The 57671-nt window shown below is 46.9% G+C and carries 53 protein-coding genes (1 of these 53 running past the window's edge); 9 read left to right on the top strand and 44 right to left on the bottom strand.

The annotated features are described in order from the left end of the window. The 8 genes from DMN77_RS09980 to DMN77_RS09945 all read right to left on the bottom strand — a co-directional run. Positions 1-707 carry the 5' portion of an AraC family transcriptional regulator gene (locus tag DMN77_RS09980; protein WP_068781381.1) on the bottom strand. The gene continues 271 nt to the left of window position 1, outside the view, so 707 of the gene's 978 nt are visible here — the first part of the coding sequence; it begins with the start codon at positions 705-707; its stop codon lies off the left edge, out of view. Positions 708-859: 152 nt separating this feature from the next. After that, positions 860-1516 carry an ABC transporter ATP-binding protein gene (locus DMN77_RS09975; protein ID WP_179014738.1) on the bottom strand — a complete coding sequence of 219 codons (657 nt, stop codon included), beginning with the start codon at positions 1514-1516 and terminating at the stop codon, positions 860-862. Next, positions 1506-2216, bottom strand: a complete 711-nt coding sequence (locus DMN77_RS09970; protein ID WP_068781383.1) for an ATP-binding cassette domain-containing protein — start codon at positions 2214-2216, stop codon at positions 1506-1508. The genes DMN77_RS09975 and DMN77_RS09970 overlap by 11 nt, the downstream gene beginning before the upstream one ends. Continuing rightward, positions 2209-2994 carry an ABC transporter permease gene (locus DMN77_RS09965; RefSeq protein WP_179014732.1) on the bottom strand — a complete coding sequence of 262 codons (786 nt, stop codon included), beginning with the start codon at positions 2992-2994 and terminating at the stop codon, positions 2209-2211. The genes DMN77_RS09970 and DMN77_RS09965 overlap by 8 nt, the downstream gene beginning before the upstream one ends. Next, on the bottom strand, positions 2994-3932 hold the full coding sequence (locus tag DMN77_RS09960) for an ABC transporter permease (RefSeq protein ID WP_179014730.1): 939 nt from the start codon (positions 3930-3932) through the stop codon (positions 2994-2996). The genes DMN77_RS09965 and DMN77_RS09960 overlap by 1 nt, the downstream gene beginning before the upstream one ends. A 1-nt stretch (position 3933) precedes the next feature. Beyond that, positions 3934-5505, bottom strand: a complete 1572-nt coding sequence (locus DMN77_RS09955; RefSeq protein WP_179014729.1) for an ABC transporter substrate-binding protein — start codon at positions 5503-5505, stop codon at positions 3934-3936. After that, the gene (locus DMN77_RS09950) at positions 5502-6188 is read right to left on the bottom strand and encodes a class I SAM-dependent methyltransferase (protein ID WP_179014727.1); all 687 of its coding nucleotides are present in this window, start codon (positions 6186-6188) and stop codon (positions 5502-5504) included. Before DMN77_RS09950 ends, DMN77_RS09955 begins: the two co-directional genes overlap by 4 nt. A gap of 247 nt (positions 6189-6435) precedes the next feature. Further along, positions 6436-6978 (bottom strand): GNAT family N-acetyltransferase, encoded by a 543-nt coding sequence (locus DMN77_RS09945; protein ID WP_068781388.1) that lies wholly within the window; start codon positions 6976-6978, stop codon positions 6436-6438. Between the two features lie 319 nt (positions 6979-7297). Between DMN77_RS09945 and DMN77_RS09940 the strand changes: the two genes are divergently transcribed. Then, entirely contained in the window at positions 7298-8479 is a 1182-nt protein-coding gene (locus DMN77_RS09940; protein ID WP_068781389.1) for a multidrug effflux MFS transporter, read from the top strand. A 102-nt stretch (positions 8480-8581) separates the two neighbouring features. On the opposite strand, the gene DMN77_RS09935 is transcribed toward DMN77_RS09940, so the two are convergent. After that, positions 8582-9325, bottom strand: coding sequence for an HAD-IIB family hydrolase (locus DMN77_RS09935; protein ID WP_179014726.1), 744 nt, complete (start codon positions 9323-9325; stop codon positions 8582-8584). 376 nt (positions 9326-9701) lie between these two features. Here DMN77_RS09935 and DMN77_RS09930 point away from each other — a divergent pair, with 376 nt between their 5' ends. Beyond that, positions 9702-10391 carry a Crp/Fnr family transcriptional regulator gene (locus DMN77_RS09930; protein ID WP_179014724.1) on the top strand — a complete coding sequence of 230 codons (690 nt, stop codon included), beginning with the start codon at positions 9702-9704 and terminating at the stop codon, positions 10389-10391. Positions 10392-10456: 65 nt separating this feature from the next. Here DMN77_RS09930 and DMN77_RS09925 read toward each other — a convergent pair whose 3' ends face one another. The 6 genes from DMN77_RS09925 to DMN77_RS09900 form a co-directional block, all read right to left on the bottom strand. Next, complete coding sequence (locus tag DMN77_RS09925; RefSeq protein WP_483874235.1) at positions 10457-13768, bottom strand: discoidin domain-containing protein; 3312 nt, start codon at positions 13766-13768, stop codon at positions 10457-10459. A 284-nt stretch (positions 13769-14052) separates the two neighbouring features. Next, entirely contained in the window at positions 14053-14607 is a 555-nt protein-coding gene (locus tag DMN77_RS09920) for a GNAT family N-acetyltransferase (protein WP_068781393.1), read from the bottom strand. 160 nt (positions 14608-14767) lie between these two features. After that, the gene (locus tag DMN77_RS09915) at positions 14768-17002 is read right to left on the bottom strand and encodes an amylo-alpha-1,6-glucosidase (protein ID WP_179014721.1); all 2235 of its coding nucleotides are present in this window, start codon (positions 17000-17002) and stop codon (positions 14768-14770) included. Positions 17003-17101: 99 nt separating this feature from the next. After that, positions 17102-17980 carry a carbohydrate ABC transporter permease gene (locus DMN77_RS09910; RefSeq protein WP_068781517.1) on the bottom strand — a complete coding sequence of 293 codons (879 nt, stop codon included), beginning with the start codon at positions 17978-17980 and terminating at the stop codon, positions 17102-17104. Positions 17981-17998: 18 nt separating this feature from the next. After that, positions 17999-18889 (bottom strand): ABC transporter permease, encoded by an 891-nt coding sequence (locus DMN77_RS09905; RefSeq protein WP_068781395.1) that lies wholly within the window; start codon positions 18887-18889, stop codon positions 17999-18001. A 21-nt stretch (positions 18890-18910) separates the two neighbouring features. Further along, complete coding sequence (locus DMN77_RS09900) at positions 18911-20623, bottom strand: extracellular solute-binding protein (protein ID WP_068781396.1); 1713 nt, start codon at positions 20621-20623, stop codon at positions 18911-18913. A gap of 269 nt (positions 20624-20892) precedes the next feature. Here DMN77_RS09900 and DMN77_RS09895 point away from each other — a divergent pair, with 269 nt between their 5' ends. Together DMN77_RS09895 and DMN77_RS09890 are read left to right on the top strand one after the other, a co-directional pair. After that, a complete protein-coding gene (locus tag DMN77_RS09895) occupies positions 20893-22437 on the top strand; it encodes a response regulator (protein WP_179014720.1) in 1545 nt (514 codons plus the stop codon). A 2-nt stretch (positions 22438-22439) separates the two neighbouring features. Next, complete coding sequence (locus tag DMN77_RS09890; protein WP_179014718.1) at positions 22440-24149, top strand: cache domain-containing sensor histidine kinase; 1710 nt, start codon at positions 22440-22442, stop codon at positions 24147-24149. An 81-nt stretch (positions 24150-24230) separates the two neighbouring features. Here DMN77_RS09890 and DMN77_RS09885 read toward each other — a convergent pair whose 3' ends face one another. The 15 genes from DMN77_RS09885 to DMN77_RS09815 all read right to left on the bottom strand — a co-directional run bounded on the left by DMN77_RS09885 (position 24231) and on the right by DMN77_RS09815 (position 35457). After that, on the bottom strand, positions 24231-24890 hold the full coding sequence (locus tag DMN77_RS09885) for a copper amine oxidase N-terminal domain-containing protein (protein ID WP_068781399.1): 660 nt from the start codon (positions 24888-24890) through the stop codon (positions 24231-24233). 99 nt (positions 24891-24989) lie between these two features. Continuing rightward, a complete protein-coding gene (locus DMN77_RS09880) occupies positions 24990-25370 on the bottom strand; it encodes a VOC family protein (protein ID WP_082790122.1) in 381 nt (126 codons plus the stop codon). A gap of 105 nt (positions 25371-25475) precedes the next feature. Next, entirely contained in the window at positions 25476-26057 is a 582-nt protein-coding gene (locus tag DMN77_RS09875; RefSeq protein WP_068781519.1) for a YdeI/OmpD-associated family protein, read from the bottom strand. Positions 26058-26235: 178 nt separating this feature from the next. Next, positions 26236-26907 (bottom strand): phosphatase PAP2 family protein, encoded by a 672-nt coding sequence (locus DMN77_RS09870; RefSeq protein WP_068781400.1) that lies wholly within the window; start codon positions 26905-26907, stop codon positions 26236-26238. 146 nt (positions 26908-27053) lie between these two features. Further along, on the bottom strand, positions 27054-27773 hold the full coding sequence (locus DMN77_RS09865) for a YebC/PmpR family DNA-binding transcriptional regulator (protein ID WP_068781401.1): 720 nt from the start codon (positions 27771-27773) through the stop codon (positions 27054-27056). A gap of 242 nt (positions 27774-28015) precedes the next feature. Next, positions 28016-29974, bottom strand: a complete 1959-nt coding sequence (locus tag DMN77_RS09860; protein ID WP_179014969.1) for a GTP-binding protein — start codon at positions 29972-29974, stop codon at positions 28016-28018. 97 nt (positions 29975-30071) lie between these two features. Further along, on the bottom strand, positions 30072-30563 hold the full coding sequence (locus DMN77_RS09855; protein WP_179014717.1) for a GNAT family N-acetyltransferase: 492 nt from the start codon (positions 30561-30563) through the stop codon (positions 30072-30074). Positions 30564-30592: 29 nt separating this feature from the next. Beyond that, entirely contained in the window at positions 30593-31207 is a 615-nt protein-coding gene (locus DMN77_RS09850; RefSeq protein ID WP_068781403.1) for a cyclase family protein, read from the bottom strand. 16 nt (positions 31208-31223) lie between these two features. Beyond that, on the bottom strand, positions 31224-31379 hold the full coding sequence (locus DMN77_RS09845; RefSeq protein ID WP_157259355.1) for a hypothetical protein: 156 nt from the start codon (positions 31377-31379) through the stop codon (positions 31224-31226). Between the two features lie 23 nt (positions 31380-31402). Continuing rightward, positions 31403-32014: a histidine phosphatase family protein gene (locus DMN77_RS09840; RefSeq protein WP_179014715.1), complete on the bottom strand. Its 612-nt coding sequence runs from the start codon at positions 32012-32014 to the stop codon at positions 31403-31405. A 149-nt stretch (positions 32015-32163) separates the two neighbouring features. After that, a complete protein-coding gene (locus tag DMN77_RS09835; protein WP_179014713.1) occupies positions 32164-33141 on the bottom strand; it encodes a GNAT family N-acetyltransferase in 978 nt (325 codons plus the stop codon). Between the two features lie 80 nt (positions 33142-33221). Continuing rightward, positions 33222-33671 (bottom strand): RidA family protein, encoded by a 450-nt coding sequence (locus DMN77_RS09830; RefSeq protein WP_068781405.1) that lies wholly within the window; start codon positions 33669-33671, stop codon positions 33222-33224. Further along, the gene (locus DMN77_RS09825; RefSeq protein WP_068781406.1) at positions 33659-34465 is read right to left on the bottom strand and encodes an aminoglycoside adenylyltransferase domain-containing protein; all 807 of its coding nucleotides are present in this window, start codon (positions 34463-34465) and stop codon (positions 33659-33661) included. The genes DMN77_RS09830 and DMN77_RS09825 overlap by 13 nt, the downstream gene beginning before the upstream one ends. A gap of 245 nt (positions 34466-34710) precedes the next feature. Continuing rightward, positions 34711-34887, bottom strand: a complete 177-nt coding sequence (locus DMN77_RS09820; protein ID WP_179014712.1) for a hypothetical protein — start codon at positions 34885-34887, stop codon at positions 34711-34713. 21 nt (positions 34888-34908) lie between these two features. Beyond that, complete coding sequence (locus DMN77_RS09815; protein ID WP_179014710.1) at positions 34909-35457, bottom strand: nucleotidyltransferase family protein; 549 nt, start codon at positions 35455-35457, stop codon at positions 34909-34911. 177 nt (positions 35458-35634) lie between these two features. Between DMN77_RS09815 and DMN77_RS09810 the strand changes: the two genes are divergently transcribed. After that, a complete protein-coding gene (locus DMN77_RS09810) occupies positions 35635-37416 on the top strand; it encodes a sulfatase family protein (RefSeq protein WP_179014709.1) in 1782 nt (593 codons plus the stop codon). Between the two features lie 66 nt (positions 37417-37482). On the opposite strand, the gene DMN77_RS09805 is transcribed toward DMN77_RS09810, so the two are convergent. The 6 genes from DMN77_RS09805 to DMN77_RS09780 all read right to left on the bottom strand — a co-directional run bounded on the left by DMN77_RS09805 (position 37483) and on the right by DMN77_RS09780 (position 45511). After that, positions 37483-38607: a glycoside hydrolase family 88 protein gene (locus DMN77_RS09805; protein ID WP_179014707.1), complete on the bottom strand. Its 1125-nt coding sequence runs from the start codon at positions 38605-38607 to the stop codon at positions 37483-37485. Between the two features lie 25 nt (positions 38608-38632). Further along, entirely contained in the window at positions 38633-40237 is a 1605-nt protein-coding gene (locus DMN77_RS09800; protein WP_179014706.1) for a response regulator transcription factor, read from the bottom strand. Positions 40238-40242: 5 nt separating this feature from the next. Beyond that, positions 40243-42036 carry a sensor histidine kinase gene (locus DMN77_RS09795; RefSeq protein WP_068781410.1) on the bottom strand — a complete coding sequence of 598 codons (1794 nt, stop codon included), beginning with the start codon at positions 42034-42036 and terminating at the stop codon, positions 40243-40245. 155 nt (positions 42037-42191) lie between these two features. After that, complete coding sequence (locus DMN77_RS09790) at positions 42192-43541, bottom strand: ABC transporter substrate-binding protein (protein ID WP_229521051.1); 1350 nt, start codon at positions 43539-43541, stop codon at positions 42192-42194. Between the two features lie 213 nt (positions 43542-43754). Next, complete coding sequence (locus DMN77_RS09785; RefSeq protein WP_068781521.1) at positions 43755-44564, bottom strand: carbohydrate ABC transporter permease; 810 nt, start codon at positions 44562-44564, stop codon at positions 43755-43757. A 38-nt stretch (positions 44565-44602) separates the two neighbouring features. Continuing rightward, positions 44603-45511, bottom strand: a complete 909-nt coding sequence (locus tag DMN77_RS09780; RefSeq protein WP_068781412.1) for a carbohydrate ABC transporter permease — start codon at positions 45509-45511, stop codon at positions 44603-44605. 270 nt (positions 45512-45781) lie between these two features. On the opposite strand from DMN77_RS09780, the gene DMN77_RS09775 reads away from it, so the two are divergent. Beyond that, positions 45782-47608 carry an APC family permease gene (locus tag DMN77_RS09775; protein WP_179014704.1) on the top strand — a complete coding sequence of 609 codons (1827 nt, stop codon included), beginning with the start codon at positions 45782-45784 and terminating at the stop codon, positions 47606-47608. Positions 47609-47672: 64 nt separating this feature from the next. Here DMN77_RS09775 and DMN77_RS09770 read toward each other — a convergent pair whose 3' ends face one another. The 3 genes from DMN77_RS09770 to DMN77_RS09760 form a co-directional block, all read right to left on the bottom strand. Further along, positions 47673-48311 (bottom strand): NAD(P)-dependent oxidoreductase, encoded by a 639-nt coding sequence (locus DMN77_RS09770; RefSeq protein ID WP_372775691.1) that lies wholly within the window; start codon positions 48309-48311, stop codon positions 47673-47675. Positions 48312-48367: 56 nt separating this feature from the next. Continuing rightward, the gene (locus DMN77_RS09765) at positions 48368-49234 is read right to left on the bottom strand and encodes a VOC family protein (RefSeq protein WP_068781415.1); all 867 of its coding nucleotides are present in this window, start codon (positions 49232-49234) and stop codon (positions 48368-48370) included. Between the two features lie 188 nt (positions 49235-49422). Beyond that, complete coding sequence (locus DMN77_RS09760; RefSeq protein WP_256872333.1) at positions 49423-50052, bottom strand: sugar O-acetyltransferase; 630 nt, start codon at positions 50050-50052, stop codon at positions 49423-49425. A 114-nt stretch (positions 50053-50166) separates the two neighbouring features. Between DMN77_RS09760 and DMN77_RS09755 the strand changes: the two genes are divergently transcribed. Then, a complete protein-coding gene (locus tag DMN77_RS09755; RefSeq protein ID WP_068781416.1) occupies positions 50167-51051 on the top strand; it encodes a helix-turn-helix transcriptional regulator in 885 nt (294 codons plus the stop codon). Positions 51052-51222: 171 nt separating this feature from the next. Here the strand turns inward: DMN77_RS09755 and DMN77_RS09750 are convergent, their stop codons facing one another. The 5 genes from DMN77_RS09750 to DMN77_RS09730 form a co-directional block, all read right to left on the bottom strand. Further along, positions 51223-51666, bottom strand: a complete 444-nt coding sequence (locus tag DMN77_RS09750; protein ID WP_068781417.1) for an Rrf2 family transcriptional regulator — start codon at positions 51664-51666, stop codon at positions 51223-51225. 110 nt (positions 51667-51776) lie between these two features. Next, positions 51777-52289: a hypothetical protein gene (locus tag DMN77_RS09745; RefSeq protein ID WP_179014701.1), complete on the bottom strand. Its 513-nt coding sequence runs from the start codon at positions 52287-52289 to the stop codon at positions 51777-51779. A gap of 187 nt (positions 52290-52476) precedes the next feature. Further along, the gene (locus DMN77_RS09740) at positions 52477-52995 is read right to left on the bottom strand and encodes a hypothetical protein (RefSeq protein WP_229521053.1); all 519 of its coding nucleotides are present in this window, start codon (positions 52993-52995) and stop codon (positions 52477-52479) included. A 102-nt stretch (positions 52996-53097) separates the two neighbouring features. Beyond that, positions 53098-54162 (bottom strand): AI-2E family transporter, encoded by a 1065-nt coding sequence (locus tag DMN77_RS09735; RefSeq protein ID WP_068781419.1) that lies wholly within the window; start codon positions 54160-54162, stop codon positions 53098-53100. A gap of 36 nt (positions 54163-54198) precedes the next feature. Continuing rightward, positions 54199-54471 carry a hypothetical protein gene (locus DMN77_RS09730; protein WP_068781420.1) on the bottom strand — a complete coding sequence of 91 codons (273 nt, stop codon included), beginning with the start codon at positions 54469-54471 and terminating at the stop codon, positions 54199-54201. A gap of 146 nt (positions 54472-54617) precedes the next feature. On the opposite strand from DMN77_RS09730, the gene DMN77_RS09725 reads away from it, so the two are divergent. Together DMN77_RS09725 and DMN77_RS09720 are read left to right on the top strand one after the other, a co-directional pair. Further along, on the top strand, positions 54618-55970 hold the full coding sequence (locus DMN77_RS09725) for a TrkH family potassium uptake protein (RefSeq protein ID WP_068781421.1): 1353 nt from the start codon (positions 54618-54620) through the stop codon (positions 55968-55970). An 87-nt stretch (positions 55971-56057) separates the two neighbouring features. After that, entirely contained in the window at positions 56058-57290 is a 1233-nt protein-coding gene (locus tag DMN77_RS09720; protein ID WP_068781524.1) for an aminopeptidase, read from the top strand. The last annotated feature ends 381 nt before the right edge of the window (positions 57291-57671 follow it).

Raw genomic sequence — 57671 nt, 5'->3', positions numbered from 1 at the left:
GTAGGCGGGTCCGCCATCCATTCCAGAATGATTTCCCGCGCCCTTTTTATTTTGTCTATATCGCTATTCGATAAATTCGATGTGTTACGTTCAATCAGCAGCGACTGAAACGAGGAGGACAGCAATTCCAGCACACTACACTCCAACTCCAGATTACTGGTGCTTTTTTGCTGTAATGTCTGCATCAGACGCCTTATAGCCATGGAAGAGGCCGGATCAACTTTCTCCTGGAAGACGCGGTAATTCCGTTGACCCAGCAGCGTATTGAAATCAACCGGCCTGCTGTGGTCAGCCCCCTCTAAGAAATGATGAAAAGTAGAAACCGGAATCCCGATTCCGAGCATTTGATAAGGCCGTTCTTCCTCGAACTCGAACCGTACCTTTGTCTCGCGAATAAGCTGCAAGCTGATCATGCCCGGAGCAAAATGATACTCCTCCCCATCCACACTAAACTGCCGAGTGCCCTGTGAACAATAGTGAAGCTCGATCATCGGCATGCCGGTTTCAAGCGAGATATCAAGTTCACGTTGAAAGGTCATCTCAGAGACGACAATATTCATATCCTGGCGGGGCACATAACGCTGAACCTGCCCCGTCCCCATGAACGAGCTCAGCTTCATCGGTTCAGAGCGGTCGGTATATTGCCGCTGTAGTCCCAGGCCATCAAAGAATAAATTGAAGTTGAGATGAAAATCGGTATTCTTCATAAACTTTTCACCTCTTTTAAATGAGAACGATTATCATATCCATAAATTCTATTACGGAAAATATGAATAAGCAACCCTTTTATCCTTAGCCTGGGTGGTCCTGACCACTTCCTGAACCATTTCTTCACCGCAGCGATATAGAATCTCTAGGGCTACAGAAACTTCCTCATATAGATACATCTATCGCACACCCGGGTAACTAATTCTTGATTATGGGAAATAAACAGCACCGCCATTTCCGTATTCCGCTTTAACAACTCAATGATTCGCAATTCATTAATCATATCCAGGCTTGCGGTGGCTTCATCACATATCATTAGCTTGGGCTGAACCAATAAAGCCAGGGCGATGCATATTCTTTGATATTGGCCGCCACTTATTTCCCGGGGCCGTTGATCCAATAGGTCCAAGGACAGACTACAGGATTCTAACATCTGCCCTATCTTTGCCAGGCCCTCCTTCTTATTAGCCAGTTGGAATAATCGCAATGGTTCAAGCAGTAATTCGCGTATTTTCTTCGTTGGATCCAGCGCATTGCGGGTATACTGCGTCACTAATTGAACCTCTTGTACCCATTCGTTCCTACTGAAGTGATCCTTGCTTCGATTACCCAAGTAAATGTAGCCTTCTGCACCGTCTTCTAAGCCCATAATAGTTTTGGCCAAGGTGGATTTCCCGGAGCCATTATCACCAATAACCCCTACCCATTCTCCTTTGTTAATAACCAGATTGAGATTTCGAAAAATAACTTGATGCCGGTAAGCCTTGGTCAACTGGGAAACTTGCAAAATATGAGTATCACCGTTCAAATATCTCTATCAGCTCCTGAGTATATTTTTCTTGAGGGTTCGTTAAGACTTGCCTGGTTGTGCCTGCCTCAATCAGCCTTCCCTCTTTTACAATGCCTACATGGGTTCCGTATTCCCTCACCATATTCAAATTATGGGTAATCAATACGATCGTCAGGCCCCTTTCCCGGTAAATATTCCACAGCAAGGTCATCATATTTTGCTGGCTTTCCGCATCCAGGGCACTGGTCGGTTCATCAGCAATAATAATTTCAGGCTGCGAAATCAAGGCCATCGCAATCGCGATCTTTTGACACATCCCGCCGCTTAGCTGAAAAGGCCGCTTGTTCAATATTTCCCCCATATTGGAGAAGCCCACTGATGCAAGGATTTGCATCATCTGCTGCTCTCTTCTTCGCTTCTCTTTAATACCTTTTGATTTTAATAAATGGTGAAACTGAGCACCGACTTTACTGTTTGCTTGCATGCTCCCGATCGGGTTTTGTAAAATAATTTCCATTTTATCTTGCTTTGCGGATATTGTGCCGCTCACCTCGAAACCTTTGGGCAGCCAACCAAGCATCAAGCGGCTAAGCAAAGTTTTCCCGCCCCCGCTTTCGCCAATTAAGCAAAAGAAATCCCCTTCATATACATGTAAGTTGATCGAGGACAGCAGCTGCTGTTCCTTCCACTGTACTGAACATTCTTCTAACTTAATCATGAGTTGGCCCCCACTTTTTACTTATTTGCCGGCTGGCAAATTGCGTAATCAGCATAATTGCACTTAGCGCAAGTCCCGGAAAAATAAATAGCCGCGGTGTGATAAAGAAATAGGCTTTGCCGTCGTATAGAATGGTTCCGAGTTCAGGTGTAGGCGGTTGAACGCCAATGCCCAAAAAAGATAATCCGGAAATACTTAAAATAACCTTGCCTAGATCCGTCATAAATAAAGAGAGCAATTCTGGCAGCACGTTGGGGAAAATATGGTGAACTAATGTATGCATGCGAAAGGAGCCTCGCAGCGGTGCCAAAATAATGTACTCTTCTTTGCGGATATTTAAGACTAGATTGCGAATATATCGGATGTATTTGCCGGACCAGCTAATCACTAACGCAAACATGACAGTCATCATGGAGTTGGTAAATAAACCTGTAAACACCAGCGCTAACAGGATGGACGGAATACTAATCATAATATCTGCCACGATCATAAGACCTGCATCTGCTATACCGCCCAGCAGTCCAGCAATTCCGCCTATAATAAGGCTGAGCAGCACCACGCCACATAAAGAAATACAAGCAACTACAATAGAATTGAGACTCCCGTAAATGACCCGACTGAACAAATCTCTTCCCAAGTAATCTGTGCCAAAACAGTGCTCCCAGCTGATCCCTTGTAAAGAATTTGCTTTATCAATGGTATAAGGACTTTGAAGCTGCATAACAACCAGCAAGCAAATGATACTGCAAGCCAAAGCAAGTATTGCCTTCCTTCTCATCACTTCCCCCTCTGAGGATGAATCTGTATTCTGCTGTCCATTTTTTCTATAAGCAAATCCATCAAATAATTTAATAAGAAGGTTGCGCACGCGACGATCAGGGTTATTCCCTGAATGACCGGATAGTCCCTTGCCGAAATGGCATCCATCAGCAATTTTCCCAGCCCCGAAATGCTGAAAATAATCTCGATCAGGATCGTGCCTCCAAACAAATGCGTCAAGCTATTCCCGTACAAGGTAATCAACGGGACAAACACTTCTTTTAGCTGGTAATAGAAACGGTAATACCACTTTATTCCCCTGAACTTGGCCACAACCTGTCGTTCACTATGGGCCACCGTTCCTACCAGATCCCCTACCATTTTCGCTAAATAACTGCCTTCTGACAGGCAAATGACAATAACGGGCAACATGAAATGCTTGCTAGTACTGCTTCCTATAAAGGGGAACCACTTTAGCTGCACCCCAAAAATAAAAATAGCTAATAAGGCGAGCCAATAAATCGGGAAGGAAAGCACAATAGATAATATTGGCTTCAGTCCCTGAGCGAAAGAGAAATTTCCTATCAGACTCCCCAGGCCAAGGGAAAAAGCAACATAGAGAATAAAGGAGCTGCCCATTAACTGCAGAGTTACCGCTAGTTTGTCCACAATAGCTGACAGTACTGGGGCATTCGTCATAAATGAGCGTCCAAAATCGCCTTGCATCATATTAAAAAGCCAGCGGATATATTGCTGCCAAAATCCTCCGTTAATTCCCAAGCCTGCTCTAGTCTCCTCAATTACTTGCTGTGACGCAGCTTGCACTCCCAGCCTTCTAAGCAGCCCTAACGCCGGATCACCGGTTGAGAGATAGAGCAGCCCGTACAATAAAAAGGAAAATAAAAGCAAGCTCATTAGAAGACGCAGAGTTTTTCGGAGCAAAAACGCTTTATTCATCTTATTCCACCATTAACGCTTTAAAGTCGATCGGCGCATCCGATAAGCCGGAATATTGAAATTGGGCAATTTTACGAGACGTTACAAACTGCTCATTTTTATATTCGATAGGTATAGCCAATGCCTCTTCGGATATCCGTTTGAAAATGGCATCAAAGATGGTTTGCTGCTGCCCCGCATCTGCGGTTTGTCCAAAATCATCCAATAGCTGCGTGAGCTTGGAATCATTGGTCAGCACACCATGAGCCTCGTTTGTGTTATGGTATAAGGAATTTAAAAAGCTGTATGGCAGCAATGCATCTGTATAAGTACGGTAAAAGATTAAATCGTATTTTTTGGTATTCCACAATACATCGTAATAGCTTTCACGGTCCTGGATGCTAATATTGATTTTTACACCTGCTTTTTTCAGATCGCTTTCGATCAGCTCCGCTTTTTCTTTCCATTCAGGGAATTCCGCGGTTTGGATCACCAGGTCAAATACTAGCCCGCCGTTTTCATTTTCATAATATCCGTCTTTGTTCTCTGTATAGCCTTCTGATTCCAAGAGACGGCGGGCTTTATTCACATCATAGACGGATGCCTCTTGATTGCCGTCCGTCACATACTGAACATTAGGCTGGAATAACCCCGTCAGCTTCTTATTGGATAAGGCTGCTTTATTAATAGCCAGTTCGATGGCCTTTCGGACGGGACTGTTTAATAGCTTATTATCCGGATTGAAGGCCAAGAAGTGAGACATCGTACCCGGAAATTCATGGACCTGATAGCTCTGATCTGATTTTAGGACATCAATATCCATATCCGTAATATTGCTTAATGTCCCACCTACAATATCAATCTCACCGCTTTTGAGCGCCAAAGTTCTCGAGCTGCCGTCCTCAATCATTTGAAAGGTTACTTGGTAACTCACAGGATTCCCCTGATTAAAGTAGGGGTTGGGTTCCAAAACGGTATGCTCTGCCGTGCTGTCCTTCACGATAAATGGCCCTGACCCAATGGCCTGTTTAAACTCCCCTGTAATGTCCTGACCTGCAACCGAATGGGGACTCATAACCCTTAAGGGCCGTGTCTGGCACAATTCAGCTAACACTTGATTAGACACTTCAGAGAAATACATCTCAACCGTTAACTCATCCACGGCCTCGATTTTTTCCAGATTCATCAAGGTCTGTAACGTGGTTGATGGATTCTTATATTTTGCCCGCTCTATCGTAAATCGGACTGCTTCAGCAGTGACATCGCTACCATCTGAAAACTTCATTCCCTTTTTTAAATGAAACACATATTTTTTGCCGCCCTCCAGGATTTCCCACGACTCTGCCAACCCCGGTTTAAATATTCCTTTTTCCCCGTATTCTACCAACGGCTCATAAACGGCGCCATACAAAGCCATTGCCGAATCGTAAGACGTAGCATCCAATAAATCCGCCTTGCCTTCACTGGTAATCGCAATATTAATCCCAGGAACTTCCTGGCTCTGCTGGTTTGAAGCATTGGATTCATGGGATGCGCAACCCGGAGTATAGAGCATGACGAGTCCCAACAATATACCTGTGATTCGTTTTTTCATTTACCTCTACCCACTTTTTTCGCTTTAATCAAGTAAGAATTTTCACAAGCCATAATATAGTCATCCACAGATAAATAAAATTCTTTATACTGTGTCACCTCGTAAAACGGTTTAGTATGCTCCTTTCGCAATTCAACAGAAAATCCGTGTTCAACCAGCTGATCGACTACTTCTGTCAGCGTCTTGTTTTGCATCTTTGTCGCGCCAAATTTATCGATTTTTTCCTTCATATAATGTAAGCTTGGATTTTTCGATTGATCTGCAAAAGAGGCGTAATAAACCCCGTTTTCTTCAAGTACATTGCTGATCGTGCTAAAGTGCTCATCCAAATCTTCAATTAAGTATAAAACCGAGGTGCTCACAACGGTGTGGAATTTTCTGTTTAATGAATTGGCATCTCCGGTATGAAAATATTCAATCGGGTAAGCGCCGACGCGTTCTTTCGCCACCTCAATCGCTTTTCTTGCCATATCCATACCACAAGCGTGGTCAAACGTGATGCAATCATATAAGGCTCGCAAGAACCCTCCCTGATTGCAGCCGAAATCCAATACTTTGCGATGCTCGATATCCTCGGAATCGATAAGTTCAATTACTTGTTGCCATCCCGTTTGATGGCTTTCTTCCATCTCCTGATCACCATTATCGCCTTCCTGCCACCAAATATCATATTCTTGTACCATGGTATCCCTCCAATATCTCTTTGTAATTGAGAATGATTCTCGTTATCAACGATAACATAGAATTTTTGTGCTTTCAACCAAATTTGACCTATAAAAATGAATTTATAACAAAAAAAGCTAGATCGGCTGTTTAATTCCGTCTAGCTCAAATAAAAGCCGGCGAAGACCGGCGCTCCATTCTTCATCGTCTCCACGAAGCCTGTTACAAGTCATAAGCATGAACCAATATTATCGACTTCACAGATGATCACCGGGGCTCCACAGCGCTGAATTCGGACTCCAGCAGCGAATATTGGAGAGAATCATGCCATTTTCCCCTATGCCACAAATGCTCTCGCAAATGTCCCTCATACTTCATCCCGTTCTTCTGCATGACCTTGGCGGAGCCGGGGTTATCCGGCCGACATGTCGCATAAATCCTGTGAAGGCCCAGTTGTTGGAACCCAAAACGAAGCATCGCGCCCGCAGCTTCCGTTGCATATCCCTGGCCCCAGTACGGATGGTTGAAGCAATACCCCATTTCCCCTTGTCTGGACCCGCTGATGTGAAGACCGCAGCCTCCGATAAGCTCTCCCGTTCCCCCAAGCACTACAGCAAACTCAAAATCCTGACGAACCATTTGCCGCTGCTGTCCAATGACCATTTCCATATATTCCTTGGTCTCTTCCTCCGTATTTGGCCCCCAGATCATATGTCTCGTCACCAATGGGTTCGAAGCATATTTGTGAACATCTGCTATATCCTCCAGCTTAAATTCCCTAATGATCAACCGTTTTGTTACAAATTGCATCCAACCCACCTCCAGGTCCTGTCTCTTGCTACCTCAATCATGCCAAGCTCAGGCTTATTTTTCTCATTTTACTTTGAATCCTCGTTCATTCCAACTAAAAAATGGATTTGCGTTTGACTCCACATTCCGCCATATGTTAAGGTAACCCGAGTATTGTAAATATTTGATCAACCCTCCTACACATACATATGAAAGGAATCTGAACGAAATGATGATATACGGCCGTATTGCTGTTATGATGCCCCCGTTTCCCTAGCTAGGCTCATATTCTTGTTGTCATTCATAGACAGAATATTAGCTTGTAGGAGGGCTAAATAAAATGAAAAAATATGCGGTTCCATCGCTGTTATTAATGATTGTTCTTGTCGCTTTTCCACAGATTAGCGAGACCATCTACACACCGTCCCTGCCGGATATTTCGGCATCGCTTGGTGTCTCCAACAGCTCTGTACAATTAACACTGAGCATTTATTTTATCGGCTTTGCGATCGGCGTCTTCTGCTGGGGCTGGCTTTCCGATTTGATCGGCCGCAGACCCGCTATGCTCAGCGGACTGCTTGTTTATGGGGTTGGAAGTCTGATGTGCTATTACTCAGGCTCTATCGAGCTGCTGCTGGCCAGCCGTTTCATCCAGGCCTTCGGAGCAGCCACGGGATCGGTCATCACCCAGACCATGCTGCGTGAAAGTGTATCCGGAGAGAAACGCCATGTGATGTTCGCACAAATATCTGCGGTTATCGCCTTCACTCCCGCTGTCGGGCCGCTGATTGGCGGCTGGATTGACCAATATTTTGGCTTTCGGGCAGTATTCTTTGCGTTAGTCCTCATGAGTGTTCTGCTGTTCCTGTATGCGTTCTTAAGATTGCCGGAAACGACAGATGTATCCACCCGGACGAAAGTTGCCGTTATGCCGGTTATGCGAAGAATGGCGGCATCGCCGCGAGTACTCGTATTCGGGCTGCTCATTGGCGGCATCAACGGTGTTCTGTTCAGCTATTATGCGGAAGCACCGTTCCTGTTCATTGAATATTTCCGCATGTCACCAGGAATCTACGGCTTCTTGGGTATTATCGTTGCCATGGCTTCCGTCCTTGGCGCAATGATCTCCAAGAGACTATTAACCAAGGTTGCGCCGGAGAAAATTATCCATATAGGCTGCTTGGTAATGACTGGAGGAGCATTTCTTCTAACCGGAGCCAGCAGCTTATCCATGCTGCCTGATATCTGGATGCTGCTCGGTATTTTGATTGCCTTGTTTGTTATGCTCATCGGATCGGGCATTGCCCTGCCGAACTGTCTGAGCCTTTCTCTGGTTAGTTTCCACGATGTTATCGGTACCGCAGGTGCGGTATTTAGCCTGGGCTATTACCTGCTGGTGAGCTTGGCAACCTGGGGCATGAGCCTGCTGCATAATGGATCGCTGCTGACGATGCCGCTCTATTTCCTGGCCATCAGCAGCAGCATGTGGCTGCTAGGCCGGAAATATATTATTGTAAAATAAGACGATAGGCTTTATATCACTTCATGGTTTATAAGGAGTGTCATTCGGGGCAATTATAGTAAAAAGGGCAGTCCTGCACTTAAACAGGACTGCCCTTTTATATTAAACCAGAAACTTCTCTATTCTCTTAATCACTTGGCCCTCATCCGCAGGGACCTGTTCGCTTGCCACTCTCAATAGACCCTCATGATCTCCAACGCAAACGGAGTGCTGCGCTTGCTCAAACATCGAGATGTCGTTGGCATCATTACCGAAGGCAATGAACTGCTGCGGCTGCAAGCCAAGCGCCTGAAGACCGGCCCATTTGCTTACACCTGTCGGACTGATATCGATAATATCCTCAGAACCGTGCATATGGATAACGACCGGAAGCTGTCGCAGCTCATCCAGCATCTGTTCCGGCTCCTCGCAATGCAGAATAACGGCTTTCACCAGTTCATCCAATTGTTCCAGGCGCCTGTTCTCAGCCCGCTGCTCAGGATCGAGATTGCGCCGAATGGGATGGTACTCATCCCCGGAATACGCATAATCCCATTCACTGTCGATAAGATAACCTGCTTTATATTTCTCTATCAATCCGGTGATGCGCCCCTTCGTCTGTTCATCGAAATGAATCGTCGAGAGAATCCGGCCTTGATTCGCTACAAAGGCCCCGTTTCCCCCAACGATTGGAGATGGATGCAGATGAGCCGGCAGCACCGGCAGCAAATCGCGGATCGGTCTTGCAGAAGCGAAGACAACCTCATTCCCCGCGGCCACCAGTTGATCAAGCGCCTGGGTCATTGATTCACTTAGAGGTTTGCCAGAGAAGATAATCGTCCCGTCCAAATCAAACACAAACTTCATCGTTGAACTCCTTCTTTTCCCTTAATAAGCGTATTGCCTCTACATCATAGCAATTATTTGTGCAATGAAAAGGACATATGTCCGGAATTTTGAATCTCTTCTACTTTTCGCTTCTTCCCCTCAGCTTCCGTTTTCTTGCCGGTACCCTTGGGGATTTATTGAAACTATATAATAAAACTCCGATTTTTTATACTTTTACGGGATATTCAAAAATGGCTTCATTTGAAAAAAAGTGTAAAAAATGCTTGTCAGTGATAAGCAACCATGCAAGAGATACCCGGAAAGCCAAGACGATTTGCCGGATTTCCCGATTCTGGGGTACAGTAGGATTATGTTGCTAGACGCGTCGTTTTACTATAGGAGGAGCCAGATACTTATGAAGACGAAGCTTGATCAGAAACGCATTTATGACTATATCCAGCAATATCATCTGGAGCACATATTTCCGCAACCGGACAAGCTCCCTCTACAGCTTCGCACATACGAACGTGGCGAGGTCATACTCCGCGAAGGTGCTGACCTGGACGGCATTTATTTTCAAGTTGAAGGCAGAACCCGGGTCTCGTCCAGTGTTGAGACAGGCAAGTCCCTTCTGCTGCGGTTCTGCCATCCTTTATCCGTATTTGGAGATATCGAGCTAATTCAGAAGGTTGTCATTCAGTCCCAAGTCGAAGCCGTTCAACGCGCTTCCTTCTTATTCATAAATAAGCCAACGGTGGATACCGTTCTCATGCAGGAGCATGGCTTCTTGCATGAGCTGCTGAGACAGCTGTCTTATAAGCTGCAAACCTGCACCGCCGCTTCAAGAGTCAATTTGTTAGGCTCGGTGGAGGAACGTTTCGCCAGCTACCTATTGACGACAAGGCAACAAAATGAATTCGGCAAAGAAATCCTGACCCCGCATATTTCTGAGATTGCTTCATTAATCGGTACCACCCCACGGCATCTTAACCGTGTTATTCACAAGCTGATCGATATGAACGTGGTTATCAAAGAGAAGAAGCAGCTCGTCATTTCGGACTGGGCGCAATTAGAGGAATTATCGGGGGGCATTCGTTATGAATAAATACCCGCCGAGGAAGAACCTCGGCGGGTATCATGGATTGGGATGCCGGATATCAGCATGTTTTATTAATGAATGATCAGATTAAAGCCATTTTGAACATAATTTCCGTTCGGATACGCAATATTCTGAGTGGTCAGATTATTAAACACCGCTGTGCCATTATTGGTATAGGTAAATATGGCTGCGCCCAGATGCGGGCCCGAGAAGCGTGATGACGTCACTCCGTCAAGTCCGGTGCCATCGATATGAACGTTATTGAACACGATATTTTCGAAGCCTCCGCCGTAGCCAAATTGAATGGCATCCCGCTGTGTGTCGATAATGTCGATATTATTGAAGGTCACGTTGCGAATCGAATCATTAGAGGCTTCAAGATCAATCGCTCCCCGCTCTCCATTGTAGAGATCTTTGCTCGTTCCGCATCGGAGGATTGTTGTATCGGAGAACTCAATCCCCGTGTTGTTCTGGAAGTGATATCCGGGAAACACGGTATTCATTCTAATGGCGGAGCCGCCAACGCAATCCGTGATTACATTATGATCCGCCTTATGCCCGCTTCCCCCGAAGAAGGCAATCCCTCCAGCCCGCCAGTTATTCTCGATCGTATTATAGGAGAAGGAATTATTAACGCCTGCAGGGGCTCCGTTCGTATTGCTCGTCCAGACGGCCAGAGCATCATCGCCATTGTTGCGTAGACTGCTGTTCCGAACAATAGAGTTGCTGGTTCCCTGCGCGAAATTGACGCCATCGGCCAGATTATTCCGTATCCGGCTGTTCTCGATCACCAAGCCATTGGCATGAATAGCTGGCGTGTGCGCATAATCACCAACCCAGAAGCCGCATTCAAAATGCTCGACCCACACATCATGGATCGTGGAATTGGTTCCGAAGTTGTCCATGAAACCTTTGTAGACGGCATTCTGGCCATAACGTGAGCGCAGATTTGAATTCAGATAAATATTGCTGAAATCCAACTTGCCGTTAATACGGAGCGAGATTCCACCTGAAGCAGCATTGGGATTTGTGAACTGGATATTCGTATGCCAGATGCCGGCACCCGTAATTTGAAGATCACCAATCATATTGTTGACAGAGCCGATCTCCCACATGCCGCCGAGATGGAAGTTGCCTTCCGGAATATACAGCGTTTTGTGGGAAGCGACCGCTGCATTTACCGCTGCTTTGAAGGCGTCAAGGTCATCCTGACCGTCATTCGCAATTGCTCCGTAATCCGTTACAGATACCGAGTTAGCCGGACGAGCGATCGCTGCCGCCACAGGCTCGACCTCAATGAAGTCCACACCATATTCCCAGGCATCTCCATTATTCTTCTGAATACGAATCTTATCTCCTGGCTGCAGAGGCGTGTCCATATTCCAATGCACCTCATCGAACCGGAACAACGGGCGTCCTCCTCCCGGATTATCCGCCGGCATATCGCCGGAGAAGTATTGCCAACTATAATAGGATGTCAACGGGATGGTCTTGGACTTGGTTCCGTTGACGTAGACGTCCAGGGACCCATTCAGCCCCATTCCATCGGAGGAATCCGGCATCGTAAATCTCATCGTAACTCCGTCCCCACCCTGTCCTTGCTTCACTGTCCATTCCAGATAAGAGCCGCTAGACGGCAAAGAGACATAGCTCTGGCCGGAGGCCTCTGATGCAGTCAATGCCTGATCGAAGGTGGGCGCTGTCTTCAATTGAGCACCGCCGCCAAGTACCGCATCTTCCGTGTCGTAGCGGCTGTAAGGCAGGCTTGCCCCCCGAGCTGAGTACACGGTAAGATTGGCGATACTCGTATTATTCGCCTGCTTGCTCTCAAGTTCATTTGCGTCGGCAGCGACGACGACCGTTACCGTATAACTGCCATTTACGGCTGCCCACGTGCCGGGAATATTTATATTAGCTGACGCCCCTGCAGCTAATTGTCCATTATAGGAACCCGTGAAGCTCTGCACGGTAGCGCCCGCCGAATTTTTCAGTATAACCGAAACCGCATGCGCTCCATCAGCAGAAGCTACGGTTCCCTGGTTTTTCAAATTGACTGTAAACGATACGGCATCACTTTCAAGCGGAGTACTTGGAGACCAAGTGACGGTCCCCACAAGATCGGAGCTTGCAACAGGCGATACGATCAGCGATACGGGGTGCGTATAGCTGTTATTCGCCTCGTTCTGCTCAATGACCGTATTCGCTTCGTCCACCTTGGCGCTGACGCTGTATTCGCTCGCCGTCTTAACCCCGGCATTGATCGAGACAATCGCCGAATCATTCACTGCCAGAGCGTCCACTTGAGTATAGCCAACAAGCTCATTATTCAAATAGAAATGAACTGTCGTTGCTGCAGATGCAGAATTGCCTTTATTCTTGACCGTAGCATTCAACGTAATTGCGTTGACCTCCGAAGGAGATGCAGGCGACCAGGACATATCGGTAATGGTCAGGTCCGGATTGGCAGCCGGTGTACCGTATACCTGGAATTCAGCAATCTGCCCGCCCGGAGCACCGGAATTGGCCGTAATATTCAAGCGCACCTGCCTTGCTGTCGCCGTAACCGGAATCGTCACCGTATTGCCTGTTGCAGGATGAAACGCATAGGATTGGGATGGAACAAGGCTGTGGAACGAGGACTCATTCTGGTCCTGGCCCAATACCTGGATCGTCTGCGTGCGTGCACCCCATTGGGATGACGGATTTAGCTTCAGTACAATCGATGTAATATCGTGGTTCGCACCTAAATCCACGGTCAGCGTACCCGGATTGCCGTTAGCCTCCCAGTAGGTGTTGAGGTCATCATCATTAGCATTGGCAGCGATATAAGCTTGCGTGTTCGACGAAGCGCTAATCGGCTTGCCAGCAGCGATATTATTGCCTTCCGGCGGGTCTACCGGAGGAAGCGGATCATCCGCGCCATAGATTTCTAATTCGGATAACTGGGCGGCAGGCCAGCTGGTATTTCCTGTTATATACAGCCGAACATAGCGGGTGGTCGTTGCTGCAAAGCTGATCGTTACCGCGTTGCCGTTAGCTTGAGGATTGAATTCATAATCCTTGGAAGCGACTATATCGCTGTAATTTGAACTATCCATGCTGCCTTGAACCGCAAGCGTCTGTGTGCGCGTCTCCCAATGGATCGGCAGCTTCAATACAATCTGATCTATGCTGGTAGCTGTCCCCAGGTCGACTTGTATCCATTGCGGAAATGCCTGATTGGCACTCTCCCAATAGGTTGCCTGGTTGCTGTCTTTGATATTGTTTGGATTATAAACATCAGCTTGACCGCTCGCTGTTACATTTTTGCCCAAGGTCAGGTTGGTACCGCCTGCTGCCGTTGCAGGAGCACTTGAACCGATGAACAAGCTCGAGACAAGCATGACGACGACAAGGAAACATACAGCAAATCTATTATGCATTGTACTCCTCCTCAGTCATATAATTAAAAAGTAAACGATTCTATTAAAAGCGCCGGAATCTCCTGAATAATCCTCCTCTCTACGATTTTATTTAATTATAGAAGCTTTATATTTTGCATATAATGGTCAAAACTACTGAAATGATGTCTATTTTCAATAATATTCCATCTGATTAGGTCTGGCTGGTTTTATGCCGAACACAAAAAATCAGCATCTCCGTCCTGCGGATTTGCTGATTTTTAGCTTCATTTTAACTTATCGCGGTATTGCTCCTTCAATAACGAGAACAACACGGCATCGACGAACTGGCCTTTTTCATAAAAGCATTGCTTCAGATAACCTTCCTCATAAAATCCCGTCTTCTCCAGCAAATATCTGGATCTGATATTGTCAGGATCAATGTAGGCTTCAATACGGTTCAGACCCAGATCCTCGAAGCCAAAGCGCATAATCTCCTGCAGCACCTCCGACATCACTCCCTGTCCCCAGTAGGTCGGATTCAGCTCGAAGGTAATCTCCGCTTTGTAGTGATCCTTTACCCAATTGCGATAACCGCATGTACCAATCACTTTATTGCTGTACTTCTCTGCAATCGCCCAGCGGAACCCGATCTTCTTAATATAACGGCTGTTCCACGACTGGATTAGATCCTGCGCCTGCTTCAGCTCTACGAAGCTCTCTACCTCATAATACTTGGTTACTTCATCATTCGAGAAATAATGGAATAAATCGCCGGCATCCGCCGCCGTCAGCTTGCGTAGAATAAATCTTTCCGTCTCCAACTGAGGGAACAGCTTCATGATCGACCGCCCTTTCTCGCTTATTTCTTTCCATGATTATACATCTTATAATTAGGGTACGGATACCCTTTATTTGAAATTCAAAGGATGAAATGATGAAAGCATTCCCCAAATAGCTGCCCCGCTATATAAGGAATGCTTCTTAAATTGGCTAATAGTTCTATAGCTTAATTACAGGGTGGTGCTCCAAGTCTAATGGCTCCGCAAATGCAATACCAAGGAGCTGTTTGCGATTTCGCTCGGCTTCAACCGTCCGGGCTGCAGATAAGTTAGCCCTTAGCTCCTTGATAACCTTGGCGTCCTTGTCCTGCAGGGTAAGCTGCAGATGATCCTCCATCTGCTTCACCGTTAATTCGCAACCGGGCTGAACCTCAAGCCTGGCGATTTCAAACGGTGCTATGTCTATGACTACCCCGACAGCAATATCAGCGAAGCTATAATGATAAGTCCGATAAGCGTTATTCCGCTTATAGCTGGCTTGGATCTGGCCCGTCCCTACCTTCACCAGATAATCCAGCGACTGCAATTCCGCTGGAATTCTCGGCGCAATCGTCAAGGTGTGCTGAATCAGATCAGGGCGCAGACCGAGGAAATACTGATACCATACGCGAAGCTGCTCGGCATTCGACCAGGCTTGCAGATAAGCCCCGGTCAGCTTGGCCCATCTCTCGCCTGGTTGTGGATAGGCATCCATGTTCTCAGCTAATCCACCGACGACTCCAAGATTCAAAGCCTGCCAATTCATATTTTTGAACAGCTTATATGCCGTCTCCTCCTGTCCCAGCTCAATCATCCGCTGCATAGCAATCCCGTTCAGCCATAGCCATACCGCCCCGTTGTGGTAAGCCGCATCCTTATGATAGTGAGGGGTCAGATGAAAAGGATGAAATAACGGATGAGACCGATCGAGAGAAGCAACGCCCCATGGGTAGACCAGCTCTTCCCAGGCTGTGCGCGTCGCACGGCATTTGAAATCCTCATCTTCGAGCAGGTCAAAGGCGAACAATTGGTTCGGCCTTAGGGCAAATTCCGCTTGATCCTGCGCGTCCAGGCGATCCGCCAAATAAGGATGCGTCTCATCCCGGAAATCCGCAGCAAAATTCAGCCGCAATTTCGCGGCAATTTCGTTCCATTTGCCGGCGTTCTCCTTATCGTTCATGAATTCCGCGAAGTAAACGCCAGCGCGTAACTGATTGTGCCACAGCGCCTGAATATCATTGGCCCGCGTATCACGCGGCGAATAAGAGTTCAGATCGGCGTCCCTCGCATCCATCCACGTTTCATTATCCGCATGCATCAGATAGCCTTTATCGTCCACCCAATTTTTGATTGCCCCTTCAATACTGTTGCGGACGGCAGGGTAAAGCTCTTTAATAATCTGCGTATCTCCGGAATACTTCACATAATCCTGCAGTTGGATAATGAAGCGAGGTGTACCATCTGTCGTATGGTAATCAATATTTTCTGGAGCCAGGATATTGGGCACTCGACCGAAGAAGATCGACAGCTCATCCGTATTCTGGAACTCGGTGAAGGAGAGCAGAATATTCCTGGCGGTCTCGAATTGACCTGTTACAAGGCAAGCCCCTGGCAAAGAAATAAACTGATCTCTCCCCCAATATTCATTGAACCAAGGCAGTCCGGCATATATGCCGTCACCCTGCTGCTTCGTCACTAGTTGGTCCATCGTAATATTCATCCAGTCCATTGCTAGTACGAGCTCCGGATCACTGCTGGCCAGAGGAACTTGCTGCTGCAGGAACTTCTCCATACGTTGTATACGCTCTCGCTTCCAGCGGCGTCGATCGCTTCTCGCCGTATGAATCAAGGCGATCGCTTCATCCGCAGTCTTGGCGACAGCAATATAAAACCCGCCGGTGTTTGCCTTCGATGATATAAGATGATCCTCAAGCTGAACCGCTTGTCCATCGATGGAACTCACAGCAATGATCCAATTCCCCTCCATGGAATGAAAGATAACCGCTTCCTCTTGGCTTCCAATAGGATCAAGCTGCTCGCCCTTTAATTCGATTCCTATCGTATTTACAGCCCCGGCGATCCCGATCTCTACAATATTTTTGGCATCGAACATCCATAGCTCTTCTGTAAGACCACCCCCATAAATCCGCTCCAGCTTGTAAGGATATACGTAAACCTCGGATTTACGGTTATCCAGCTCCACCTGATCAGCCCTCAGTCCGTAACCGCTAAAAATCCGCTGCTTGGCAATATTCAGGCCTGCAAAGTGAGCATGTTCCATATGATTCGTCTCGTGAGACTGGGTGAAGTAAAAAGCCGCCTCTTTATTGGTAAATGAAATGGCCCTGTTCGCTTGCGCGGGAACGAATATCTTCATCTCATCCAGAGCCTTGCTGCCCGGTTGATGATTATGCATAGCTAACCTCCTGTATTCATTACATTCGCCTAGACGCGAGGCCGCCATGAAAGATCACAGCGGCCCCTGGCGAGTTTATTTTATTTAACCGCAGCAGGTTTATTCTTTGACCGAACCTACTACAATTCCTGATACGAAGTATTTCTGCATGAAAGGATAGATCATAAGCAGCGGCAAGGTCGAGACAACAATTTTGGCTGCATTCAGCGTCCGGTCGGAAATTTTGGCAAGCTCCATCAATTTCTCCGGATCGGTAATGTTCTGAACCTCTACACTTAACTGCTGAATATACGTTTGCAGCGGATAGTTGGAAGTTTTATTAATATACACCAACGCTCCGAAGTAGTCATTCCAGTGACCGACAATCGTGAACAACATCACCGTTGCCAATGTTGGCAATACCACAGGCAGGAAGATCCGCAGCAGGATGGTCCATTGCGAAGCTCCGTCGATCGTCGCCGCTTCCTCCAGCGATTTCGGCACCCCGCGGAAGGCGTTCATCAGCAGGATGACGTTGCCGATCGGAACAGCCCCGGGCAGGATCAGCGACCAGATAGAATCCAGCAAATGAAGCTCCTTGACGACCATAAAGGTAGGAATCAGACCGCCCGAGAACAGCATGGCGAAAATCACGATGTTCATATACACCTTCTGGCCCCGGAATTGCCTTGGGCTCTTGGAAAGCGGGTAGGCGGTCAGAATCATTAATGTCATATTAACGAGCAAGCCTAGCACTACCCGTTCAACGGAGATCATAAATGAACGCCAGAACTGGGAGTCCGACAGCAGCTTGTCATAGGAGCTTAAGGTCGGGTTCACCGGAAATATACTTACGAGATTCGCGGAAGCTGCCGCGTTATCACTGAAAGATATCGCCACCAGATTAAGCAGTGGAACGAGACAAGATAAGGTTAATGCCAGCAATAGAATCCAAATAACAAGATCGGCAATGCGGCTTTTTAAAGTTTGAGCGGTAATGGGAGCCACCCCCTTCTTCTAGAAAATACGGTAATCAGTAAGTTTCTGAGCAAGCTTGTTCGCGGAAAGAATCAAAACAATACCGACTACCGACCGCAGTAGCCCTACTGCCGTCCCCAAGCTATATTGTCTTTCCACAAGACCTACCCGGTACACATAGGTGTCAATAATATCCGCCGTTTGATAGACCAGAGGGTTGTACAAGTTAAAGATCTGGTCGAACCCGGCATTTAGCACGTTAGGCAGGTTCAAGGTCGTTACGAGAATAATCGTTGGCAGCATTCCCGGCAGCGTTATATACCAGAGCTGCTTCCAGCGATTGGCTCCATCGATCGACGCCGCTTCATATTGCCCCGGATCTATCGATGTTAATGAAGCCAGATAGATGATCGAGCCGTAGCCAAAGCCTTTCCATACATCCGTTAATATCAGCATCGGTCTGAACCAGGTATTGCTGGCCATAAACAGAATCGGGTCAATGCCAAACCAGCCAAGGAAGGCATTAATCGGCCCCTCATAAGAGAAAATATTCATGACAACAGTGGCCAGAATCGCCCAAGAGAGGAAGTTCGGCAGGTAGACAATCGTTTGCATAAAACGCTTCGCGAACCGTATTCGAACTTCATTCAGCAGCAGAGCAAAAATGATTGATACCAATGTACCGACGATAATCTTCCACACAGCTATAACAATCGTATTGGCGAAGATTTGCTTGCTGTCGGGAATTTGCAGCATAAACTTGAAATTATCCAGACCGACCCAGTGTGAACCGCTGATCCCTTTAGCAGGAATATAGTTCTGAAAGGCCATGACAATCCCGAACATCGGAATAAAGGAGAAAATAATCAGAAAAATCATGCCCGGCAGCATCATGGCGTGAAAAGCCGCCTGATCTTTTTTATTCTTCATTACGGATCAACTCTTTCAACTTCAATTGGAAGCAATTGCTTCGTTAACTTCCTTCGTAATGGTATCCCCACCGGTCTTCTTCCAGCTGTCTACAAACTTATCGAAGGATTCGGGAGATTGATCCCCAGTAATAATCTTCAGATACATTTCCAGCTCCATTTTGGATAGCGTTGGCCATTTCAGCGACATCGAAGGGGTAGTTCCAAAAAAGACAGGATTTACTTCCTTGATATTCGCGTTCTTCACCATGCTTGCCGTAGTGATGCTGGAGGTATATCCGGCCCATGACACAGGATCCGGCTTCTCTCCGCTCTTCTTGCTGTCCATAAACTTCTTGTAGGAGTTATAAGCGGTAATATCATTGTTGCTGATCAATTTGCTGGTATCGCCGCTCTCCAGTGCTTCCTTCATAATGTCAACATTGCGATAGAAGGCATCATAATAGTCGATGTTGACGATAATCGGCGATCCGGATACGTTCAAATTACTATAATCCTCAAAGGCCTTCAGTGTATCGGCATCCTTCTCCTGGTAGCGCTGGTAGTCATATTGCAGACTGACCATTTTCATAGCCATTTCCGGATGCTCGAAGCCCTTGCGAACGACAAGATAGCTGCTGGAAGGATTGCCTGTGAACATCGTCAGCGAACCGTCTTCGGATTGAGGCGCCACATAAGATACCCATTCCGCATCCGGATTCAACTTGAGGGTATCCGCAACGGTCCAGCTTCCCCACCAGTTATCCAGGAAAGCCCCGCTCTTGCCGCTTGTCAGCAGCGCTTTACGGTCATCGCCGGTTCGTACTGCGAACTGACGGTCGATCAAACCTTTCTTGTACATTTCGGCGATCTTGGTCAGAGCGGGCTTCATTTCAGGTTGAATCGATCCGTATACCGCATTGCCGTTACCGTCGTCCATCCATTGCTTCGGATAAGCACCGTACAAGGCAAAGATGTTGTTCAATGAATATTGGCCACCGGATATCCCGGCTACATTCTCATTATCGACGACAAGTCCGACCGTTTTTCCCGATCCGTTCCCGCCTGGGTCCTTCTCAATGAACTGGGCAATAATGTTCTCTACATCTTCCAGTGATTTCGGCTCTTGAAGACCCAGCTTATCCATCCAATCCTTGCGCAGCCAGAGAATACCCGGGCCATGCGAGATTTCCGTCGTAGGAATCGCCATCAGTTTGCCGTCGAATTTAGCGCTGTCCAGCACCCTGCCTCCGTACGAATCATAGATTTCCTTAATGCGGTCACTGGCCGTCTTCTCATAGGCATCGGTCAGATCAGCAATCAGATCATTATCATACAATTGCTGCAGGGTTGAATAGTCAGGAACCACCATAATATCCGGAATGTCGCCGCTGACGATCGCCATCGATACCTTCTGGCTGTAATCGGTGCCATCATTCGCTTCAAACTTCGTTGTATTTTGGACGTTGAGCTTCTCCTTGAAGTACCTGGTCCACACATTATTTGTCGCGTTATCCTTTTCATAAGGCGTTCCGCTAAGTGTAGAATAGTTCGTGGCCATTTGACCCACGGTATAAGATACAGTTTCTGGATATTTGCCAAAAGGAGTCGTCATCGCCTCTCCCCAGGCCGGGTCACTCGATTTAGCAGCTGCGGAGCCATTGCTCGCATTATCGGAATTGCCGCAACCGACGAGGGATACAGCTAACAAGGCTGCTATTACAATAGAGGATGCACGTTTTGTTCTTGATAACATTAGTAGACCTCCCAGTATTTCTCTCATTCATTCAATATGATTCCATTTTATCTTGCTTGATCATTCAAATGATACGGTTTCAAAGCGCCGGCTTGCTTCAAAAACCTGCGTTCCCAATTACTCTTCTATTCTAAGATTGATCCCCAACAATCGTAAACGCAAAAAAATTACGTTTTATATCAAAAAATACTCACTTTCGTGGTTCCAAATTGCCCGCCAGACAGATGATATAATAAAATCATGCTAACAATGAGCGCAGGGGGATACAGATGTTAACGATATTGGTCGTAGACGATCATCAGGATGAACGCGAAGGGATTGCCTTTCTTATTGAAGAACTGGCCCTGCCGCTGCAGGTAGAGACAGCCGATAACGGCCGCAAGGCTCTTGAATATTTACAGGAGCACTCAGTAGATATATTGTTTACGGATGTAAAAATGCCGCAAATGGACGGCCTCGAGCTGACCAGACAAGTGCTGGAGCTTCATGCTGAACTGAAAGTGATCCTGTTCAGCGGCTTTGCTGAATTTGAATATGCCAAGACCGCCATCGCTCTGGGAGTCTCTGATTATCTGCTCAAGCCGGTTAATGTGGAAGCTTTCCAAGCGACGATGAATAAAGTGATTGCAGAGTTGACAGATCGTCAGCAGCAGGATGAACAGTCTCTGATGAAACAAGCGTATGCCAAGAAACATATTCTGTTTACCTTGATCAATGGAGCTCAGGAACCGCCATCCATGCAGGGGCTTTGGCATGATTTTCCTACTTACTATGAAGGCGTGCTGCTGCTGGAATTCGAGAAGGATTTCTTCGAGAACGCGGATCCGGAGTTTGAAGAGTATCTATTGTCCCTGATCGGAACTCCGGCAGACTACCTTAATTTAAACGGTTGCCAGAGTTTACTCTTATTCCCTGAACGCAAAGGGGTTCATTCCAGCCTCTCCTATCAGGAGCTAGCGATACAAATCCACGATAGCATCCTGCTCAAATACCGCGTAAATTGCTATATCGGCATCAGAAAAGGGCTGACAGCGATTCATGATCTGGCCGGAGTACTGCCTGAACTGGAGCCATTGATGGAGTACCGCTTCTTCCTGCCGGATACGTTCATCTTTGATGTAAAGAATGAGATCATGCTCTCGGAGCAAGACTTCCCTGATCTGGCCGATAACCAGTTGATCGAACAAATCCGCAGCAATATTCGGGAGCGGGATCTCTTCAGCCTGAAGGCGAATATAGAACTGCTCTATCAGAAGTATGTAAGACAGGTTCAATTCTCGCAATTATATGTCAAGCATACCTTCTCTACGGTGTATCAGAGCATCATGTCTTGGATTAACGCTTCTGAACGAGAGATCAATCTGGGCATTGAGCAAATATATAAAGCCGAGGATTTACGCAATATCAAGCATATGATCCGGGAAGGGATCGCCAAGCTTGAGCAGAGCACAGGGTATCTCGAACCGGCTCTGAACCGGGATATTGTGGCGATAAAGCAATATATCGAGGAGAACTATACCGAGGATCTGAACCTTGAGCTGCTGGCCGCCAGGGTCTACTTATCCCCCCATTATTTAAGCTCGATGTTCAAGAAAACAACCGGCTGCGGAATTAATAAATATATCAAAAATGTACGGATGCAGAAGGCCAAGGAGCTGCTGACCCATACGCATCTGAAGATAGCCGATGTTTGCAGTTCCGTCGGGTACCGTAACCTCTCGTATTTCTGCCAGAATTTCAGGGATTTCTACGGGCAGACGCCTGAGAAATTCAGACAGTACAACCAAAGCGGCTATGAAGCGGCGGGAGAATAAAGATGCAAAGCTGGCACTCTCTGAAGAAACGCATCCATGATATGAATTTCCAGTCGAAGATTAAATTTGCCTTTTTACTCATCAGCATGATTCCTGTCATCGTACTCGGGAGCTTCTGCTTCTCCGAGACAAGATCACTTCTGATCAATCAGTCCAAATCCGATCTTAACGCTGCGCTTAACCAAAGTGCGTTAACGCTTAATAGTCAATTGGAAGCGTATAACAAGATCGTCAACTTCCTCAGCTTCAACCAAGAGATTGTAAATGCGGCCAATCATACATATACCAGCACTTTTGAAATGTATGATCAGCTTGTTAATGTGATCGACCAGAACTTCTATACTGCCCGTAATTTGAACGCGAGCATAGAGCAGCTGACGCTGTATACCGACACTAATCTGCATCAGCATGGACAAACCGTACGCCCCCTTAGTGAGGTCCGCACTGCAACATGGTATCCGCTCGTGATGCAATCGACGAATATCCTGTGGTTCTCTGACCGCCACAATATTTATAGCGTGCGCCGGGTGCTTAATACGAAGATTAAAAACCCGAAGGACAATATTATCTACGCCCGCATCAATGCCAAGAGCCTGCTGGAGCCTTTTGATTCCTTGGAAACCCAAGGCGCAGAGCTGCTTATTATGGATGCCGCAGGGCAAGCGGTTTATTCGTCGGAGCCGGATCAGGTTTACCCGGAATCGCTCTTCCGTCATCCGTCCGTAGATGAAATGCATTGGAACGGCGAGGAGTACACAGTGCTGCACGCAAGCATCCCTACCTCGGGCTGGGAGGTGTTCCTGTATAAGCCTACCAGTCTGATCACGCAATCCGCATGGAGAATTGTCTCTACCGTACTGCTTATGATTATTGCCTGCATCGTTGCCGTAGTTGTGGCGGGCACCTTATTCTCTCATAAATTCATCTCTCGGATTGAGCAATTACGCCATAATATGAAGACCGTTGAGGAAGGCTCGCTTGAAGTGACGGTTCATAGCGACTCCAAGGATGAGATCGGTGATCTGATTCGCGGCTTCGGCAATATGGTCGTCAAAACGGAAGACCTGATCAATAAAGTATACAGGGAAGAAATCGCCCGCAAGGAATATGAAATGAAAGCCCTGCAGGCGCAAATTAACCCTCATTTCCTGTATAACTCCTTGTCGTTAATCAACTGGCGGGCATTGCGCATTCATGCGACCGATATTAGCGAGATGGCTCAGCTTCTGTCCACGTTCTATCGTACAACTCTGAATAAGGGGAACAATATGATTCTCGTCTCGAACGAGATTCTGAATGTCCAGTCCTATATGAAAATACAGCTGCTTATGCACAGCAACAGCTTCGACGTAGAGTACCGGATCGACGAGGCCATCCTACCGTACCATATGCCAAACCTGATGCTGCAGCCGCTCATCGAGAACGCGATTATTCACGGTATTGAGAATAGAGATGAAGGCGGCAGGATCAAGCTTTCCGGCCAATTGGAAGACGGCTGTATCGTGTTCCAGGTCGAAGACAACGGGATTGGCATAGAACCGAAGCAACTCGCTTCACTGCTTGATTCCAAGCCTATGGGTTATGGTCTGAAAAATGTGCATGACCGTGCCAGATTAATGTATGGATCGGAGTATGGAATTACGATAACGAGCGAGGTAAATCAGGGAACCCATGTAACCCTCAGATTCCCTGCAGCGGATGAAAATAAATAACGGAAGATAAAAAAAGACGGATTGCCGGAGCAGATGGGCTGACCCTCTCTTCCTGACAAACCGTCTTCTATTAGTCTATCCTTACTCGTAAGTGATGTCCAAAGTATTTGTGCTTGAGTTGTAGGCGACCGCGGCTCCCAGGCCTCTGGCGAAGACTTGGGCAGGCACATAGGTCGTCCCTTGAATTACCTTCGGTGCAGCACTCGCGGCCTCAGCCTTGCCGTTATAATGTACCGTCTTGCTGCCCAGCTTTAAAATCATTAGGCGATCTTCTTTCTCAACCGTGATCGTTCCACCCTGCTTATCCCAGGTCACACTCGCCCCCATCGCTTCGGCGATCTCACGCAGAGGAAGCAAATTGGTGTTCTCATAGATCAATGGAGCGCTGTCAAAAGAAAGCTTCGCCCCATTCACATATACGACCAGTCCGGATTTTGCATAGGCTGGCGCCGCAGGCTTGGCTTTGCTTGGTGTTGTACTCTTGCTCTTGGTCGTTGATTTACTCTTTGTCGTCGTTGTCTTGGATTTGCTCTTGGAGGAATTGGATTTGCCAGCTCCTCCCCCATTATGGTAATGATACTCTCCATACTCAAGTCCCCACTTCTCGCAATTCGTACGACAGGTATGTCCGCCGTTGGCATCCGTCCTGCCCGGATGTGCTGATACCGAAGGCGCAGAACCTGTGAGAAGCAGCACGGCCGCTATAGCACCGGCACAGAAACTCCTTTTTGTTCTCCTCATTACAATAAGCAACTCCTTAGTATGATATATACAATTATGGTCTATGTTAGCATGTATGCTTTGCAATGAGAAGACTTAAACAACTTTACTTATAATCACTTACTTGTATTGAATAGCTCCCCACATATTCCCGTCGGGATCCAAGAATTTCAGAACCCAACCGAACCCTTCATCTTGATACGTAGTAATCTCACTTTTCAAAGACTTCAATAATTGATGCAGCTCATGAATTTTCGTTGTGTTAAATAGAAGCACGGGCATGGTTTGCCCGTTGACCGTAAAGTTGGCCCGCCCCTCATCCTGCGTCTCCCATAACATTAACATCGGCCCTTCAGACAGGGTCAAAAAAGCCTGTCGATTCCGATCTGACTTGCTCTGCAGTCGAAAATCAAGATTAGTAGTATACCATTGAACAGAGGCCTCCAGGTTTCTCACCGGAATCTGCACATGCTCCAGCTTATTCAAAAATGGATTTTCCACTAAATACACCCTTTCCGGATTTTCTTATCATAGACAATCCCTGATAACTTAATATATTCATCCATGAATATAAACATTATCGTCTCCCTTATATCCCTTTTTTGCCTACGGATAAATCTTCTCCTGCCGTTCCAGCATCAAGATAAATTGGTCAATCCGCTTCTGTCTCGTCTCCTGCTTCTTGGCATTATTAATTCTGAATACGATTGCAAATTTATTCCGACTGTCCAGCCCATCGTAAAATTGCTTCGCTTGATGATTCTTATTCAACTCATTCACGAAATCCTCCGGCAAGGTAGACTTGCTCTGTGATTCGTACGCGTTATCCCATCGTCCGTTCTGCTTGGCAGCCTCAATCGCTTGGTAACCGGACGGCTTCATTCTTCCGCTTGCAATAAGCGCCTCCGTCCTCTCCTTATTGACCTGCGACCAGATACTGCTGGCTTTGCGGGGAGTGAAGCGCTGCAGCCAGGTTTCCTCATCCGCCTTCTCCTTCCGACTATCAATCCACCCATAACATAATGCGCAGTCGAGCGCCTCACTATAGGACACTGTAGAGATGGTGGAATTCTTCTTGGCAATCTTCAGCATAATTCCTGCTGAAGTATCGTGATTCTGTGCAAGCCAAGCCTCAAAATCCTGCTGTCCGCTGAATGCCATAATCGGTAAGTCATTATTTTTCGCCATATTGCTACACTCCTTTGCCTCATGATGCATCTCCATATGTATCCCCTTAATATCACCGCAATGCATTAAAATAAATAAAATCCCGCACCAGCGCATCGTCCGTTGTAAGACCATCCTGGTGCGGGAATATCCATATCTTTCGTTGTAGAACACATTATACCTTGATCATCGTGGGATGTCACTGCGGCTGCCCCCGATAATCTCGCTTCCTCTCAGAAGAAGCCTCCAGGTACCCTTGATACAGCCAGATCGATGCCGTCAGCCAGCATGCACTGATGAAATATCCGCCCAGCACATCGCTGGGATAATGAACGCCCAAATAAATGCGGCTAATGCCGATCATTAGGATCAGACAAGCCCCGCCAACAATGACTGCGATCCTGCCCAATACATAGGGAATATGCTTCCAGACCAGGAAGACAATCGCCCCATAGAGACTGAAGGCGGCCATCGAGTGACCGCTGGGGAAGCTGAAGCCCGTCTCCTCGATAAGTCTATGCAGTGAAGGCCGCTCCCGGCGAAATAGCTGCTTCAGCAACAGGTTGAGCAGTGCCGACCCGGATACGATAACGATCAGAAACGCGAGTTCACTGCGATGATGCAGCACAAAATAGAGGAAAATCAGCGTTAGCAACAAAATAACGATAACAGGAAGCTGGCTGCCAATCCATGTGAACAGCTTCATTACTTTCGTCAGAGAGTCCGATTCCTGCCCCTGCACCCAAGAAATTATCGTATGATCAAAATGATGAAGCTGTGCTCCACCGATCCAATAAGCGATCATTCCAAATCCGGCCAAGCATAATAAGCTGAACAGGAATAGATATGAAAATGTAAGTTTAATATTCATAGCTGCCACACCGCCTGAACTATCAAAGGTATCCCTTAGTATCGGTCACGCGGGATGATCTATTCCGGATATTATCCGACAAAAACAAGAAACCCTTATGGAATAAGGATTTCTTGTCGTGGCTATTTATTATATAGCAATCGATCTTAGTCTTCAAGCTCAACGTTGTGATATACCTGCTGCACATCCTCCAGGTCTTCAAGCGCGTCCACCAGCTTCTCGAACTGAGCTTGCCCATCTTCAGGCAAGGTTACATAGTTCTGAGCGATCATGCTTAATTCCGCGATGGTGAATTCCGTTACCCCTGCTGCATTAAACGCATCCTGCACAGCCTGGAATTGATCCGGCTCGGCATATACGATGACCGATTCATCTTCTTCAAGAATGTCGCGAACATCCACATCCGCTTCCATCAGCAATTCGAGCACTTCATCCGAAGTTTTACCCTCTACCCCGAATACCGCCGCAGAATCAAACATATAAGCAACAGAACCGCTGACTCCCATATTACCGCCATTTTTATTAAAAGCGGCGCGTACAGCAGACGCCGTCCGGTTCACATTGTTCGTCAGCGCATCGACGATAATCATCGAACCGTTCGGACCAAAGCCTTCATAACGAAGATCATTGTACACTTCGTCTGCGCTGCCTTTTGCCTTGTCCAACGCACGGTCAATAATTGCCTTAGGCACATTATAAGTTTTCGCACGTTCAAGAACGACCTTCAACGCACGGTTCGATTCGGGATCCGGCTCGCCCTTCTTAGCTGCCACATAAATTTCTACGCCAAATTTAGCATAAACCCGGCTTGTATTTGCATCTTTTGAAGCTTTCTTCTCTTTAATATTATTCCATTTACGTCCCATCTTGTTCACACCTCATTATTATTTATGTTGATTTATCGGGAACAAATGGCAGGTGGTGACGATTTATTGAGTATCAAGTTCATATTTTCAACCCCAAAGCATGATGATTACCCAGTTTATTATATATCGTACAGAAGCATGAAAACAAGCCGTTCAACATACTCTACGCGAATTCAGGCGGCTATTGGCGAATTCGTTCACACCATATTCAACTGTTCAAGCAGTACAATTGGCGTACTGCATCACCTCTGCACATGCATATGATCATCCGCTTCTTCCCATGGAACGCTGTATGCCTGTCCTTTGGCGCAGAAGATCGATGCGGAGGTATACTCCGGGTCTGCATTTTTATGATAACCGCGACTCTCAATGACCCTGTCGGCCTGATGACACGGCTGGTAACCGCCAAACTGCATGGACAGTGCCCCCTTCCCCTTTGAAAAGGAAGCCAGCTCAGCGCTATAGTTCATAAAGGTAGCTACCGGTGCTGTCCCGCTAATATATGCCTGATCTCCATGCGTCTCCGGGGGTTCCAATGAACCATGTGCTTGCCGGATATCCGACATCACCCGACCGATCAGATCCAAATCGACCTTGATCTTAAAGGCATAATAAGGTTCCAGCAGGATGTTCTCCGCTTGCTCCAGCCCTTGCCGCAGCGCTCGATGCGTCGCCTCGCGGAAATCTCCACCGCTCGTATGCTTGTTATGAGCACGTCCATTCAGCAAGGTCACAATCACATCCGTAAGCGGCGATCCGGTGAGCAGCCCGTGATGCTCACGCTCCAGCACATGCTGACCTACCAGATTCTGATAACCGGTGCTTAGATGATCGGAATGACACTTATTTTGGAACACGACCCCGCTATCTCGCGGCCCAGGCTCAAGCTTCAAATGAACCTCCGCATAGTGGCCCAGCGGCTCAAAATGGCCACAACCATATACCTCGCCGGCAATCGTCTCTTTATATAATATCTCCGGCGTACCGAAGGCGACCTTCAGCTTGAAGCGATCCATAACGACCTGCTCCAGTACTTCAAGCTGAATCGCGCCCATCACATGGATATGCAGCTCCTGCAGAGCTTCATCCCAGATAACATTTAACGAAGGGTCCTCGTCGCCCAGCATTTGAAAATAACGCAGCACCTCTCTGGCCGACAGCTCCGGATCGAACAGAACCTTGGATTTGAGCGCCGGCACGAGTTCATACCTGGCGCGCTGCTGCAGCTCCCCCAATCCGGCGCCAACCGCTGCTGCCGACAGCCCGGTTGCCGCGATCAGCTGGCCTGCTTCAGCTTCCTCGACCAGAGTAAACTTCTCGCCGTTATAAATACGTAGAGAGGTAACTTTCTCTTGCAGCTTTTCACCGCTGCCGCTCATATAATTCACTTCAGCGCGAACCCTCAAATGCCCCGCCGTAATCTTCAGAAAGGTAAGCCTTGTTCCTTGCAGCTCATGGCGTATTTTATAGACTCTGGCAGCGAATGGGGCCTGCCGGTTGTATGCCGTGCCGGTCAGCAGCTCCAAATTATGAAGAAAATCATCTATGCCCCGATCCATTAGCGCTGAACCGGACATAACCGGGAACAGTTCGCTCTTCTGGATCAGCCTAGCCATCACGGCGACAACTGCATGATCATCGTAATCGCCCTCCAGGTAATCCTCCAGCAGCTGCTCATCGTGCTCGGCTACGGCAGCCACTAACTCCTCTTCGAGATGCGCAGCGCTTAATTGTCCATTCACTCTTACTATGTCCGGGGTTAACTGTCGATGAATTTGCTCCACAACCGCTTCTAGATCCGCACCCGTTCGATCCAATTTATTAACGAAGAACAAGGTTGGAATACCCTGCTTCCGCAGTAATTGCCAGACCGTCTCCGTATGTCCTTGAACCCCTTCCACTGCACTAAGGATTACAATGGCATAATCCATAACCTGCAGGGATCGTTCCATCTCTGCCGAGAAATCAACGTGTCCCGGCGTATCGATAAGACAATAGCCGGACCCTTCATAATTTATCATCGCCTGGTCAGCAAATATCGTAATGCCGCGCGCCTTCTCCAGTTCATGTGTATCGAGAAAAGAGTCCTGGTGATCCACCCGTCCCTTACTTTGTATGCTGCTTGTATGATAGAGCAGCTGCTCGGCAAATGTCGTCTTCCCTGCATCAACATGCGCCAGCAGCCCAATCGTCTTATTCATCGTCCTGATCAAAACCTACCACTTCCCATTGGCAAATCATCCGCTTTGGGCTCACAATGTGAATCAGAAAACAGACTCTCAACCTCGAATCTTGAATTTACGATAAATCAGCTTCCATACATAAAAATTCAACATCTTCTCCATGAACCCTCGATAATACCAAGCCTCTTGGTTCAAAGCCGTTTTTTGCATAAACCCGTCTGGCCCGCTCATTAAAGCTGGCTACCACCAGTCTGAACCTGCTCCGCCCGTGTTGCTGCTGTAACCACTGCAAGCCTGCCTGGAGGAACTCACTTCCGAGTCCTTGACCCGTCAGAGCAGGATCCATACCAAGGCCGATGTCCAGACGCTGCTCATCCATATAGAAACCGGCTGCATAACCGCCAGGCACCCTGGCAGACAGTCCAAAGCAGAAAAAACCAGCGATATGTCCGGCCTCGTCCGTCACCCCGAAATAATCACCGTTCATCAGCTCGGCCAACCCTTCTTCATCAGAGTCCATATTATAAAAATGATATGGCGCCGGATATTCCCATTGAGAGATAATCACAGCCGTATCCCTCGTCATTTCCTTAAACGTATAACGCATCCGCGCTTCCTCCTCTATGACTATGCCTCTCAATCTATTCGGGCAACCACTCTCGCTATTGCTGAATCGGCCTGAATAAGCATGGGCAATGCGATAATCTCAAATCGCCCCACGTTTAATAGTTGCTCTACGTTCGTTAGATTTTCCAGGATCAGGATATCATGCTGAAATAGCAATTTATGTACCTCAAAGGGATACTTATCAGGAGACGGCGTGTCCAGTCCAATCATTTTAACCTGCTTTCGCACGAGCAGCTCGGCAAATTCTCTAGTCAAAACCGGATATTTCGTAAAATACTCTTCTTGACCATAAACTTTACTATGGCCCGTATAGAGAACCACAATCTGCTGAGGCTCAATTAACGACTCATACTTCTCCTCATAATCGATGATCTCCTGTCCTGAGACATCCAGCAGGCAAGCTTCACCGATAAAATGCTGCAGCGGGAACTCGCTTAAATAACGCTGAACATCCAATAGGTGCATAGGACCATCAATATGGGTGCCTGCATGCATGTTAATATCCAGCTGATGATTGTTATAGTAATCCTGCCTGATATGTTTGGATTGCCGCAGTGATGTCTCCTGATCTCCGGGATATACAGGCAGACCGTTCTGTATTAAATGAGTCAGATCCATAAACATTTGCAAGCCCCCAGTTCTAATGAAAGTTATTATCTCTGCGCTCCCCTATCCAATCCCGTATCTCTTGTATGTTCCTTGCGGTCTCAGACTTGTCGATTGCAGTGCGGACTGCGCTGTATATAACGACCCAGGTAATAAATACCCCAAAGATCCATATTACGAATTCCAGCATCCTCTCACCTCCTGTAGACAGGTTTATTTATAATGGCTTGTATCCCCGTGCAGTAGAATCTCCCAATCATCCCCTTCAACAGAGACTTTACAGAGACATGCCGGATGGATGTAAGGAAGATCCCATAAATTTTGCAGCGGACGCTCCTCGAAGTAGGCCATCAACAGCTTAACTACCACGGTATGCGTTGCGATCAGAATGGACTTGCCTTCATGCTCGCGCACAATTTCCGTTAGCCTCTTATGAGCACGGTTAAATACCTCCTGATAGGTCTCGCTCCCGGCCACGCCAAATCTTCCCGGATCCTTCCAGAAGTATTCCATCTGATCCGGGTAGACAACCTCGATCTCCTCCTGGGTCATTCCTTCCCAGGCCCCCAGATTAATCTCTTTAAATTCATCCGTCTCGAAAATATCAATCTTTCTATCGGCTCTGATCAGTTCCGCTGTTCTCAGTGCTCTGGGACTTGAGCTGGCATAGATAACGTCGATTGGCTCGTTCTGCAGCGCCTCCCCAAGCCATTGGGCCTGCTGAACTCCTAATTCCGTTAATGGCGAATCCTGGTGTCCCTGCATCCGGTGCATCACATTCCATTCCGTCTGTCCATGTCTGACAATATTAATATGAGTTTTCATATAGTCCCACTCCTTAAGCAACATAGCTTTATATATGGTGCATTCTACTTGATTCCTTGCACAACAACAAGCACAGATTAAGATTAAAAAAGCCTGCGGATGCAGGCCTGATCGAAATCCACTCATATATCATTTCCACCAAAACAACCTTATACCTGCTGCAAAAACTTAACCATTTTATAACGGCCCGGTACGGCTTTGAATTGGAGACGGTCGCGATTAATCGTTAGCATAGGAATATTCAATGAATCATTATTGGTGCGCATATATTCTACTCCCATGCTCACTGCAAGCTCTATAGCTTTTAGCTTAAGCGATAACCCGATCCTTTGGCCACGGTAATCTCGCCGAACACCTGTATACTCGTTATACATGCTATTCGCCGTCTCAAAGTGCAGCAAATGAGTAACTCCGATGAAATGACTCCCATCCATGGCTACCAGTATATTTTCAGGCCTGGATTCCGGCAGTTCCAGCGTCCACTTTCTCCATTCGAGAAAATCAAAATATTCTCCGCTGATACCGGGGATATCCTGTGTCGTCTCTCTATAGAGCTCGTACAGCCTTTGTTCCCGGTCAGGATCATCGATGTCCGTCAAACGGAGAATGGGGTAACGGAGATTGATGCATTCGAACAGGCTCCTGTCGAATGAGTTCAGCTCCAGCACAGATTCGAAATGATGTCTCTCCTGTTCATAGCCATGCTCTCTGGCAAAAGCTATGGAGCTGTCCTGATTATCATGCACCTCATAATTCAGCTTGCTGGCGCCAACTTCATTAGCCCACTGTTCCAGCGCATTGTACAAAGCTGCGCCAATCCCTTGATGCCTATAATGAGGGTTCACAATAAGGCAATGATTCAGCTCGCCGGCTGCGGTCCATGGAGCCCTCCAGGATATACCGTATCCCATGATAGCTTCATCCTCATTCACAGCAACGATCCGCATACGATCATGACCGGTCAGCAGTCCCGATTCATTCTGCCCCAAAGTCCCCACTTCAGGAATCTTCGAATCCTCCGAGGCCAAATTGTCGGCATGAGTCTCCTCAGAGAGTACGTAATTCAGCAAATCGGCAACCTCGGCATAATCGCCCGGGGGTTGCATTTTTCGAACGGTAAAGTTCATTCCTTCACTCCTTATAGGGTTATATAACCATTTTCAACCAGATACAGCAGAAAATCGAGGAAAAGAATGAATATAAACAACTAATCCACTTCAAAAATAGAATCCACAACGATAGGCAGATTATCTCTTACCGATACCGCCCCAAACACGGACCTGGCATGCTGTCCCCGCTCTTTAAACAATTCATACATCAGATCGGAAAATCCGTTAAGCACCTTATGATGCTCCTCGAAGGTCAGCGTCGCGTTGACAAAGCCCTGTACCTTCACTACTCTTTTCACCCGATCCAGGCTGCCTAGCGCTTCTTTTACCACGGCCAACACCTCAATTCCGGCCTCCCGGGCATACCGATAGCCTTCCTCCGTCGTAAAATCACTGCCCAGCTTGCCCTCCGGGCTCGAACCGGGACCCTTGCCGGACACGAACATAAGCCCATTTACGATCACGTAGTTGGCATATTTCGCAGCCGGATTACTTGCCTCCGGCAGTATAATTCCTAATTCATGTAACCTCTCATCTACAGCTCCGATATAAATCCCTCACCCTCCTGCTTCAAATTGCCTGCCTTCATGATTTCCCTCATCATGAACCCGGCAAATTCAGCTAACAGCCCTCGATCAGGCTTTAGCTTCAAGCTATCTTTGCCTTTATATTCAGCAAGGCATTTCCCGATCAAATCTCTGTATTGAGCCGGCAGCGCTTGAGCTCCCCATTCCCCGCCTTCCTGTTTGGAGGAGATCCTCCCCTCCTTCAAAAACAGCAAAACCCGGCATAAATTCAGCGTATAATACACCGGATTCTCTATGATGCCCCGCGGCGCGTCCTCAATGTCCGCTAGGATCGACTGAATATAATATCTGCTATCTATCGGTTTAAAGACTTCTTTGACCGGTTGGCCGAATAATGCAATTCCTCTGTAATAAGTAATCATGATATGAGCCGCTAAATCCGGATCTTCAAAGCCGCCGCATAAATAACTGCCATCCGATCGATATCTGTCCCTGTGAGCGGCGGAATAGTGAAATTCAAACGGTGTTGGATAAGTAAAGGGCGATAAGCAGGTTTGTAATATTACGCTAAGTTCAATTCCTGTGGCCCCATGGGGCAATGCGGATTCAATCTCAATCAGTCGCTTAGCTATTCTGCGGTAGTCATCAGCCGACTCGGGGTTGCGGAGCACCACCAGAAGATCCAGATCGCTCCTGTTCGGATTAAAGCATCCCATCGCCATAGATCCGTGTAAATACACACCAATTAGATTGCTCTCTGCTTCTTCCAGGAAAAGCTCAACGATTTGCTGCAATTCCATCTGCTTCATGTCCATCGAACAGCTCCTTCCTTACCTTGTAAGCACCCTTAGGAACCTATAAAGTATCGAATGATCTCCAAGTCTATCTCTTCTGCCTGCTCTTTGCCGAGCCTATCCTGATCACCGATTAAGAAACGCGATTTGTCCCGAATACTGGAGATTTGCTCATCGTTAAATATTTCAGCTTGTGCTGCGCCATGGACTTGTTATTGAAATATTTAAGCAGGTAATACCAATGGTTCATCAACTCGGCATGGCTCTCAAACACCATATAATGGGGACCACACAGCTTCCTTAGCAGTCTTTTGCAGCTGTTCTCGCTTGGGGAACAGCGCCTCCGGCAAAAAGGCTGTCATCATCCTGCCCATCGCTTCAGCCTGACTGGCTGCGATGCCACCGGACATGCCTATGATCTTGATGACCTTCTCCGGTCTCATAATGGCATGATAGACTAATCACTAATCCTTCATAATGGTCAACAACGGCCACGATCTATCCCACTCTTTCCGCCCGACCCGTTCCAGATAATAAGCCTGATCCGCAAAAAACGGACTCCTTCTGACCACCATCTTGAACAAATCTTCCAGTCCATGTGGGGCACAAATTATGATTTGATCCTTCTCGTCAAGCATGGCTCCAACAGCTGTGGCCGTCTCAGGCCAGCGCTGTACCGCATCCAGCGTAGAAAGGTACGGAAGCTCACCATTACGAATGTGCATTCTGGCCTGGTTCTTCACCGACCATTTATCATTACCCGTGCTACACTTCAGTTCATCTTCTAACAGCTGGTCCCGTTCCTCTGATGTATTCTGTGGATCGAAATAGATCACATCGATGTCATTGTATGTAGCGCGGTTTCCGTATCCATGCAACCGATCCCAGACATAATTCCGAATGTACCCGGCCGCGATATAACTCTGAGGCAAATCCAGCCGCCGTATCAGCTTCAGATCTTTGATGATCTGTTCTTCCTCGCCTAAGAGCTGAATCAATCTCTTCTCTAGCATAGCGCTCCTCCTTGATTCATGATCACGAGTCTTCTTGTTCGATTCCATATATTGTAACATGGATGAACAGGTATGAGATACTGTGTAATGCCGGATTCATGAAGATCATAATCTAATATCAGCTGTCCTTTCCCGGGAGGCTTTCCCCTATCCAATAATGATCTGGAGATGTTAGATATGAATGATACCGTAGCTCGTTCTGAACGACGATTAAACCAACCCAATATCCTTGTTCTGTTGGTAGATGAAGAACGCTATCCTCCCCTTTACGAGAATCCGGAAATACGAGAGTGGAAAAGGCAGAATCTACTAGCCCAGCGATTTTTGAAACAACATAGTCTTGAGTTTCATCGGCATTATATCGGGAGTTCCGCATGCAGCCCGAGCCGCGCAACAATAATGACCGGCCATTATCCTTCTCTTCATGGGGTTACACAGACGAATGGTGTTGCCAAGAGTGCATTCGATGCAGATATGTTCTGGTTAGATCGAAATACCGTGCCAACGATGGGAGACTATTTTCGCGAGGCGGGGTATCAGACTTACTACAAAGGGAAATGGCATGTGTCTGACGAGGACATCACCGTTCCGGGAACTCATACAAGTGTGCCCAGCTATGATCCTGAAACAGGAGTACCTGATCCGCGAGGGGCACAATTGTATGAACGGGCGGAGCGGCTGAACGATTTCGGATTTCAGGGATGGATTGGCCCTGAGCCCCATGGCAAAAATCCCCGGAACTCGGGCTCCTCTGCGGCAAATGGACTTAGCGGCCGCGACGTTGTCTACGCGGAGGAAGCGGTTCAATTAATTGAAACCTTGGACTGCCAGCAGAAAAGTGGTGTGAGTTCGCCACCCTGGCTGATTGTAACCTCATTTGTGAACCCCCATGATATCGTATTGTACGGTGCAATTACCGCCCATTTGCCTATGTTCCGCTTTGCGGTAGAAGAGACTCTGCCGGAAGTTGCCCCTTCACCCACTAATAATGAGCCGTTAAATACCAAGCCGCGCTGTCAGGCAAGCTACCGCGACATTTATCCGAAAGCCCTGCAACCGATCATTGATCAATCATTCTATCGAAGACTGTATTACCAACTTCAGAAAAATGCCGATCAGCAAATGCAAAAAGTGCTTGAAGTCCTTGTGCAATCGTCGTTCTATGACAATACGATCGTTATTTTCACCTCTGATCACGGGGATCTGCTGGGCTCGCATGGGCACCTCTATCAAAAATGGTATTGTGCCTATGAAGAATTTCTTCACGTTCCTCTGATGATACACAATAAGCATCTGTTCCCGCGGGCACAAGACAATCACTTTCTTACAAGCCATGTTGACCTTCTGCCCACCATGCTTGGCCTCATCGGAGCTGATGTTTCTGAAATACAACGGCGACTGCAAATCAGATTCAGCGAAGCCAAACCGCTAGCAGGACGCAATCTGGCTGGCCTCGTATTGAATCAGAACGGCGAAGTCATCGCAGATGAGCCGATCTACTTCATGACCGATGATGATGTCACGCGGGGGCAGCGACAGTTAAATCCGCTAGGCAAGCCGTATCCTGCTGTGGTACAGCCAAATCATATTGAAACCGTTATGATGACTTTGGAGAATAACGGCAAGAAGGAGCTTTGGAAGTTGTCGCATTATTTTGATAATGTCCAGTTCTGGAGTGATCCAGGGGTAAGGGACGTGATCTTGACTTCACAGCTAAGCGGCAATTTGGCCAAAGATTGTCCCTCGGAATGCAGTTTACAAGTCAAAACCGTGCCGGAGCAGGATGAATACGAGCTATACAATATTACTCAAGATCCATGGGAAACGATAAACTGGGCGCATCCTGCATTTGCAACACCTTATAGCAAGCGCGTGCAGCTAACCATGATGCAGCTGCTGGATGAACAGCGTAGACTGAAACGCCTTTATCACTCCCAGCCGGGTGTATCCCGACAATAACAATGCTCCCATCATAAATAAAGTCCGGTCTCGGGACAGCTCCCGAAAACCGGACTTCGCGTTGCTTTATTTTACATACCAATAACCCTTAATCCCTTTCTCCAGCCGAACTAAAGCCTCCAAATAGAAGTAGTCGCCCCAGATCATATAATCATCAGGCGCACGATCCCCTCGTACATGATAGGAGCCATGCTTCAATAACCCTTCCGCCTCCGGAATATCCGTCGTCGCATAATTCTCTACCAGCGCTCTCATGGTACGACCCAGAGCTTCCTCGAAGCCTTGACGGCTGGAGTCCTCCTCCGCAATCCATTCCAGCAGCTCCAGCAAACCGCACGCGGTGATCGCCGAGGCCGAGCTGTCTCGCGGCGTGCCGGCTTCAACCGGAACATCAAAGTCCCAATACACCACATTATCCTCAGGCATATGCTCGATGAAGTATTTTGCGAGACGCTTCGACGTTTCCAAGAAAGGCTCGTGCTTCGTATAACGATAGGCCAGGGCAAAGCCGTAAATCCCCCAGGCTTGGCCACGCGTCCAGGTTGAACCATCCTCATGACCTTGATGTGTCCCCCCGCGAATCGCATTTCCGTTAGCCCGATCGAAATAAAAAGTATGATAGGATGAGCCATCACCACGAACGAGGAATTTCTGGCTGGCCAACGCATGCCGCATCGCGACATCATAATATTTCTGATTCTGGGTTTGCTCGTATGCCCAGAACAGCAGCGGAAGATTCAGCAGACAATCGATGATTATCCGCCCCCCATTTTCCGGATCATCCTCAAGACCCCAAGCCTGAATGATCCCGATTTGGGGCCGCCAGCGCTCCAATAATACATCCGCCGCTTGAAGCGCTACTTCCTTCGCTTCGCTGCTTCCCGTGACACGCCATTGCGCCACCGCCGACAAAGAATATAGAAATCCGATATCATGATGATCGAGAGCGACATGCCGCTCCAGCCGATCCTTGAAATTGGCCAGATAGGCTTCTGCCGATTCTTTGTAAAATGGATCCTGCCCATATTCATAGGCAAGCCACATCATACCGATGTAAAATCCCTCGATCCAATCATTATTTTCTCCCCATTCATAGCGTTGTCCCTCTATGATATGAGGCAGCACACCCGGATGCTTGACGATATTTTGTCTCAGCTTAACCAGTGCGTCCGCAATTGCTGCGTTCCACATTGTTCCTCATCTCCCCAGATTTATTTTATCCATTCCAGGATGTGTATTCGCTCGGCGTCATGCCGATTTCCCGTTTAAATAATTTAATAAAATAGCTTTTATTCGCGTAGCCCAAATAGTCCGAGATCTCCTCGATCGTCTTGCTGGATTGCTCCAACAGCTGCTTCGCCTTCTGCAGCTTCACCATGTTGACGTATTCGATAAAGTTCTGATTGGTCTCGCGTTTGAATAAGCGACTGAAGTAACTGGAATTCAAATTCAGATAAGCGGCCATGTCCTCCAGCGTTAATTTCTCAGTCACATGCTGGATGACGTATTGCTGTGCGCGAATGACCTCCGTTCGTTTGGAACGGATCGACAGAATGCTTAATTTTCTGGACAGCTTCAGTAAATATTCCATAATCCAGCTCTTCAGATGCTCCATCGAGTGAATACTGTTAACGACATCGTACAGCTTATCTTCAGATAGACTCGGTTGAGCCCGAAGCGTCACCATCGTCTTCATCTGGAGCTCCATGAGCAGCTGCAGCACCCATTCCTTCACATTCGCCGGATGGAAGCGATGATCCTCAACCCATCGTGCCCATTCGTCGATAATGTTCTTCAATTGCTCCTGCAGATTCAGCGCCAGACTATCGTTTATTTTCGAGAAAAAGGCGGCGTACTCCCCATACATATCCTCCGTTGAGAATACAGCCTTCTCATACCGATGCAGCTCATTTTCCCTTAAATAGAAGCGCTGACTGCCATCATTCAGCATCGGCAGCAAGATGCGGCGCAGCTCTTCCGGCGTGTCTCCCTGGCGACCCAGCAGGCAAGTGACCGAGATCTTCACATACTGCTTGATCGCTTGAATCGCCTTGGGTATAGAGTAGTATAACAGCTGCTGCTCCTTGGTAGGATCTTCACAGCAGACGAGAATGACCAGTTCATGCTGACTATAGCGGAAAATAACACTGCGGTGCATCGCATCCAATACTTCCTGCAGGACATTTTCCACCGCAAACACCATCGTATGATCGTTCATTTGGCGGGTACGAATCATATCGGACATGCGATCCACGCTTATTACCAGCGGAACATAGTGCTTGGCATCGAGCATTAACCCGTTGAGCTTCGCTTGCTTGAGCCAGGCTTCCTTCGTCCAGGAAAGCTGATATAACGTATCCTTCAGGAAATTCTCCTTGAGGGCTGAGCGATTCATCGCTTCGATCTGCATATATCGCAGCGCCTCCGCGGTCTGTTTTCTCTCCTTGCTCAGATCTGCTGATATATGGCTGAGCAGCTGCTGCAGCTGTTCCACATTCAGGCTCTCCTTCAGGATATAATCGCTCGCTTTCAGCTTCATCGCTTGCTGAGCATAGGCGAATTCATTATGGCAGGACAGAATGACCGACCGAAGCTGCGGATTCACTGTACAGAACTTCTCCAGCATCTCAAGACCATTCATCTTGGGCATCCCGATATCGGTAATAACGATGTCCGGCCATCTCCTCTGCGATCCCTCCCAGGCCTCGAGGCCATTCGAATAACAGCCCATCAACTCGATATCAAGCTCTGCCCATGCCACATTCTCGGAAAGATAGCGCAGCACCGGATAGTCATCATCCACCAGAATCGCTGTCAACATGCGGCTCACCTCGCTTTAGTCTCATACGGAAATTGAATGACGATAACCGTCCCAACATCCTCTTCACTTTGCAGTTCCGTATATACCTTCCCGCCATAAATCAGGCGCAATCGCTGAAATACATTCAGTACCCCGATTCCGGAGAAGCCCTGTCCTGGCCCCTCCTTGACATCGCCTTGATCCTTATTCATTTTGGCGTGCAACTCTTCCAGCCTCGACTTGCTCATGCCCGCCCCATTATCACGAACGGTAATCTTGATATCCCTGCTGCCTTGCTGCTCTATAAGTTCCGCCTCAATGAAAATATCCCCATCAAATTGCTCAAAACCATGGATGATTGCGTTTTCAATAAAAGGCTGAATCATAAATCTTGGCACGAGCGCCCGTTCACAGCCTGGATTCAAGCTCACATCCAGCCGGACCTGATTGGCATGACGGAAATTCATTAACCGGGTATAGTGCCCGATCGTATCGATCTCCTCCTGCAGCGTGATGAACTCATTATCACGGTTAATGGTCATGCGCAGCAGAGACGACAGCGATTCAATCAGTTCGGCATTCTCCCGATCCCCCCGGCTCAGAATATTAAAGCGGATGGAATTGAGCAGGTTGAACATAAAATGCGGGTTAATCTGGGCCTGCAGCATCTCAAGCTCTGCCTTGCGTTTTCCGGCCTGCTCGATCGTGATTTGATCCACCATGGACTCAATCCGATCCAGCATGTTATCAATCGTTCGGGCCAGCAAGGTTACTTCATTATGCCCACGGATTCCGGAGCGCATATCCAGTCTGCCCCGCCCGATATGAGTAATAAAGCGGCTTAAATCACGAATTGGCCTCGTAAAGGTTGCTATCAATACCGTCAATAAAATACAGAAAATAGTGAAAAACAAAGCCTGAAGAACAAAGCTGATCAATAAGATTTGTCTGTTCTTGGAAATGGCCGATGATAACGGAATGAGACTCACCAGCTTCCAGTCATTTGCATGAATAGACTGCTCGGCGTATACATATTTATCGCCATTAATATCAATTGTACGCTCATGCTCATCCTGGCTCCACCAGTCCATTCTGCTGCCGATAAGCGATCGGTCTGAATGGGACAGCACCGTCCCTTCTTCATTCAGCAGCATGATCTGTTGGTTTTGGCCCCTGTTTTTGGTGAGCAAGCTGTTGATTTTGCGCTCATTTACGCTAATCACAACATATCCGATGATACTATTGGATGAAGTTCGGATCGGACGGCCAATGGTGAGTACATAGGACTCCTTCTTCTCCACTCCATCATAATAATTGGGCTGCAGCCCCACCCAATAGGTGGAGAACGCCGGGGCATGATCCAATTTTTCAAACCATGGCTGACTAGATAGCTTATAAGGATTGTAATCGCTATACGAATAATTGGTATATGTAAAATCGTTCTTTCCCAGGATAGTCACATAAAAATCATCATACTGACGCAACAATTCATCCAGCATGCGGATCAGCCTGCTGTAATTTAGATGATAGTCGTCTTTCTCCTCCGGCGACCCCTTTTTCTTCTGGCCCCACTGAATCTGCTGCCTGATCTCCGAATTCATAAGAGCCACATTGGATATCTCCAGGGTCTGGTCCAATACGCTGTTTACTTCTGATTGAATGGCCCGCAATCCATCTTCGGAGCTGGCGACCGCACGCTCCAGAAGCAGATCCTTCGTCAAATAATTGGTCATCAGATAAATGCCGGCGAGCGGTAGAAGAAAACAAAGCAAGGCCGACCAAATCAATTTTCTGCGCAAAGAGAAATTAAACCTATTCATAATTTACAGGCCCCACATCTTAGATGAATTGGTATAAGGGAAAACATAACGTTTTCCCTTATACCATCATTGTATAGCCCTGCTATTAGGAGAACCAGAGTTATTATTGTACTTATCCGGTGCAAAAATTTTACTATTTTAATCGAAGAGGGAGTTTAATTGTTATTGACGACTTCAGTAATCTTCTGATCAATACTGTCGATCGTCTTATCGATGTCCTGCTTATTCATCAGATACAGTTCTGCTTCAGGGATTACCACATTTTTCGCTTCGTCCGCATATTTGGCAGGAACCGAAGCAGATCCAGGCATAGAATTCTTCATCGTGTATTTCAAAGATTCCACATTAATCTTCGAAGGATCCTTGGACGAATTTACGATCGTATCTACCAGCTTATCCGTATCGGATTTAGCCCAGCCGGAGAATACTCTTCCGCCAATCTCCAATCCCTGGGAGGTATACCATCTAACAAATTGATAGGCAGCTTCTTTATTTTTGGATTTTGACGCTACCGCCATATAAGTCGGTTGAACCGGAGAATAGTGCTGGCTTTCTCCTTCCAATTTAGGAAGCGGTGCAAATACCGTTTCAAAAGTAGCCGGGATGGCATCCGTACCTCCGGATTCCGCTACCATCCAGTCGCCGATTGGCAGCATGGCTGCAAGTCCGTTGAAATATTGGTTACGATAAGCTAGCTTCTGCGAAATAATGTCCTCATATGGATTTGCGCTCTTATCCTCATACATCATTCTTTTCATCATTTCAAGGTTTGACTTCAGGAGCGGGTCCTTGGCATTCGAGGTTCCATCGTTCTTCAGGAACGTATTGTCAGAAGGCTTGCTCATCAACTGCAATTGGAAATAATCCGGCCAGTTGTGAAGATAAGCACCAAATCGTTTCTCAGCGCCTTCCCCTTTGGTCAAGGTCTTCGCATATTGCTCGAAATCCTTCCAGGTCCAATCCGTTGGTACTGGCAAGCCTGCTTCATCCAGCATCGACTTGTTCAAAATAACAAACCAGCGTTGCATCGATGATGGAAGCGCATAAATCTTGCCGTTCACATGCGTATCTACCAAGTATTCATCCTCATATTTGTAGCCATCTTTCGCGATATAATCATCCAGCGGTTCGAACAAGCCGATATCCGCACGTTGAGTATAATTCGTATAAGGCAATTCCACGATATCCAGCTGATCATTTGATGCGGCCATCAGATCCAGCTTTTGCATCGAAGCTACCGAATCGCCCTTTTCATTCAGAAGATCCAGCTCTACTTTAATGTTCGGGTGCTCTTTCTCAAACTCAGGGATGATCTTGCTCCATTGTGCTTTTGCATCTGTCTGCCATGTGCTAAGCTTCAGCGTAACCTGCTCTGTCGCCGGCTTATCTCCGGAGTTGTTCGCACCATTCGCCTGTGGTTCCGTATTTTTTGCATTACCGCCACCGCATGCTGTAACCGTTAGAGCAAGAGACAAGCTTAACAACAATACTGACCATCTTTTCATCCTCATATAGACCCTCCTCTAAATACTATAGCTACTTAAGCGACTTCTTAAAGCTGAACTTAAGAATCTGCAGGGAACATTTCACCCGAAGCATTCATCTGTACAATCATCCGTTCAACTTTTCTTTAGTAATCGCTTACATCAACAGCCTACCATACTCAAATTGGTTTCGAAGTTTCCTATTTTTACGGAAGCGAAACTATTTTGACTTCCTTATCCCTTCACACCCCCCAGCGAGATTCCCTCAATAACCTGCTTCTGACCGATGGCAAAAATAATCAGCAACGGAAGAATAGCGGATACCGCCCCGGCCATCATCAAGGAATAGACATCTCCGTATTGATCCCCAAATAGTCTGATCCCAAGCTGAACCGTAAACAGCTCTTTTGATTTCAGGAAAATCAACGGGTATTGGTAATCATTCCAGGTCCAGATAAAACGAAGGATGGCATAGGTAGCCACGCCTGGGCGAATGAGCGGCAAAGCGATTTGCCAGAAGGTGCGGAAGTAACCCGCTCCGTCCATTTTCGCGGACTCAAGATACTCATTGTTAACGCCCATAAAGAACTGCTTCAACATGAAGGCTCCAATAATGCTGAAGCTGTTAAGCAAGATAAGACCCGTATGCGTGTTGATCAGATCGAACCAATTGAACAGTAAAAATTGCGGCACCAATGAAGCCTGAGGCGGTACCATGTACAGGGCAAGTACAAATACGAACATCGTATCCCTGCCCCAGAAGCGTAATTTGGAGAAGCCATAGGCCGCTAATGCGCAGACGATAACATTGATAACCGTCGTTGTGATGGTGATGTATATCGAGTTCCAGTAATAGCGCAGAAACTGACCGCTCCATACAGTTCTATAATTCTCTATAAGGTTCCAATGCTTCGGAATCCATTCAATCGGAAATTTAAATACATCCGTCTCGGGCTTAAAGGAAGTTGACAGCATCCAAATGAAAGGCAGTACGAATAAAATTCCGATCAGCGCCATGACGATCGTCCATATTAGTTTCGACATATTGATTTTCAATTTGAGTACCTCCTCTCGTTGAGTTATTAATAATTAACCCATTTTTTCTGGGCCAGCATTTGCAGGGTTGTAATGATGAGGCAGATGACAAACAGAACCAGCGCCATGCTCGAGGCGTAACCCGTCTTTAATTGGTTAAAGGCCGTATCATACAATTCATAGACGATAACCGTCGTAGAATTGGCCGGTCCCCCTTGTGTCAGCACCTGAATCAGATCGAAAATTTTGAACGTACCGATGATCCCTGTAACTAATAAGAAAAATGTCGTAGGCGATACGCAAGGCAATGTAATGCTGCGGAACTTCACCCATGCGTTTGCCCCATCAATCTCGGAAGCCTCATAGAGATCCTTAGGAATGGATTGCAATCCGGCTATGTAAATAATGATGTTGTAGCCGAGCATAATCCATAATTGAATCATCATCAGCGACGGCAGGGCATAATCGATATCGGCAAGCCACTTTGGCGGGTTATTTACGCCAAGCGAGATCAGCAAATTGTTGACCGGCCCCAGCGACGGATGGAACAACACCTGCCATACCATGGCTATAGCGACGATACTCGAAATATATGGAAGGAAATACACTACTTTAAAGAAACCCTTCATATAAATATGTTTATCGATCAGAATGGCTAGGAATAGTGCAACAATCATGGTAATTGGAACAATGATGACGAATATTAAATTGTTGACCAGGCTCTTCATGAACACGCTATCGTGAATCAGCTTTTCGAAATTGCCTAACCCGGCAAATTTCATAGCGCCGATTCCGGCAACAAAGTTCCAATTCGTGAAACTAAGCAGCAAGGAACCAATCACCGGAATCAAACTTAAAATGATCAGTCCCAGCATTAAGGGAGTGACAAATAAATACCCGGCGATCTGCTCCTTTATCCCCATGCTGAGCTGTAAGGATTTTTTGGACTGCTTCATTCTCTCTCCTCCTTGGCAGTTGTCTAGCAAATGTAGTATCTGTTGTACTTTCATTGTAAGAAAGCGCACTCTGCCTCATAAGAAATAGAAATGTGCATTTTGGAACGAATTTTACCTTTTGTTATTCAGAGCGGCATGATTTTAATAAAAAATATATTTTACAATCCCCAAAATTCGGAGTAGTATATGATCTTGGAAATTTTTAAATAGCCTAAAACAGCTTGTTTACGGGCAAAATGGAGTCACATTACATCGCTGGTGGTGCTTAACATGTTATCTGCAATTAAAAGGCTGCTTATTGGCCGACCTTTAAAATCCAATGAACTGGGGGAACAAAAGCTTAACAAGACAAAAGCCTTGGCGATTCTGTCTTCTGACGCCTTATCATCCATCGCTTATGGTCCGGAGCAAATTTTGCTCGTACTGATTACCATTAGTGCAGCAGCGCTCTGGTATTCCGTTCCAATCGCTATCGGGGTACTTATTCTGCTGCTGGCTCTTGTCTTATCGTATAGACAGATCATTTTCGCTTACCCGCACGGGGGCGGAGCGTACGTAGTTTCGAAGGATAATCTGGGGGTTAATCCTGGACTGCTTGCTGGAGGAGCTTTGCTCGTTGATTATATATTAACGGTTGCGGTTAGTATCTCAGCCGGAACGGATGCCATCACTTCCGCTTTTCCCGAGCTTCACCCTTACAATGTAGGTATTGCCTGCTCCCTGGTCCTCATCATTACGATTTTAAACCTGCGTGGAATTACGGAGTCGGCCTCTATCCTCGCATATCCTGTTTATATTTTTGTATTCGCCGTCTTTATCATGATCGGAACGGGAATTTTCAAGACATTATCCGGAAGCCTCGTACCGGAGCATCCTGCAGCTCTTGGCACTCCTGTGACCGGAATCAGCCTCTTCCTTCTGCTTCGGGCGTTTTCTTCAGGAAGCTCGGCCTTGACCGGGGTCGAAGCTATATCGAATGCGATTCCGAACTTTAAAGATCCCGCGCCCAGAAACGCTGCCAAGACGCTGGCCGCAATGGGAATATTGCTTGCCTTTTTGTTTAGCGGAATTATTTTCCTCGCTTATACTTATGGCATTGCTCCAAAGGGCCAAGAGACGGTCGTCTCGCAGATAGCCGCCATGACCTTTGGCAGAAACTTTATGTACTATTTCATTCAAGCGGCTACTGCGCTGATTCTAGTGCTCGCTGCCAATACCGGATATTCCGCTTTTCCGCTGCTCGCCGTCAATTTGGCGAAGGACAAATATATCGCCCGCATGTTCACCGTTCGGGGAGATCGCCTAGGCTACTCTAACGGGATTTTATTTTTAGCAGTAACTTCGATTCTGTTAATTGTCATGTTTAAGGGCGAAACTTCCCAACTTATCCCTCTGTATGCCGTAGGGGTATTTATTCCCTTTACACTAGCTCAGAGCGGAATGATGATGAAATGGATTCGTGAGAAGCCGGATGGATGGATTACAAAGCTAAGCATTAATGCAATTGGAGCTGTAATTAGCTTTACGGTCATGATGATCTTCTTCATTACCAAATTCCCGCAGGTCTGGCCTGTGTTCATTTTTCTGCCATTGATCGTTTTCATTTTCCACCGGATTCATAACCATTATGAGGCTGTCGGAGATCAATTAAGAATTACTTCTTATATGGAAGAGAATCCGATTAAAGGAAATGTCATTATCGTACCTGTCGCGGGGATTACCCATGTGGTAGAGAATTCATTGAATTATGCCAAATCCCTGAAACCGGATCAGATTTTTGCCGTCTACGTGGCCTTTGACAGAGAAACGGAGAAACAATTCGAGGCCAAATGGTGCCAGTTCCAACCGGATATTCGCTTGGTTACTTTGCATTCTCATTATCGGAGCATCATTAATCCGTTATCCAAATTCATCGATACGGTGGAGCATAAGGCCAGTGAGGACAATTACCGGGTAACTGTAGTGATTCCGCAATTTATTCCCAAGAAAAGCTGGCAGAACATTCTTCATAACCAGTCAAGCTTGTTGATACGCGCCTTCTTGCTCTACAGAAGGAACATCATTGTCACTACGGTTCCTTTCCATCTGAATAAATAACAAAAATTAATGCCCGCAACTTATCCCGTTGCGGGCATTTCAATGACATCTATCTATATATGAATCAAGCTTCCGACACAACGGTAAAGCGTTCGTTGATATGGGCAGGATGCTCGATCTCATCTACCACTGCGATTGCAAAATCCTCATAGCTGACATAACTGTCTCCTTTGGAGTTGACAAGCAGATGATCCTTCCCTGTCTGGTAAGCCCCAGTCCGTCTGCCGATTGCAAAGTTGGCCGATGGGCTCATGAAAGTCCATTCGATCGAATCGGTTGCTTGTAAAATCTCCAGATTCTTTCCTTGATTTGATGCCGTCGGAAGGAAGATATCCGGAAATCCCGGAGTATCCATCACTCGGGTTGTCTTCGCTTCGTCCACATACAGGCTGCCTGCTCCGCCAACTACGATCAGTCTCGTGTTCGGCGCTCCCTTCAGCGCTTCAATCAGCACGTTGCCGGCATCAACATGAAGATGCTCCTGGCCGGCCGGCGCCCCAAACGCATTGACTACAACATCAAAGCCCTTTACATCTGCTGCAGTTAACTCAAATACATCTTTCTCGATTACAGACACATTTTTATTGTCCAATTTGGAAGCATTACGCACGATTGCAGTTACCTCATGTCCGCGTTCCTGCGCTTCCTTCATAATACGACTGCCTGCTTTGCCTGTTGCTCCTACGATTGCGATCTTAGCCATTGTTATTACCTCCATTTATTGATGATATTTATATAGTAAGTTCTAACCAGCAATACTTAAGACCCTGACTGAACAACGAGACGAATACCGATTCCAAATGGATCAGTAAGTTCAATGAACCCGGCACCATGCTGATAGGTTACATCGGCATCATGCAGACGTCTCACTATATCTTGGGCAGCCTCCTGATCTGGAAGCGTTATGGTAAAATAGCGCAGCCCCGTGGCATCCTCCGGGTTCGGAGGCGCCCCGGCACCCGCCCATATATTTAATCCGATATGGTGATGATACCCACCGGCCGAAATGAATAGTGCATCATGTCCATAATGGGCAACAATATCGAAGCCCAGAACCTCCGTATAGAACTGTCTGGCCCGGTTCAGATCGCCAACATGGAAATGGACATGTCCGATCTTGGTTCCTGCCGGCAACCCACTCCACTCCGCCTGCTGTGACAGGTCCAGCAATCCTTCAATATCAACAGGGTCCGTAGTCATCTTATACTCACCCTGTTCATCTCTTAACCATGTCTCGCGCGGACGATCGGCATAAATCTCAATACCGTTACGGTCCGGATCATTCAGATACAGCGCTTCGCTGACGAGATGATCCCCTTGACCGACTGGAATTTGATGTTTAATCAGGTTGCGCAGGGCCAAGCCCAGAGACACCCGATCCGGAACGAGAATGGCAAAATGATATAGACCGGATACACTTCTGCCTTGCAGCACATGATATTGTTCACTCTCTTCCAGAATAAGCAGAACCGTCTTGCCATCAGCGGTAAGCTCAGCCAGTTGACCCTCTCGGCGCAGCAATTGGAGCCCAATCACTTCCTGATAGAAACGCAGCGAACGTTCTAAATTCGTAATCTTCAAACTTACAATCCCGATCTCTGCTTTAGGATGAATCGTTGCCTTCATTTCTATCCCTCCTTCTATCTATAATTGTTTAATGTAATCATTTCGGTTACAACACCTGTAATCATTATAGTTACAACTGTTTTTGTTGTCAATCATTAATTTGAGCTTAAGCTATGCAAGCCTGCAAAAAAGGAACCCGATCGCATATAAATGCTCCCGGGTTCCCTCTTGGATTAATGGATGTTATGTTATATATCAGAAAGACTAATATCTAACTCTCTATTTTTAAAATAGTATTTTTCGTCTTTCTCCCCAATTTCGCGCACAACCCGACATGGCACTCCAAATGCAACCACATTTGCAGGAATATCATTCATCACAACACTTCCTGCCCCAATTACTGAATGATCGCCGATGGTTACCCCCGGCAGTATTTGAACGCCTGAACCAATCCAAACATTGCTTCCTATATGTACAGGAAGATTATATACGTAATTTTGTTCCCTCAATACCGGTAAAATAGGATGGCCTGACGTAGCAATGACAACATTCGGTGCAATCATGCAATGATCTCCTACATAAATATGCGCATCGTCCACAAGGGTTAAATTAAAATTACAATATATCCCGCTTCCGAAATGCACATGATGACCACCCCAATTGGCATGTAATGGGGGTTCTATATGACAACCCTCGCCGATTTCTGCAAACATCTCCTTTAGCAGCTGCTGTCTCCTCGTTTGCTCTAAAGGTCTGGTGCTATTGTAATCATAAAGCTTCTCCATAAATTTAAGCTGTTCTCCCATAATTGCAGGATCATCATAACGGTATACCCGTCCTTTTTCTTTTCTCTCTTTCTGGGTCATACTATGGGTCATCACATGCTCCTCCTTTTTAGCTAATATCAAAATTGTATTTTATTATGCTTGGAACTTCTACAAACATCGACTATATTTATATCAAAATCGTATTTATATAAAAGAGGTGCAACGATGTCTTCACCCTTGGAAGTGTTCTCGGATTTATCGGAGCGGCTGCATTATAATCGGCCCGATTTCCCTCTATATGTTCATAAAGATCAATTGCTTCGATACGGATACGCCGCCGCATGTCACTGGCACCCGGATTTAGAGTTTATTTATGTACTGGACGGAGCAATGGATTTTTTTGTGAATGGAAGAATAGTTCATTTAGAGGCTCATCAGGGTATTTTCGTGAACAGCAAACGCATGCACTACGGATTTTCCGCAGATAGAGCAGATTGCACTTTCATTGCCGTTGTGATTCATCCTGTGTTGCTTTCTGAAAATTCGCAGCCTGTCAAAGTATATCTGGACGAGAAGTTCGGATTGGAAACCGAGAACTTCATTCTGATGACTCCCCGAATCGATTGGCAGCAGGAAGCTTTGGTCCTACTTCGCCAGATTTATGATGAGATGTTTAGCGATACCTGCAATCCATTGCGCTTGCTTGCGCAAGCCGTACTCCTTTGTGCCAATGTGGGAGAGCATATTCAGCAAGCTGCCACGTATGGTGCGAATGATCAAGCACAGACTTTAGTCTGGAAAATGACCGGATTCATTCACCAGCATTATGACAGGAAGATTACGCTTGATGATATCGCAGCCTCCGGGGCTGTGTGCAGAAGCAGATGCTGTGAATTGTTCAATAAATACATCGGCCAAACCCCGAATACCTATTTAATGAATTATCGGATCGCCAAAAGTTATGATCTGTTATGTGAAACAAACCGAACGATTTGTGAGATAGCGTTAACATGCGGCTTTCAAACCGCCAGCTATTTTTCATATGTATTTCGTAGAGAGACAGGCTTAACGCCCCAAAATTACCGTAAGCAACTGCTCTCGGCCCTCTGAATGCCTCGAAGTATTTGAAGCATCCCGCCGCCTAAGAGTACCTTGCATTTCAAACATATGAAAATCACCGGCATAGCCAGAGCCATGCCGGTGATAATTTGATTATTCCAATCCCCCTACTATCGCAGGAGGCTGAGTATTTATTATAATCGGATATTGTGGTTCCTTCATTTATGATTCACAGACATTAATTTCCTTGCCACCGATATCCTCAACAATATCCTGGAGCGTCACCTTCGCCAAGGCATCCTCCATCGCCTTCTGCGCTGCCGAGAAAATCGGCTCAATCGACGACTGGATATTCCTACCCACCGGACAGTCGGGATTCGGCTTCTCATGCACAGAGAACAGGCCATCCTCTTCCACAACATGCACGGCCCGGTATACATCAAGCAGGGTGATCTTCGAGATATCGCGGGCCAATTTAGCTCCGGCAACGCCCGGGCGAACATTGGCAAGACCGGCCTTGCTAAGCATGCTCATAATACGGCGAATAACGACTGGATTGGTGTTAACACTACCGGAAATATATTCTGAAGTAGAGACGCCATCTTTGTTCAGCTCGAGCAGTGACAATATATGAATAGCCACAGCAAATCTTGAACTGATCGTCATAGAGTATCTCCCCCTTTCGTCATCCATTGTAACAATGATAGTTACACTAACATGAAAATGTCAATAGTTTGTTGTAAAACGCAGCAATCATCCTTATAGATATTCGCCTATTATAGTCGATCCAGCAAGATCATCATATGCTCCAGCAAGGAAGCAAAGTCGTCCGCAATCTCCTCGCCGAATTTGCGGTGGAATTGCAGCGACACCTTCAACAGATGTGGAGCTTGCTTATCCCCGTAAGCCGTTCTGATCTCCAGTCTCGGCTGGTAGCGAGCGCCCCAGATCTCCTCGATCAATCGGATGATTTGCTTGCATTCTTCTTCAGGATCATGAATCGGGATAGAAAATACAGGCTGGATCGAGCAGCCCGGTTTATGGCCGTCCAGCTCCAGAATTTCGCTGGCTAAATCCGCTGTATCGGCCCACAGGCGAAGCTCTGCATGAATATGCTCCTTCTCCGGCAGACAAAATCGCAGGGAGTAATAGCGTGACATCGTAGACAATTCTATACGATCATGGCGGCCGATGACCAGAACCTGTCCGCTCAGGTCTAGATCATATACGGCCCCCTCCATCACAACCTTCAAATTTTCAAATATCGTCGGGTCAAACATGTTATACAACGACTCCCTCTCTAATCGGGATGTCCCTCCATCCCGTTAGTCTCCATCCTTTCTATTATACATTGTGCAGCAGCATTCTACATTAACCCGCTTGTCCGCAGAAAAAAAGAGCACATGGCCCCTTACAATAGGCGAAAGTACTCTTTAATCCGATCTATGCGCTTAGCTTCCATTGCTGAACTGACGATTATTCGTAGATAATCATATCGCGGAGTTGCTTGGCTAAATCAATGTACGGTCCCTCGGATAAATTATCAAATCCGAGATGGTTGGCCCGCATGCTTAATAACCGATCTCCTGGAGTAACGCCGAATTGCTTCCATGTTTCCTCCGGCAGGTGTATATACCGATCCTTGTCCAGATACGCCCAGCAGAAAAGCCGATGCTTAAACGTAACAGCCTCACCCGCAGGAACCGTAAAATTTTGTACCTGTGGCACATTATTAAAAATTGCGGCGAGCGGAGAGTTAGAAATCCTCTCCTTACAGAGAACGCTGAAGCCTTTCAGCGTATTCCGGCCAGACATTAGAATGACGTTGGATTCAGTAGTAATATAGTATTCCTGCAGGGCTTGATCCGACAGGCAGAAGGAGCCGTCAGGGAGTATTTTGCTCCAGGCGTAGAAATACTTCCCTGCTTTGGCGGTAACCGCCATAAATACCATCCCCCCGAGAGTTAATTCGATTAAGCGTTTGTTCAAAATCATGCGCTTTTGAACACCTACTATTTAGTAAATTAATCATCTCTTATGATGCCGGGATGGAGATATGATATTGATCACGGTTACATGATAAAAAGCTCACACCAATTATGATTTATGGATGTTGTATACTTTAAAGGCACGAATAGCAATTATTTTCATCATCATATATACCGGTATGGCCAGCAGCATCCCCAGAATTCCGGCAAAATCACCGGCAATCAACAACAGAATAATCGTTGTTAATGGATGGATATTAATGGTCCTGCCATAGATATAGGGCGAGATCAAATTTGCCTCGATCTGATGCGATACTACTACGACTACAATGACCCATATCACCATAGCCGGAGAAATAGTAAAGGCAACAATAACGCTAGGTATGGCTCCCAATAATGTTCCAAAATAAGGGATAAAGCTGAACAGGCCCATAACTAACGAGAGCATTAGCGGATAAGGCAGGCCTATAATCCAGAAGCCAACCAGGCTCATCACGGTAAGAACAACAGCATCGATCATCCGTCCTGCAATAAAACCTCGCAGCATGCCATCAATTTCCTGCAGAACCTGATCCCCATCTTCATGGTATTTGCTCGGAAGCGCACTGACCAGCATCGGTCTGACCCGACGATCTTCCTTTAGCATGTAGTACAACATAATCGGTACCGTACCGACTACGATAACAAAGTCATTCAAGAAGCTAAAAACATGCGATATGTAGCCGCTGGCTGCTTGAATCGCTGAGTTGGCATACTCCATCAGCTTATTCGTAATCGACAGATCCGATTCATTGAACATGGAGAAATAACGATTTTCCCGGATTTCATTCATCTGTGCTTGTAGTCCGTTAATCAGTTTCGGCACATTATTAATGAACTCGGTAATCTGATGCTCCAGCGGTGGCCAGACAACGACCAGAAAGACCGTAATTACGCCCGCAAACATGAGGTAGATCAGCAGAATCGACAGAACCCGATTCATCCGCTTCTCTTCCAAATAGATCACGATCGGACGCAGCAGGTAATACAGGAAAGCAGAAATTGTCAGCGGAACGATCAGTATTTGAACCAAGGTAACAATTGGATTAAAGATAAAGCTGACCTTGGATAATAAATAGATGATCGTTAACGCCATAATAATACCAAGACTTCTTCGGTAGTACGGTTTATCCATCAAGGGCTGTCACCTCAGTCCTTTCGCAGAATTACCCTATTCTTCTACTGAATATGTATTCCAGGCTGCGTCCAGCAGACCATCGAACCATTCGTCGTCCTGCTCGATCCGTTCATCTACCGCCAGAAGCTCTTCTTCGTCCCCTGATTCCTTGGCAAAATGAAGGCTGTAATCCCAGTCCCGACTGTTCTTGCTGAAAAATGTAATCTCATAATTCGCCTTATGTGAGTCAATCTGAAAAATCGTCTTGCCTACATAAGTCCCATCTTCATTTTTATACATCTCGGATTGTAGTACATTAAAATTCATTATGGTTTGCTCCTTTATTTCATGGATTCGATATTCCCATAGTTTTCAATTATAATCATTATTCGAGGCAGAAGCACCTCCTTACTGCAATATCGTAACATTTTTTTGATCAATAGCAATAACCACAATGATGAGGTGAAGATTGATTGTCACAGCGAAAAAAAGCACCGCGCTCTCTGACACCGGCCGAAATCTTATCCTACGGCTTCAGCATTATTATTATCATTGGCGCATTTCTGCTATCTCTGCCCATTTCCTCCGTGAACGGGCATAAGTTGAATTTGGTAGACGCCTTCTTCACAGCTACCTCGGCTACTTGTGTAACCGGACTGGCTGTTGTAGATACTGGCGTCCATTTTACATTGTTTGGTCAGATCGTTATCCTCTTACTTACTCAACTGGGCGGTCTGGGCTTCATGACCTTCGGAACGTTGATTGCTCTTGCTCTGAACCGACGGATTACACTCAAGGATCGTCTCGTACTGCAGGAAGCGATCAATTACAATTCCATGGACGGCCTGCTCGCACTGATACGCCGCGTCATCTACTATACGATTACGATTGAAGGCACCGGGGCTCTGCTGCTGGCTGCCCGCTGGGCTATGGAGATGCCGCTTGGCAAGGCCATGTATTTCGGTATTTTCCATAGTATATCGGTATTCAACAACGGCGGCTTTGATCTGTTCGGATCCTACTACAGTTCTAGCGGATTTGGTCATTTTCGCAATGATCTATACATAAATATCGTTGTTATGATGCTTATTTTCCTCGGCGGTATAGGGTTTATCGTCATTCATGATCTGCTGCAGTACCCTAAATCCAAAAAATTATCTCTGCATTCGAAGATTGTATTAACAATGTCGGGTTGTCTGATCCTGGTCGGTGCGCTCGTTATTTTCGCCATCGAAATATTCAATCCCGCTACCCTTGGAGAATTGCCGCTAGGTCAGCAAATATCGGCGGCTTTCTTCCATTCCATCAGTTCCAGATCCGGAGGGGTCAGTACGGTAGATGTCAGCAGCATGAGCCATTCCACCCAATTTTTCATCGTGCTGCTTATGTTTATCGGTGCGGCTCCCGGTTCGACTGGTGGAGGAATCAAAGTCACCGTCTTTGCGATTCTGCTCGGGGCAGTGTATTCCATGATCCGCGGCAGGCAGGATATCGTCTTCTTTAAAAAGCGACTGCCCCAGGAGTCGATTCTGCGTGCTATTACGCAGACGTTGATGGCCCTGTCTCTGGTCATCTCCGTATCGATGGTATTGTCGGCATTGGAGGATCGAGAGCTTCTTCCCCTTCTGTTCGAGACGACCTCCGCCTTCGCAACAACGGGGCTTAGTCTCGATTTGACGCCAAAGCTAACCATGATTAGCAAAATTATACTTTGCTTTGTGATGTTCATCGGACGGATTGGACCTTTGACACTAGCCTACGCGATAAGGCCAAAGCCCAAGAAGGACCTGTTGCGCTATCCGGAAGGAAAAATTACCATCGGTTAAATAAATCCTCGTTCTTGTTGGATAGTAACGGTAATTCGTAGTATGATAATAGAATAACCCTTTTTAATTGGAGGAGTAACTATGGCTATTGAGAATTTTCAAGAGAAACTGCAGAAGTATGCCGAACTAGCTGTCAAAATCGGTGTAAATGTGCAAAAGGGCCAGGCCCTGATCGTCAATGCTACTATTGATTCTGCAGAACTTGTGCGTATTATCGTGAAACAGGCCTATGAAGCAGGAGCCAGAACAGTCAAAGTGAACTGGAGCGATGATACGATCACTCGCCTTCGTTACGACATGGCCGCTGAAGAATCGTTCCTCGATGAGCCTAAATGGTACGCTGGTGAAATGCTTGAACTCGTTGAGAACGGCGCTGCTGTACTTCACGTCATCTCCTCTGATCCGGACCTTCTTAACGGTGTATCAACAACACGGATTACAAACCATCAGAAGACCTACGGAGCTGCCATGAGCAAGTACCGCGCATTACAGATGGCGGACAAGTTCAGTTGGTCCATCGTTGCTGTTCCTTCCCCATCCTGGGCCGCTAAGGTCTTCCCGAACTTGCCGGAGGACAAGCAGGTTGAAGCGCTATGGGAAGCCATTTTCCGCACGGTTCGCCTCGATCAGCCAGACCCTGTCGCTGCATGGCGCGAGCATATCAAGACATTGTCAGAGAAAGCTGATTATTTGAACAACAAGAAATACAAGAAATTGCATTATATCGCACCAGGAACCGACCTGACGATCGAGCTGCCAAAAGGACATCTGTGGGTTGCTGCCGAGAGCATCAACGCCCAGGGCAATACGTTCCTGGCTAACATGCCTACAGAGGAAGTATTCACCGCTCCGCAAAGAGATGGTGTTAACGGCACCGTATCAAGTACGAAACCGCTAAGCTACAATGGCAACATTATTGACGGCTTCAAATTAACCTTTGAGAACGGCCGTATCATCGACAGCTCTGCCCAAGTTGGCGAATCCGTTCTGAAGCATCTGATTGAACTGGACGAAGGCTCCCACTATCTTGGTGAAGTGGCGCTGGTTCCTCATGGTTCACCGATCTCCCAATCGGGTATCCTGTTCTACAACACGCTGTTCGACGAGAACGCCTCGAACCATCTGGCGATCGGCAACGCTTATGCCTTCAACCTGGAAGGCGGCAAAGCAATGAGCAAGGATGAGCTATTTGAAGCCGGATTGAACTCCAGCTTCGCCCATGAAGACTTCATGGTCGGCTCCGGCGAGATGGACATCTTCGGAGTAACCGAAGACGGCCAGGAAGAACCAATCTTCAAGCAAGGCGCTTGGGCGTTCTAAATAATGCTCTTGAGCCATGTGCATTCACACGGTCGTATGGGGTTGTCTCCCAAGTCGATTATCCGACTTGGGGACAGCCCCTTTTTTGCGTCAAAAGTGGGGGATTCACGGGACTTAAGATACCGTTTTTTGCGCCACAAAGGCGGGGGAATACACAGGGAATTGGGGCGCCGTTTTCGCGCCAATGACGTGGGCTGCACGGGGACTGGGACTCCGTTTTTTTCGCCAATGACGGAGATTCATGGGGACTGAGGACTCCGTTTTTCACCAAGGACAGGGATTCACGGGAACTGAGGACTCCGTTTTTCACCAAGGACAGGGATTCATGGGAACTGGGACTCCGTTTTTCGCCAAGGACAGGGATTCACGGGAACTGGGACT

The organism is Paenibacillus sp. 79R4 (assembly GCF_013393165.1).
Lineage (GTDB): Bacteria > Bacillota > Bacilli > Paenibacillales > Paenibacillaceae > Fontibacillus.
Note: the sequence above shows the minus strand (reverse complement) of the source record. Positions and strands in the feature narration are given on the sequence as shown.

Coding starts and splice junctions, on each gene's coding strand:
- DMN77_RS09835 (WP_179014713.1), bottom strand. CDS start 33,141: ATGAACTTTACCGTTCGAAAAATGCAACCCCCGGGCGATTATGCCGAG.
- DMN77_RS09895 (WP_179014720.1), top strand. CDS start 20,893: ATGTTAACGATATTGGTCGTAGACGATCATCAGGATGAACGCGAAGGG.
- DMN77_RS09955 (WP_179014729.1), bottom strand. CDS start 5,505: ATGAAAAAACGAATCACAGGTATATTGTTGGGACTCGTCATGCTCTAT.
- DMN77_RS09805 (WP_179014707.1), bottom strand. CDS start 38,607: ATGTGGAACGCAGCAATTGCGGACGCACTGGTTAAGCTGAGACAAAAT.
- DMN77_RS09800 (WP_179014706.1), bottom strand. CDS start 40,237: ATGTTGACAGCGATTCTGGTGGATGATGACTATCCGGTGCTGCGCTAT.
- DMN77_RS09965 (WP_179014732.1), bottom strand. CDS start 2,994: ATGAGAAGGAAGGCAATACTTGCTTTGGCTTGCAGTATCATTTGCTTG.
- DMN77_RS09930 (WP_179014724.1), top strand. CDS start 9,702: ATGAAGACGAAGCTTGATCAGAAACGCATTTATGACTATATCCAGCAA.
- DMN77_RS09855 (WP_179014717.1), bottom strand. CDS start 30,563: ATGCGTTATACGTTTAAGGAAATGACGAGGGATACGGCTGTGATTATC.
- DMN77_RS09820 (WP_179014712.1), bottom strand. CDS start 34,887: ATGAGACCGGAGAAGGTCATCAAGATCATAGGCATGTCCGGTGGCATC.
- DMN77_RS09770 (WP_372775691.1), bottom strand. CDS start 48,311: ATGGCTAAGATCGCAATCGTAGGAGCAACAGGCAAAGCAGGCAGTCGT.
- DMN77_RS09860 (WP_179014969.1), bottom strand. CDS start 29,974: ATGAATAAGACGATTGGGCTGCTGGCGCATGTTGATGCAGGGAAGACG.
- DMN77_RS09940 (WP_068781389.1), top strand. CDS start 7,298: ATGAAAAAATATGCGGTTCCATCGCTGTTATTAATGATTGTTCTTGTC.
- DMN77_RS09905 (WP_068781395.1), bottom strand. CDS start 18,889: ATGAAGAATAAAAAAGATCAGGCGGCTTTTCACGCCATGATGCTGCCG.
- DMN77_RS09810 (WP_179014709.1), top strand. CDS start 35,635: ATGAATGATACCGTAGCTCGTTCTGAACGACGATTAAACCAACCCAAT.
- DMN77_RS09960 (WP_179014730.1), bottom strand. CDS start 3,932: ATGAATAAAGCGTTTTTGCTCCGAAAAACTCTGCGTCTTCTAATGAGC.
- DMN77_RS09840 (WP_179014715.1), bottom strand. CDS start 32,014: ATGAAAACTCATATTAATATTGTCAGACATGGACAGACGGAATGGAAT.
- DMN77_RS09740 (WP_229521053.1), bottom strand. CDS start 52,995: ATGATTTTGAACAAACGCTTAATCGAATTAACTCTCGGGGGGATGGTA.
- DMN77_RS09850 (WP_068781403.1), bottom strand. CDS start 31,207: ATGTTTATGGATCTGACTCATTTAATACAGAACGGTCTGCCTGTATAT.
- DMN77_RS09945 (WP_068781388.1), bottom strand. CDS start 6,978: ATGCAATTTGTAACAAAACGGTTGATCATTAGGGAATTTAAGCTGGAG.
- DMN77_RS09755 (WP_068781416.1), top strand. CDS start 50,167: ATGTCTTCACCCTTGGAAGTGTTCTCGGATTTATCGGAGCGGCTGCAT.
- DMN77_RS09900 (WP_068781396.1), bottom strand. CDS start 20,623: ATGTTATCAAGAACAAAACGTGCATCCTCTATTGTAATAGCAGCCTTG.
- DMN77_RS09885 (WP_068781399.1), bottom strand. CDS start 24,890: ATGAGGAGAACAAAAAGGAGTTTCTGTGCCGGTGCTATAGCGGCCGTG.
- DMN77_RS09760 (WP_256872333.1), bottom strand. CDS start 50,052: ATGACCCATAGTATGACCCAGAAAGAGAGAAAAGAAAAAGGACGGGTA.
- DMN77_RS09920 (WP_068781393.1), bottom strand. CDS start 14,607: ATGAAGCTGTTCCCTCAGTTGGAGACGGAAAGATTTATTCTACGCAAG.
- DMN77_RS09865 (WP_068781401.1), bottom strand. CDS start 27,773: ATGGGACGTAAATGGAATAATATTAAAGAGAAGAAAGCTTCAAAAGAT.
- DMN77_RS09785 (WP_068781521.1), bottom strand. CDS start 44,564: ATGTCGAAACTAATATGGACGATCGTCATGGCGCTGATCGGAATTTTA.
- DMN77_RS09870 (WP_068781400.1), bottom strand. CDS start 26,907: ATGAATATTAAACTTACATTTTCATATCTATTCCTGTTCAGCTTATTA.
- DMN77_RS09845 (WP_157259355.1), bottom strand. CDS start 31,379: ATGCTGGAATTCGTAATATGGATCTTTGGGGTATTTATTACCTGGGTC.
- DMN77_RS09925 (WP_483874235.1), bottom strand. CDS start 13,768: ATGCTTGTCTCGAGCTTGTTCATCGGTTCAAGTGCTCCTGCAACGGCA.
- DMN77_RS09790 (WP_229521051.1), bottom strand. CDS start 43,541: ATGAAAAGATGGTCAGTATTGTTGTTAAGCTTGTCTCTTGCTCTAACG.
- DMN77_RS09915 (WP_179014721.1), bottom strand. CDS start 17,002: ATGCATAATCATCAACCGGGCAGCAAGGCTCTGGATGAGATGAAGATA.
- DMN77_RS09970 (WP_068781383.1), bottom strand. CDS start 2,216: ATGATTAAGTTAGAAGAATGTTCAGTACAGTGGAAGGAACAGCAGCTG.
- DMN77_RS09735 (WP_068781419.1), bottom strand. CDS start 54,162: ATGGATAAACCGTACTACCGAAGAAGTCTTGGTATTATTATGGCGTTA.
- DMN77_RS09765 (WP_068781415.1), bottom strand. CDS start 49,234: ATGAAGGCAACGATTCATCCTAAAGCAGAGATCGGGATTGTAAGTTTG.
- DMN77_RS09750 (WP_068781417.1), bottom strand. CDS start 51,666: ATGACGATCAGTTCAAGATTTGCTGTGGCTATTCATATATTGTCACTG.
- DMN77_RS09815 (WP_179014710.1), bottom strand. CDS start 35,457: ATGCTAGAGAAGAGATTGATTCAGCTCTTAGGCGAGGAAGAACAGATC.
- DMN77_RS09890 (WP_179014718.1), top strand. CDS start 22,440: ATGCAAAGCTGGCACTCTCTGAAGAAACGCATCCATGATATGAATTTC.
- DMN77_RS09795 (WP_068781410.1), bottom strand. CDS start 42,036: ATGAATAGGTTTAATTTCTCTTTGCGCAGAAAATTGATTTGGTCGGCC.
- DMN77_RS09825 (WP_068781406.1), bottom strand. CDS start 34,465: ATGGACATGAAGCAGATGGAATTGCAGCAAATCGTTGAGCTTTTCCTG.
- DMN77_RS09730 (WP_068781420.1), bottom strand. CDS start 54,471: ATGAATTTTAATGTACTACAATCCGAGATGTATAAAAATGAAGATGGG.
- DMN77_RS09935 (WP_179014726.1), bottom strand. CDS start 9,325: ATGAAGTTTGTGTTTGATTTGGACGGGACGATTATCTTCTCTGGCAAA.
- DMN77_RS09780 (WP_068781412.1), bottom strand. CDS start 45,511: ATGAAGCAGTCCAAAAAATCCTTACAGCTCAGCATGGGGATAAAGGAG.
- DMN77_RS09875 (WP_068781519.1), bottom strand. CDS start 26,057: ATGGCGAAAAATAATGACTTACCGATTATGGCATTCAGCGGACAGCAG.
- DMN77_RS09775 (WP_179014704.1), top strand. CDS start 45,782: ATGTTATCTGCAATTAAAAGGCTGCTTATTGGCCGACCTTTAAAATCC.
- DMN77_RS09950 (WP_179014727.1), bottom strand. CDS start 6,188: ATGGTACAAGAATATGATATTTGGTGGCAGGAAGGCGATAATGGTGAT.